Consider the following 56,101-nt stretch of genomic DNA (forward strand, 5'->3'; position numbering starts at 1 on the left):
TGGTACTGGGGTTACTCCCGGGAGAGTAGGTCGCCGCCTCATTTATTCAAAGCCCTTTGGTTCACTCCAAAGGGCTTTTTGGTTTTACATCCTTTTCAAATACAGCTCCATAACATACAAACAATTCCTAGACGTCTCCTTAATCACAAAAGCCAACTCTATAGCTGGCTTTTGCCTGTTTAAGACTTTTATGTTTTTATTCTGAAACTTGTAAAAATCTATTCCTCGCAAGGAGCTGAAAATTTTAGGCTCATTTCTTAAAAGTGTTTTCATATAATTTGAATATCCATTTTTCATTTTTAGAATATTATTGCAGTTTTGCATTAAAGCCAAATTTGAATGTCTATTCTATTTAGAGGTCTCCGTCTTGTTAATTCTAATGGTTTGTCACAACCAAAAGATTATGTTTTTGAAAATGGAGAATTAACACCTGTTACCAACAGCTATTCATCGGAATTTAAAAAGGAAATTAATGCAGATGGATGGCTCTTGTCCGCTGGTTGGATTGATCTTAGATGTAGTATGGGCGAGCCTGGTCATGAGTATAAAGAATCAATAGAAAGCCTTGCTGATTCATTAGTATCTGGTGGTTTTTGCGCAGCTGTGATTCAACCAAATACTCAACCAACTATTCAGTCAAAAGGTGATGTAGAATATATTTTGAATCGTGCGAAGCAGTTTACTCCTGAATTTGTTATCCAGGGCGCTGTGACAAAAGATACCGCTGGAGAAGATTTTACTGAGATTTTGGATATGAATTTTCAATCCGGCGTAAAAATTTTTGGAGAGGGAGTTAAACCTTTATCAAATGGGGATCGGTTCATGAAAGTAAATCAATATCTCCAAAAATTTGATGGTATTTTGTTTGATCATTCTTATGATCCACTACTTGCTATTTTCGGGCAAATGCATGAGGGTGAAAATTCCACAATGCTAGGAATAAAAGGAATTCCAAATCTTGCTGAAGACGTGGCTGTTCAAAGGAATATTGAGATTTTGAAGTATACGGGTGGGCGTGTTCATTTTCAAACTGTGAGTTCAGCTAAAAGTGTTGATCTTATACGAAAAGCAAAAGCCGAGGGATTAAGAGTTACTTCAGATGTTTCAATTTATCAATTGATTTTTTCTGATCATGATTTAATGGATTTTGATCCTAATCTTAAAGTGCTACCACCATTTAGAGGGGATTTGGATCGTAAGGCTTTAATTGAAGGACTGAAAGATGGTACCATCGATGCGATTGTATCTAATCATCAGCCGGAAGATTTTGATTCCAAGTTTATGGAATTTGACTTGGCACATTTTGGAATGGCTGGACTCCAGACCTTTCTACCAGCATTGGTTAAGTTAGAAGCTGAATTGGGCTGGGTATTGTTAATTGATAAAATTACTAAAGGGCCAAGGACAATTCTTCCTCATCAATTGCAAGAATCTTGGACAATATTTGATCCTGAGTGCGCTTGGACTTACAATGAAAAAACTAATAAATCGCTTTCTTCAAATAACCCTTGGTTTGGTAAAGAATTGAATGGAAAAGTGAAATATGTGATTCAAAAAAGTCAATTAATCAAAGTGGATGTCTAAGTATTTTAAAACAGCCTATCAATTCGGAGGCCTAGGCGGTATATTAAGCGTATTAGCTTTTTTTATACTTTCATTTTTTTATGTAGACCCTACGAATTTAACTTTGCTTTTTGGCTATGTTATAACACCGATTGCAATTTTTCTTGCCATCAAATTCTTTAAAGAATACTCTAATGGTGGATATTTATCTTTCGCAGAAGGCATGTCTGTAGGATTTGTGACCTATGTTTTGATTGGATTAGTTTCAGCTTTTGGGATTTGGATAATTCTGACGATTTCACCTAGTCTATTTGAGCAAATAAAACTTTCAAAATTCGATGTCTTAGAGCAAGGGAAAGAAACAATTATTTCTCAGGTAGGAGAAAATTCCTTTGATGCTACTCTTGTAAGCATAAAAGAAATGTCGAAATTGGATGTATCAATCAATGATGGGCTATGGAAAATCATCCCAGGATTGTTTTTTACTATTATTATTTCAATTATTTTAAGAAAAAACCCTAACTAAAAAAAATTATGGAAGAGCATCAATCTCCTTTTCAAGCCGCAATTAAACCCGGAGTTACCATGGGTTTAGTTTCATTGGCGGTAACCTTTATTGCCTATTTCATTGACTCGACACTCTTGGCATCAGGCTGGTTTGCATTGGTTGCGCTTGTCATTTTCTTTGGTTTGATCATATATTTTGGCAGGGAATATCGTACCGAGCTTGGTGGCTATATGAGTTTTGGCACCGCATTCAATTTTAGTTTTATAGCTATAATTATTTCAGGCTTAATTGGTCTAATTGGTCAAATTTTACTTTTTCAAGTAGTTGATCCAGAGTTACCTGGAGTTTTAGCAGATAAATCTTTTCAAACCACCATTGAAATGATGGAAAAGTTTGGCGCTTCTGCTGATTCTTTGCCACCGGATCAATTAGAGCAGATGAAAAAAGATACAATGAGTAATTTCACATTAATTGGTCAATTGAAAGGATTTGGATTTGGAATCATATTTTACGCGATTATTGCATTAATTTTGGGGGCTATCTTAAAGAAAAAGGATAAGTCACTCGAATTTTAAATCATGCTTCAGATTTCCGTCGTCATTCCTGTTTTCAACGAAGAGGAGTCTTTATCAGAATTAACCAGATGGATCAGCCGGGTCATGCATGACCACGGCTTTTCTTATGAGGTTATTTTGGTAAATGATGGAAGCTCTGATAATTCTTGGGAGCAAATCCAATCTCTTGCGGAAAAAATAAATCAGATCAAAGGAATCAACTTCACTCGGAATTATGGTAAATCTGCTGCGTTAGATGCGGGTTTTAATAAGGCCTCAGGCGAAGTAGTGATTACGATGGATGCAGATCTTCAAGATAGCCCGGATGAGATCCCAGGACTCTATAGAATGATCAAAGAAGGAGGGTTTGATATTGTTTCAGGTTGGAAAAAAGAACGTCATGATCCCATATCCAAGACTATCCCTTCTCGATTTTTTAATGGAGTGACCCGATGGATTTCAGGGATTAAGCTACACGATTTCAATTGTGGCTTGAAAGCTTACCGATTAAAAGTGGTCAAAAATATTCAGATCTATGGGGAAATGCATCGCTACATTCCCCTTTTAGCTAAATGGAATGGATTTGGGAAAATCGGAGAAAAAGTAGTACAGCATCAAGCCCGAAAATATGGCTATTCCAAATTTGGGATTGAGCGTTTTCTAAACGGGTTCTTAGACCTGATTTCTGTATCATTTGTCCACAGGTACAAAAAGAAACCAATGCACTTTTTCGGACTTCTTGGGTCAATGTCTTTTATGACAGGTTTTTTAATTACCTGTTGGTTGATTTTTCAAAAAATATATGGTCTTAGTAAAGGATTGAAAGTGCGTGAGATTGTGGATCAGCCACTTTTTTTTCTTGCTTTGGTGGCATTGATTATTGGAGTTCAATTATTCGTTACGGGTTTCATAGCAGAGCTGATGACTTCCAATCAATCCAAAGAAGCTGAATACAAAATTGGCGAAGAGATAAATTTCGATTTCTGATGTTCTTTTCGGTAATCATTCCGGTCTTTAATCGGCCAGAAGAGCTGGCTGAACTGCTAAGAAGTTTATCTGTCCAATCCTATCAAAAGTTTGAAGCGATAGTCGTCGAAGACGGGTCCGGTATTACTTCAGAATCTGTTGTCCGAAAATTCAAAAATGACATTTCAATAACCTATCTGGTTCAATCTAACCAAGGGCAAGGTTTTGCACGAAATAATGGAATGAGTAAGGCTAAGGGTGACTTTTTTATCATTTTGGATTCGGATGTGATTCTACCAAGAAACTATTTATGGGTGCTGGATGAAAAAATCAGAGAGAAAAAACTAGATGCTTTTGGTGGTCCTGATGCAGCTGCTTCTGATTTTTCCTCACTTCAAAAAGCAATGGATTTTGCTATGACTTCTTTTTGGACTACAGGAGGGATTCGTGGAAAACTTAAAGATCCTTCCAAGTATCAAGCAAGGGGATTCAATATGGGGGTTTCCAAGACTGTTTTTTTGAAAACCGGAGGTTTTGCTGATCCAAATAGGGGAGAGGATATTGAATGGAGTATTCGGATAAAAAAAGCAGGATTTAAATTGGAATTGGTTGAAGAGGCATTTGTTTATCATAAGCGAAAAAACACCTTAATTTCTTTTGCAAAGCAAGCCTTTTCTTTTGGTCGAAATCGAGTCAATGTGTCTCGATTCCACTCTGAAGCAATCAAACTGGTCCATTTACTGCCTACAGCTTTCAGTTTGTTCCTTGTTTCGATGATTCCAATCTCGATGTTTTTTCCTTCTCTTTTCACCTTTCAATTATTCTTGATTGGATTTTGGGGTGGGATGATTTTTTTGAATTCTTTGATTCAATATCGTTCAGCTTCTGTTGCCTTGTTGAGTATTATTACTTCATTGACTCAACTCGTTTGCTATGGATTTGGGTTAGTGTATGAATATTTAAAAAAATTAGTAAATGGCTAAATTCCCTTTTTGCAGATAAATAGTATTTCATCTGGTGCTAGCGCAAATTGCTTGATCCTCTCTTGACCTAATTCCTTTACAAATTTATTTTCTTCGATTTTCAATCCGGATCTACGGAGTCGCTCTGCATAGTCTTTTCCAAATTTCCTCACGTGATCACGTTGCCCAAATAGTCGCTCTCGTTCTGCAGGGTCTGTGATAGATTTGTCTTCCAGAGTTTTTTCCAAATTATAAACAGGAGATTGAAGAATTCCCCAGCCAGATTCCTTGAGAACTCTATTGAATTCTGAACAAGCTTTGATGTCATCTTCTACATGTTCGAGAACATGGTTGCAGAACACAATATCAAATGTATCGTCAGGGAAAGGGATTTCATGTACATCCATTTTCACTTTAGCTAGTGGGGATTCTATGTCGGCCGTAATATATTCTAGATTAGGAAGGGACTCAAACCGATCAATGAAGCAATGCTCCGGAGCTATGTGAAGAACTTTTAATTTTGCAGTGAAAAAATCTGTCCTCTCTTTTAGAAATAGCCACATTAGTCTATGCCGTTCAAGGGCCAAGCAATTTGGACAAAGGGCATTTGGTCTAGCTATCCGGCCATAGGGAAGAAACTTGCTGTATTGACTTCCACAGACCGGGCATTGAACCTGAGTACCTTTGTTTAACTGTGCAAAAACTTTCATCACTAAAGGGCTAACTCGTTGTAGAAACGGCCTTGGTACGTACCGGATGACAAAACTGATAATCGACTTCATAGGGTGATTTAAATCAAATGCAAGTTAACCAAAGACACCATAGGGTTGAAAAGAATTAGTGGATTTTGAAATTTTGCAAATTTTAGGAAAATGTAACAAACTATTCTATTGTTTAAGAATTTCCAATCAGTATTTTAGTTGATCCAAATATAGAACTATCAATTAAGCTATTTTATGAGATCTATTCGACCGACTTTTTTTGCCCACATATCCAGTTTCTTTCTTATTTGCCTATTCTGGAATGTATCGCAAGCGCAGGAGACTACTACTTTTACCCTCCAAGAAATGGTGCAACGTGCGAAAGAGCTATCTCCTTCTTCACTTCGTGCACAGACCAGAAAAGAAAATAGCTATTGGCAGTATCGGTTGTTTAAGTCAAATTATAATCCTCAATTGCGGCTAACCGGTACCATTCCAAGCTATTCTCAATCCTTCAATAGTATTACTCAGCCAGATGGTTCTATCGAATTCTTGGAGGTTCAGCAAAATTTTATGGATCTGGAACTTGGTCTTCAGCAGGTAATTGCTCCAACCGGAGGGATTTTATCAGTGAATTCTTCAACTAATCGTTTTGATAATTTTTTGGTTACAGGGACTGATCCACAAACCAGATTTTCAGGTGTTCCAGTCAATGTCCGTCTTCAGCAGCCAATTTTTGCTTACAATCCTTTCAAGTGGGACAAGAAAATTCAGCCCTTAGTTTTTGAGGAAAGTAAGCGGGCATATGTGCAAGAGATTGAAGAGGTGTCCTATTTCACCACTCAACTCTTTTTTGATTATTTGATTGCCCAAGTCAATCTTGAAATCGCAACTGTGAATTTGAAAAATACTGAAGAAATCTTTGGTATTGAAAAAAGAAGATATGAAATCGGAACGACTACTGAAGATCGCCTTCTACAGGTTGAACTCCAAGCTCTTCAGGCCAAGCAAGATCTTGCTCAGGCGAAGTTGGATTTGGAAGGGTCATCATTTGCAGTGAATTCATTTATTGGCTTGAATCAAACCTCAAAAATCACTTTAATATCTCCCACAGAATTACCTGAATTTGAAGTAGACGTTAATCAAGCCATAGAGTTGGCATTTGCAAACAGAGCAGAGGCTTTAGGTTTTGACAGAAGAAAGCTAGAAGCGGAAGCATTGGTAGCTCAAGCAAAAGGTCAGCGAATTGGAGCAAACCTGAATGCCAGTTATGGTTATAACAATGCTGCATTCAATTTTGGAGACTTGTATTCTAATCCAAATACACAGGCATTGGTGAATTTGGGTCTATCAGTTCCAATCTTGGATTGGGGAAGAAATAAAGCGAGAATGTCACAAGCACAGGCAAATCAGCGCTTAGTGGAGTATACGGTGGAGCAGGATATTATCAATTTTGAGCAGGAGATTTTTACAAAGGTTAAAAACTTCATCATGATGCGGGAGCGGTTAAATGTTACTAATCTTTCATCTGATGTGGCTCAGCGTAGGTATGATATTGCTCTTAAGAGATATCAGACAGGAAGCGTAACCATAACCGATTTGAATATTGCCCAAAATGAAAAAGACTCCAATAAAAGAGCCTTTTTCAATTCGTTAAAAGATTACTGGATGGCATATTATGAGCTTAGAGCATTGACACTTTATGATTTTGAAAATCAGATTTTGCTTTATACTCCAGAGCTTGAAAACTAGTTAGCCTATTTTACCTTTTTCTTCTAGGTATTCTTTGAGCTTTTCAATTTCTTTAGCAAGCTTATCAATATCCTTTGTTTTCTTTTCCAGTGCTTTGGTTAATTTCTCTACATCATTTGGACTAAGATCACCTTTGGAGTTTTTGCTTTGGAATTTTGCTAGATCTTTAGCGTATTTTTCCTTTAATTTTTCAATTTTTTCTTGATTCTTTTCAAGCTTGATTTTGGCTTTTTCGATTTTTGCTTGTTCTTTGAGAACCTTTTTATCTACTGTGGTTGCTTCACTAATGACCTCTTGGCCATAAGTGATAGAAGGAGTCAGGAGAAATATTCCCGCTAAGAATAGTATGCTGAAGATAATTTTTTTCATGACTTTTGGTTTTAAGTTTATTGAATTTCATCAAATACCAATTGAAAACAAAAGTTAATCATGGGTTTTATCTTCAGAGTTTTCTGCCAAAGGTGATTTGGGAAGTCTGCCAGATTTTAATAAGGCTTCACGTATAATCCATTCCAATTGCCCATTGGTGCTTCTAAATTCATCCGCAGCCCATTTCTCAACTGCTTTCATCATCTTTTCATCTAGTCGTAGCGCAAAGGCTTTTTTAGATGCCATTTTATTCCTCCTTCCAGCTTGATAGATATTCTTCCAGCTCCTTAGCTTTCATGGTTCCTATCATGATTTTCTTTTTTTCTCCTATATCTAGGAATAACCCTTTATCACCTAAAATACTATATGCTTTAGTCGTGCTGTTCCCTTTCAATCCCCATCCGCCAAAGTCAGTAATAGGACTATAGGAGATGACTGAAATAGATTGAATTTTTTCTCGTGGATATTTTCTCCAAGTTCTCACAAATGGGGAAAATTTAAATGAAACTCCTATTTGGTCGATTCGTGTTTCAAGTTTTAAATTAAATATGAAAAGAAGGATCAGTGTTAATGTTCCCCCTACAACCGACAAAGCAATCCCCATTTCAGTCTTATCTTCAGCCTGAATAAAAAAAACAAGGAGCAGGACTAATGTGGGTAATTCGATTAATAAAATGAAGTACATTACCCAAGTTCCTCTATAGGTTTGCGTTTCTTTATAAATTTGATTTGCCATATTACTGGTGCAATGTTCCAACGTTTAGTACAGGGCTGGCACTTCTATCTGAGCAGAGTACAACCATTAAATTAGATACCATTACTGCTTTTTTCTCATTATCAAATTCGATGATATCTTTCATTTTCAAATCAGCAAGTGCCATTTCTACCATTCCTACTGCCCCCTCGACAATTTTCTGTCTTGCTGCTACAATCGCAGTTGCCTGCTGTCGTTGTAGCATTGCCGAAGCAATTTCAGAAGCGTAGGCCAAATGTGAAATCCTCGCCTCAATCACCTTGATTCCAGCATGGTTTAACCGGTCACTTATCTCTCGCTCTAGCGAGTGGTTGACTTCTTCGACACCTGATCTTAAGGTGATTTCTTCATTTTCTGCTTCAAAATCATCATAGGGATAAAGGCCTGCCATTTTTCGGATTGCAGCATCAGATTGCAAATGGACAAAATTTTCATAGTCATCCACATCAAAAGTTGCTTTGAATGTGTCGTCAACTTGCCAAACTACGATTGTCCCGATCATTACTGGATTACCAATCTTATCATTCACCTTGACCGGTTTGTTTTCAAAGTTTCGAACTCGAAGTGAAATTTTCTTCTTAGTCATAAATGGATTCACCCAAAAAAAGCCACTCGCCTTCACGGTTCCTTTATAGTCCCCAAATAGTAAAAGGACCATGGCCTTGTTTGGTTCGACTATAAAGAACCCAGGGACGCCTAGGAAGAATAGAAATACGGCTCCAAATCCCATTATAAGTTGTTCGCCAATAAAGCTGAAAATGGCAACTGGGATTAAGCCCAGAATTATTAGGATAAGAATATATCCAGAGAGTGGTTTGATTATTTTTTCCATGTTAATATGATGTTAAAATGATATCATTTTGAATTTCGGAATTTTATTTTAAACGTTCAACTTTTTTCAAAAAAAAAGTCCTGATGCATCAGGACTTTAAATGGAATAGTATTTTTTTACTTCTTTTTGAAGAGTGAATCCACAAATTCTTTTCTGTTGAAAATCTGTAAATCAGTCATTTTTTCCCCAACCCCGATGTATTTAACTGGGATTTTGAATTGATCCGAAATACCAATAACCACTCCACCTTTGGCGGTACCATCGAGTTTGGTAATTGCTAAAGAAGTGATTTCGGTAACCTTTGTAAATTCCTTTGCTTGAATGAACGCATTTTGTCCTGTGGACCCATCGAGAACTAGCATGATCTCATGTGGAGCATCTGGAATAAACTTTTGCATTACTCTCTTAATTTTACCCAGCTCATTCATCAAGTTCACTTTGGTGTGAAGTCTACCGGCAGTGTCAATAATGACTACGTCAGCTTTTTGATCCACCGCTTGTTTTACTGCATCGAATGCTACTGAAGCTGGATCAGTATTCATTCCATGGGAAACTACTGGTACGCCTACACGTTCACCCCAAAGGATCAATTGATCTACCGCCGCTGCTCTAAATGTATCTGCAGCTCCTAATACCACTGATTTACCTGCATTTTTAAAGGTATTTGCCAACTTACCGATGGTAGTAGTTTTCCCGACGCCATTTACACCAACAACCATGATGACATAGGGCTTTTTATCTGCTGGGATATCAAAGTCTAGAAGATCTTGCGTATTGTTTTCTTCCAGAAGCGCGGCAATTTCCTCTTTAAGGATTTTGTCCAACTCGGATGTGTTTACATATTTGTCTTTTGCAACCCGGGCTTCAATTCGATTGATAACTTTGATGGTCGTGTCTACTCCTACGTCGGCAGTGATTAGAATTTCTTCCAGCTCATCTAATACCGCTTCATCCACAGTGGATTTACCAACTACAGCTTTGCTTAGTTTTGAGAAAATGTTTTCGCTGGACTTTTTAAGTCCCTGATCAAGACTCTCTTTTTTGTCTTTAGAGAAAATACCAAAGATTCCCATAGGATGCGTTTTAAAAATGTAATATAACGAAAAAGTCCCTGCTGACCTGTGGACAGAGGGACTTCAATACTTTATATTGCCTAAAGCAAATTATTTATTCAAGGTGTCCTGAACCAATGTGGAAGGAACCATTTCTTCTTTGAAGGTGTAAGCGCCTGTCTTGTCAGACTTTATGGCTCTTATCACTTTGGCGTAAGATACACCACCTTCTTTTTTTAGGGTTGCTACTACTTTCTTAGCCATATCTTTTTTCTTTTACTGGAATCGCTTCCGAGTGAATTACTTAATTTCTTTATGAACAGTCATTTTCTTCAAGATTGGGTTGAATTTTTTCAATTCCAATCTTTCAGTAGTGTTTTTTCTGTTTTTTGTAGTGATGTATCTTGAAGTACCTGGCATACCTGAAGTCTTGTGCTCCGTGCATTCCATAATCACTTGTACTCTGTTGCCTTTCTTAGCCATCTTCGTGTTGATTTAAGGGTCGTGACTTTGATTATCTGATTACGATCATACCGTCATTCTGCGCTTTTTTCAAAACTGCAGTGATTCCGTTTTTGTTGATAGTTTTCAGTGCCTTTGAGCAAACTTTCAAAGTGATCCATGCGTCCTCTTCAGGTACGTAGAAAGTCTTCTTATGAAGATTTGGGTAAAATCTACGCTTGGTCTTGTTGTTTGCATGGGACACGTTGTTTCCTACGCGAGGTCTTTTTCCAGTAATGTCACAAACTTTTGCCATGGTAATATATCGTAAATATGATGCGTTTCTGTAATGAGTCTGCAAATATCGGAACTTTTTGCGAATTACCAACAAAGGGATTCAAAAATATTCCCTTTTCTATCAGCCTTTTGGGAAGGGGCAATGTTTACAACCACTTTGGCAGCAATATCCCCGTTTCAGATGATAGGATTTTGTAAAAACCATCAATCCGCTTTCGTTGAAATAATAGTCGGAGGGTGTAATTGGAGTAGGGGTTTGATGCTTCTTTTCGGGTTTCATGGCACAGACCAAGGGCAATTACTATATTTGTCCAACTCTTTGAATTTTAAATTAAAACCCAAAAATACAAAAATATGGAGACTATTACTTCCAGTAACCAAGCAATCGCACTTGAGGATCAATACGGAGCTCATAACTATCATCCGTTACCAGTTGTTTTGGCAAAGGGAGAGGGGGTCTTTCTTTGGGATGTGGAAGGGAAAAAGTATTATGATTTTTTGTCTGCCTATTCTGCTGTTAATCAAGGTCATTGCCATCCAAGGATTAAAAATGCTTTGATTGAGCAAGCTGGAACATTGACACTTACTTCTCGTGCATTTCATAATAATGTCTTGGGACCCTTTGAGAAATATATTACGGGTTGCTTTGGTTTTGATAAAGTGCTCCCTATGAATACAGGTGCTGAAGGTGTAGAGACAGCTATTAAAATTGCCCGGAAATGGGGCTATGAAAAAAATGGCATCGAAGAAAATCAAGCCAAAATCATTGTAGCTGAGAATAATTTCCATGGAAGAACAACCACGATTATTTCTTTTTCGAATGATTCCAATGCACGAAAAAATTTCGGCCCTTTCACTGAAGGCTTTATCCGCATTCCTTATAATGATATTACTGCGCTTAAAGCAGCGTTAAAAACAGAAAATGTGGTGGCCTTTTTGGTTGAGCCTATTCAGGGAGAAGCTGGAGTGTATGTGCCAGCTGATGATTACATTAAAGAGGCAAAAGCAGCCTGCGAAGCAGCTAACGTATTATTGATAGCTGATGAAATACAGACTGGTATCGCGCGTACAGGTTCTCTTTTAGCTGTTTGTGGTAATTGCACTTGTGAAAAATCCTGTGAGAAACAGGCTACTTATACCAAACCAGATATGCTGATCTTAGGGAAAGCGATTTCTGGGGGCTTCTATCCAGTGTCTGCGGTTTTAGCAGATGATCATATTATGGGAGTGATCAAACCTGGTCAACACGGTTCAACTTTTGGGGGGAATCCACTTGGGGCCAAAGTAGCAATTGCCGCCCTTGAGGTGGTTTCAGATGAAAATTTAGCTCAAAATGCAAGAAAGCTCGGGAAGATTTTTCGAGATAGGATGCAGGTTTTGGTAGAGAAATACCCAATTATGAAGCTTGTAAGAGGAAAAGGTCTATTGAATGCAGTAGTAATTAATGATTCAGAAGATAGTAGTACTGCTTGGGATATCTGCGTGGCATTAAAGGACAACGGTCTACTTGCTAAACCTACTCATGGGAATATCATTCGTTTTGCGCCTCCCTTGGTTATGACGGAGGATCAAATTCACGAATGCTGTGATATAATTGAAAAGACAATCAAAGCTTTCTAATCAGTTTAGCTTAATCCTTAATGAATTCCCTGAAATTTTAAATTTCAGGGATTTTTTTTGGCTTTTGCGTAGTTTTGCGTTTAAATACACCAAAAAGTAACATGCTTCAAGCGGTCATTTTTGACATGGATGGCGTTATTTGCCATACCAACCCCTATCATTCGATTGCATTTCAGCAATTTTTCGCAAAAAGAAATTTAAACCCTACAGAAGAGGAGTATAAACTTCATATGTATGGGAAAAACAATAGCTACATTTTAAGTCACTTTCTAGGGCGTAAGATCGAGGGTAAAGAATTAGCTGATTTGGAGTTTGAAAAGGAAAGTTTGTTCAGGGAAATTTATAAAACAAAAATTCAACCTATTGTTGGTTATTTAGATTTCCTCACCAAGTTGCGTCACCTGAATCTTCCCGTTGGTGTCGCTACTTCAGCTCCAAGGGCTAATATGGATTTGATTTTAGATACTTTAGAAGTGAAATCAATTATGAGCTCTCTTTTATCGGAAGAGGATGTGTCCAAACATAAGCCCGACCCTGAAGTTTACCTGAAAAGTGCTTTCAACTTAAATGCAGACCCTAAACGTTGTTTAGTGTTTGAAGACTCTTTCTCCGGAGTCTCAGCTGGTTTGAATGCTGGGATGAAAGTAGTAGGAGTTTTATCAACACATACTAAAGAAGAATTACCTGTTTGTGATTTGTACATTAAAGATTATTCCGAACTGAATCTAGACCAAATTCAACAACTCTTTTTATAATATGCTCCGAAGACCAAGAAGAAACCGAAAATCCGAGACGGTTAGAAACCTTATTGAAGAAACATCCCTTTCCTTAAAGGATATGATTTTCCCGATGTTTTTGGTGGATGGCTCAAATCAGAAAATCGAGGTAGCTAGTATGCCAGGTATATATCGTTTTTCCACTGATCTAATGCTTAGGGAAATTGAGACCTGCATGAAGCTCGGGATTATGGCCTTTGATGTGTTTCCTGCCTATCCTGAAACGCTAAAAGATTCCATTGCATCGGAAAGCTATAATCCTGAAACCTTTTATTTAAAAGCACTAAGGGAAATCAAGAAAAATTTTCCGGAAATCTGTCTCATGTCTGACGTAGCAATGGATCCTTACAGTAGTGACGGTCATGATGGGTTGGTGAAAAATGGTAAAATCCTCAATGATGAGACACTCGAGATTCTCGGTAGAATGTCATTGGCGCAAGCTGATGCTGGTGTTGATATCCTTGGACCTTCTGATATGATGGATGGACGTGTGGGATATATTCGTGGATTGCTGGATGAAAATGGGTATTCAGAAACATCAATTATGTCGTACACTGCCAAATATGCAAGTGCTTTTTATGGCCCATTTAGAGATGCGCTAGATTCGGCTCCAAAATTTGGAGATAAGAAAACTTACCAAATGAATCCTGCGAATTCAAAAGAGGCTCTTATCGAGGCTGATCTTGATATGGAAGAAGGTGCAGATTTTTTGATGGTTAAACCAGCTTTAGCTTACTTGGATATTATAAAGCTTTTAAGCGAAAATTATCCACTTCCAATAGCTGCCTATAATGTCTCGGGAGAGTATAGCATGATCAAGGCTGCAGCAAATCGTGGATGGTTAGATGGTGATCGAGCCATGTTTGAGTCACTGTTGAGTATTAAGCGTTCAGGAGCAAAAGTGATTCTTACTTATTTTGCTAAAGAGTTTGCTATGCTTAGTAAGTGAATCAGTTTAATATAGATTCAAAAAGCCGGCATTTTGTCGGCTTTTTTGTTTTGATGGTAAGAGATCTGGCTTGCTTATTTAAAGTTTCCTTAAAAATCATTGCATCGAGTTAAAAAAAAAATCATTTTTTAAAAATTTATATTTTTCACAAAACGGCTTTATTGGTTTAAAATTCTGAAAATTAAGTATAAACAGAATTAAATTTTTTAAAAATAGAATTTTTAATAGCTCTGTTTTGATTCTAAAATTTTTCAATCGATTCCGAAGAATATTACATAGGTTTTCAAAATATTATTTTATTAAATAGTTGGTTTAAAAAATGATATATTTTTATTCAATTTTTGAAAAAATGATAAAAAATGGTTTAAAAAATATATTAAAAGATTATAATTTTTGTATAAATCGTAAAATCTGATTTGTTTTTTTATCAATTATATAATTACATTCGGAAATAGCTTCGGCTCTCAAACCTTATAAAAATTCTGAAAAAGTTCAAAATTTAATTAAAAACCTATGAAGTATTTTGTACCTCTATTTGCTCAAGATGTAGGAGCAACAGCAGATTTATCCGCAGAAATCGCCCAAGGACTATTTACCACCAATAATGTTTGGATGATGCTTTCCACCGCACTGGTCTTTATTATGCACTTGGGCTTTGCCGGTGTTGAGACTGGATTTGGACAAGCTAAAAACACGGTAAATATTCTTTTTAAAAATACGATTACGCCCATCTTAGGTATTTTAACCTATGCGTTAGTCGGTTTTTTCTTAATGTATCCTGGATTTGAGACTCCTGGATGGTTTGCTTTTGACCTTTCTGGTTGGAAGATGTTTTGGTTTTCCCCATCAGATGCAGATGTTTCAATCGGATATGCTGATGGAGGATATACTTATTGGACAGATTTTTTATTCCAAGGGATGTTTGCTGCAACAGCCGCGACTATTGTATCTGGAGCAATAGCTGAGCGAGTGAAACTGTCTGCTTATCTGATCTTTACTTTATTTTTTGTCGGAATAGTTTATCCCTTGATTGGAAGTTGGAAATGGGGAGGTGGAGCTTTAGATGCTATGGGCTTTTATGATTTTGCAGGTAGTACATTGGTTCACTCTGTAGGAGGATGGGGAGCTTTGGCAGGTGTAATCCTGGTTGGTCCTAGAATCGGTAAATATGTAAATGGGAAAACAGTAGATAAACCTGGAGCATCTGTTCCGCTAGCTGTTATAGGAGTTTTTATGCTTTGGCTAGGTTGGTTTGGATTTAATGGCGGTTCTGTTTTATCTGCAGATCCGGCACTTGTTTCCTTTGTTTTAGTCACTACCTCTCTTGGTGCTTGTGCTGGAGGTATCGGCGGTTTTCTGGCAGGTAATTTAGTTTTTAAGCGACTTGATTTGGGGATGATGCTTAATGGAGTGCTTGCAGGACTTGTTGGCATCACAGCAGGAGCAGATGTTATTACTCCTGCTTCAGCAGTGATTATAGGATTAGTAGCAGGAGTCTTGGTAGTTTATTCTGCTGTTTTATTGGATAAGTTGAAACTTGATGACGTGGTAGGTGCTGTCTCAGTTCACCTGACTTGCGGCGTATGGGGGACTTTAGCAGTAGGGATTTTCTCAACCAACCCCGAGCATACTTTTCTTACTCAACTTACCGGCGTAGCGATTTGTGGTGCAATGGCATTCAGTTCCGCGTTCGTTATCTTTTTTGTTTTAAAGAAGACTATAGGTATCAGAGTGTCTGAGGCTCACGAGAAGAGTGGTCTTGATTCTCATGAACATGGAATTCGAGGCTATACAATCGTCTATGATGAATAGTCAAATCTAAATTAAAGAACCCCTCCGGCGAAAAAAATACCACTCTCTTTCATCCGGATGGGGTCCTGCTAGTCAACTCTATCATTCACTAACATTCAAATTTAACATGAAAAGATTTATTCTGTTTTCAATTACTTTCCTAATTGTATATTCTCCGCTTCTTTTTGCTCAAGAAGAAGCAGTCATAGTAGAAATAGTAGAGGAGGAGGAACCCTCTACCTTGACCTTGTCGGGATCAGTAGATGCCTATTTTAGAACCAATTTCAATGCTCCAAATAAAGGAGAGAATTTTATGGCGCCAGCTTCGTCTTTTGGAAATCTTCCCGGGTTTGCATTGGGTATGGCAAATATCATTGCCACTTATGAAGGAAAAAATGTAGGAGCTGTTGCAGATTTAGTTTTTGGCCCAAGAGGTGAAGATGCTGTTTTTGGATCTCCTTTGTATGCTGGTGGTATGGCCGGAAGCTCTCAAATTATCAATCAATTGTATGTGTATTGGAATGTGAATGAGACGGTTACTTTGACATTTGGAAATTTTAATACCTTTCTAGGATACGAGGTGATCTCTCCAACGGGTAACTTTAATTATTCAACCTCCTACATGTTTTCATATGGACCATTTTCACATACAGGTTTAAAAGCCGATTTTGCTCTTTCAGATAAATGGTCTTTTATGGCCTCAGTAATGAATCCAACAGATATGACAGAATTCAACTTGAGCGGAACTTATACTTTGGGTGCTCAGCTTGGATATTCGACTGATGCAGGTAGTACTTATTTAAACTTTGTCTATGGTGATCAAGACGGTAGATTAGAGAATGATGGAAGTTTGATCACAGATCAATCCTCAGCAGGAAATACCTTTCAAATAGATTTAACTACATGCTTTAATCTGTCTGAGAAATTGTTTCTTGGTGTAAACACCACATACAACACTACTTCTTCCGGGGAGTTCTTCTCCGGGTCAGATATTCAGGATTCTGACGGTGATGGTTCAGGCTTTTACGGGTTTGCAGGGTATTTGCAGGCAACCACTTCCGATAAATTTGCAATCGGACTACGAGGAGAATATTTCAGCGTATTCAATGGAGGACTTGAGGGAGTGGTAGGTGTAAATGGCGAAGGAGATGGAAATGTTTTTGCGATGACATTATCTGGAAATGCTAAAATCAGTAAGAACCTAACTCTTATTCCTGAATTGAGATTAGACTCAATGGGGGAAGAATTTTTCATGAATCAAGATTTAAATCCAAGCAAGTCTCTTGCATCCTTCTTGATAGCAGCAGTGTTTTCCTTCTAAATTATTAAACAGGGTCTATTGTGAATTAAGCCGAGTTGAATTTCAACTCGGTTTTTTTATTTTCATGTGTATTTATCGTAAATGAGTTTTAAAAAATATTTCTTTTTGAAAATTATATAGACTAAGTCAAACTTGAGGTTATTCCTAGGATCTAAAATGTGTTGTTATACAATTAATTAAAGAATATAATTTTTCATTTCATTAGAAATCTTTTAAAAAAGATTGAATGAATATGAACATTTTTTTAATCAGACAGTATATCTTGGTACAACCCAAATATACTAGTCATGAAAAGTTTGTCTCTTTTTGTAGCTATTTTCTTAACTTGTGCTACTGCTTTTTCGCAGGATTTTCTAAATGGTCCTGCAGCAAAAAACACTAAGGTAGGAAAGGCTTCTACAAATGACCTTAGTTTAGTTTTTGATAATACCCCTCAATTAGTTAAAGGTCCCAATTCGAAGAATTTTAAAGTTTGGAACAAGCAAAGCAATGCTATTAAAATAAGAACACGAAAAAACATAAATAATCCGAAAGGGCTTCAAGCCAAAAACAGAAAGGTCTGGGAGGAATCAAATCGAATAGAAGTAACTAGTAAAGCTGCATACCAATTGCCAAAAAGTATGAAAAGGCGAAAAATTTGGTGGCATTAATAATTTTAAAGCTCGTAGCTTTCGAGCTTTTTTGTTTTAAAGATCTTGCTCCCGCTCTAGCATCAAAATGCTATGCTGAGGTACAATAAAATATTTTTCTCCCTCATAAATCACTTCGTGCGATCCAGATAACAAGAAAATAGCTAAATCTCCTTCTTTTGCTTGGAGTGGAACATATTTTACTTTTTCATCCGAATCCATCCAAGGTTCAGGATCTTCAGTTTGAATTGGAATAGGGTAGCCAGGACCAGCTTTGATGATATAGCCTTGTTGAACTTTCTCTTTTTCCTGTATTCCAGGAGGAAGATATAGTCCAGAGCCTGTCTTTTCATTTGGTCGTTTTAGTCGAATCAAGACTCGATCTCCTACGATGATGAGTTTTTTCAGTTTGTTTTCAGCTGTTAGTTGCATTCGATATAATTTCTAAAGTCAACAAAGAAGAGCCAAGAACCATGATTCTTTAATCCGGATTCTTGGCTCTTAAAATAATAACGGCATCTGATTTTCACAGATGCCGATTTATTGGTTTAGCTATGATTTACTTTTTGTCTTCACTTACTTCCTCATAGTCAACATCAGATACCCCGTCCCCGTTAGTTCCGTCATTGCTTCCTGCATTGACATCCGGTCCACCTTGTGCACCTTCAGCGCCAGCTGCATTGTACATTTCAGAAGACGCAGCTTCCCAAGCTTTGTTAAGTCCATCCATCGCAGTATCGATACCTTCAATATTTTGCGACTGATGAGCTGCCTTTAACGTGGCAAGTGCAGATTCGATTGCTGATTTATTTCCTTCAGAAAGTTTATCACCGTACTCTTTCAACTGCTTTTCAGTTTGGAATACTAAGCTATCCGCTTGATTTAGCTTGTCAACTTTTTCTTTTTCAACTTTGTCTGTTGCAGCATTTGCCTCTGCTTCAGCTTTCATTCGCTCGATTTCTTCCTTAGAAAGACCTGAAGAAGCTTCAATCTTGATTTTCTGCTCTTTCCCAGTTCCCTTATCTTTTGCAGATACATTGAGGATACCGTTGGCATCAATATCGAAAGTCACTTCGATCTGAGGAACTCCACGCTGTGCAGGTGGAATGTCAGCCATTTGGAATCTACCAATTGTTCTGTTGTCTTTAGCCATTGCTCGCTCTCCTTGAAGCACATGAATATCTACCGCTGGCTGGTTGTCAGCCGCAGTTGAGAACACTTCAGACTTCTTGGTCGGGATAGTTGTATTTGATTCGATCAGTTTGGTGAATACACCGCCCATTGTCTCGATTCCTAAAGAGAGTGGAGTCACATCCAAAAGTAGGACATCCTTCACTTCACCAGTTAATACACCACCTTGGATAGCAGCTCCGATTGCAACTACTTCATCTGGATTTACACCTTTAGAAGGTTTTTTTCCAAAGAACTTCTCAACTTCTTCCTGGATTTTTGGGATTCGAGTAGATCCTCCAACCAAGATGACTTCGTCAATCTCTGAAGGCTTCATTCCCGCATCAGCCAATGCTTTCTTACAAGGTTCCATTGATCTTCTGACTAAATCTTCAGAAAGTTGCTCAAATTTTGCCCGGCTCAAAGTTCTTACCAAGTGCTTTGGTCCAGTCTGAGTTGCAGTGATATAAGGCAAGTTAATTTCTGTAGAAGCAGAGCTTGAGAGCTCAATTTTTGCTTTTTCAGCAGCTTCTTTTAATCGCTGAAGGGCCATCGGATCTTGTCTCAAGTCGATTTGCTCTTCTGCTTTAAACTCATCTGCTAACCAGTTGATGATCACTTGATCGAAATCATCTCCACCTAGGTGAACATCACCGTTGGTAGATTTCACTTCGAATACACCATCACCAAGTTCGAGAACTGAAATATCGAATGTACCACCACCGAGGTCATACACTGCAATTTTCATGTCCTGATTTTTCTTATCCATTCCATAAGCCAACGCTGCTGCAGTAGGCTCATTGATAATACGTTTCACTTCAAGACCAGCGATCTGACCAGCTTCTTTTGTTGCTTGACGCTCAGCATCATTGAAATATGCAGGAACGGTAATTACCGCTTCGGTTACTGCTTGTCCTAAGAAATCCTCAGCCGTAGTCTTCATTTTCTGAAGAATCATTGCAGAAAGCTCCTGAGGAGTGTATGACCTATCACCGATTTTGATTGCTACGGTATCATTAGGCCCTTTTTCTACTTTATAAGAGGCATGTTTTTTCTCTTCGGTAATTTCGGAGAATTTTTTCCCCATAAATCTTTTTACGGATGAAATGGTGTTTTGAGGATTTGTGATCGCCTGTCTTTTGGCAGGGTCTCCTACTTTCCGCTCTCCATTCCCGTTGTCAAGAAAAGCCACGATAGAAGGTGTGGTTCTTCTTCCTTCACTGTTTTGAATTACTACAGGTTCATTACCCTCCATTACAGCTACGCAGGAGTTGGTAGTACCCAAGTCAATGCCGATAATTTTTCCCATGATTATAAATTTTATTTAGTTTCAGTTTTAATACATTTCCCTTTCTTCAAGTCATGTGCCATCCCAGTATCTTTGGATTATTGTGTCAGATTGGCAGAAAACTTGCCAATAACTTTCTGGTTTCCTTCCGAAAATGTCAAGGATCCATTGTCAGGCTCTTCTAACTGACAGTTTTTATGATTTCTTTTCTCCCTGCAACTATTTAGTGATTGCCTGCATCTTATCTATAATGAGAAAGTTTTTCTATTTAGGAAATCGAAAAGAATTATTGCGATGGATTCTTGTATTTTGTCTTGGAATTGCATTTTTCAAAGTAGAATGGAAGCTTGAACTGCTAGATCCGCTTTGGGTCCAACTCAAAACTCTCGAAAATTCTTTAATTAATTTCTTCAGGTAAGAAGCAGAATTTCTGATGGAGAGGGCTTATTTTTGAATCATGAATTCAGCCTTGCGAGTCCAGGATATTTTTATCTACCCTATAAAGTCTCTACGGGGAATTCGAGTAGAATCTGCAAAAGTCTTGGAGCGTGGTTTTCAATATGACCGCCGCTGGATGCTGGTAGATCGAACTGGATTATTCCTCACGCAGCGGACTCATCCTCAAATGGCATTGATTAAGGTCGATTTACGAGAGGACCATCTCATTGTGTCAAGTCCATTAGCTCAGGATAATTCCCTGAAAATCCCATTTGACCTTCAGCTAGATTCACAAATTGAAGTGGAGATTTGGGATGATCGCCTTTCGGCAAATCTAGTAGATCCAACTATTGATCAATGGTTCTCTGAAATCTTAGGTATTGATTGTCAATTGGTACGAATGCCTGAATCAGGACAACGAAAAGTAAGTCCGAAATATGCTATCAATAAGGAGTTTGTGAGTTTTGCCGATGGTATGCCATATTTAATAATTGGGCAAGAATCACTTCATCATTTGAATTCAAAGTTGACTCATCCGGTTCCTATGAATCGATTCCGTCCAAATATTGTCTTTTCGGGAGGAGAAAGCTTTATAGAAGACGGCTGGAAAAACATCAAAATCGGAGACGTAGATTTCTGTATAGTCAAACCCTGTGCTCGTTGTGTATTGATCACAGTCGATCAAGAATCTGGAGTAAACGGTAAAGAACCGCTTAAGACTCTTGCATCTTACCGTACACTTAATAATAAAGTATACTTTGGTCAAAATGCCCTTTCTCTCCAAGAAGGATATGTCCGGATAGGAGATTCAATTCAACTAATATGATCAGCAAGCGATATTATCGACTTATTGCCCTCTGGGTATTGACAGAGACATTTCTCGGTGGATTATTACATGCTTTTCGAATTCCGCTTGCCGGGGTGTTTATCGCATGCTTTTCGGCACTATTTATTTCCTTGATTTTTACCGCTACGGGCAGTTCAAGAAAATTGATTCATGCCACACTAATCGTTTTGGTATTTAAGATGCTACTTAGTCCACATGCACCACTTGGAGCATTTTTATCAGTTGCATTACAAGGGGCTTTTGGAGCAATTATTCTCTCATTAGTTCCTTCTCAGAAAGCTGGAAGAATGCTTGTCACCGTTTTTGCATACCTGCAGTCAGCCACTATGAAACTCATCAGTTTGACGATTATTTTTGGAATGGGCTTTTGGGATGCACTAGATGAGTTTATGGGCTCCATTGTAGACTATTTCCCGTTTTTATCTACGATTCTTAGTGCCAAGAATTTGGTGTTGAGTTACCTTGGAATTTACCTGGCGACAGGAATCATTGCTGGATGGATGATTGGGAAAGTGACTCTAACTGCAAAGCGAACACTAGTTAATACGGGAGAAGAACAGATTGCAACCTCTGCCAAAAAGAATCGGAAAATAAATTTCGAGTGGTCTATCATCGCATTTTTGGCAGTTATTTATTTTATCCCAGTAATCCCAGCATCTTTTAGAGAAATGAGTTTAAGAGCAGCAATTATCCTCACAGCTTGGCAATTGGTTTTGGGGCCATTGGTTAAAAAGGCTCTTTTCGCTTTTCTTGGAAAAAGAAGATCAGGATTACTTCGGGAAATCAACCTGATCGAAGGGATTCTTCCCGAATTGCGTAATAATCTTAAAATCTCCTGGAGAGCTGCTTCAGGTCAAAAAACCTTTCAGCGAATTCCTTTTTTTGTAAAAACATGGGTACAGATAAGTCTTTAAGGGTCGTCATTCTTACTGGCGAAAAAAGAGCAGGGAAAACCACTTGGCTTCAGAAGCATAAAAGTGATTCGGCAGGTTTTCTCAGTCCTTTTATTTTAGAGAAAAGAAATTTTTTATTGATTCCTAATCAGATCGCTATCCCAATGGAGGAACTTGGTGGCAGCCTAAAAGTGGGGAAATATTCATTTTCTAACCAATCTTTTGAGCGTGTGGAAAGCCACGTTCGTAATCAATTCGACGAACCCGAATTGATTTTTGATGAAATCGGTCCCTTAGAATTTAAAGGAGAAGGTTTCGCTGAGCTGCTTCGATATACACTTCAGAATTACTCAGGTAAATTGGTGATAGTCCTCAGATCAGGGATTGTAGAAGAGGCAATCGAGACCTTTCAGCTCGATCGCTTTCCGCTAACTGTGATTGATTTTGAGCAGTTGAAGAACTCTGACGAGACGGATCTGAATTTTTAATAATTCTTTACTGTCTCAATAAATACCTTCACCATCGCTGGATTAATGTCTGGATACACACCATGTCCAAGATTGGCAATATGACGTGTCCCCTTAAATTGATCCATCATATCAATGGTAGCTTGCCTCACTTGATCAGGATTGCCATATAAAGCTGCGGGGTCTAGGTTCCCTTGGAGGGTTTTGTTTGTGCCAATTAATTTTCTGGATTCAGCTATTCCCATATTCCAATCCAGTCCAATAGTTTCACAGTTTAGCTTCCCCATTTCTTCTCGAGCAAAGAAAGCTCCTTTGGCAAAAACTGTTTTTGGCACTTCACTGATTGCATCGCAAATCTGTGAAATGTATGGATACGAAAATTCAGCATATTGCTTTGGCCCTAAAATCCCAGCCCAGCTATCAAAAATCTGGACTAAATCAGCTCCAGCCTTGACCTGTGCTTTCAGGTAATTGATGGTGCTGTCAGTGATCATCTGGAGCAACTGATGTGAAAATTTTGGTTGGGTGTATAGCATTTCTCGTGCTTTGGAGAAAGTCTTTGAACCCGATCCTTCGACCATGTAAGCAAAAATAGTCCAAGGCGCTCCAGCAAATCCGATAAGAGGAACTCGGCCAGCTAGATTTTTCTTAGTGATTTCAATCGCTTTGATCACATAACTGAGGTCATTTGCCCCATCGGCTACTCGAAGTTTTTTTAGATCTGACTCTGATCTAACTGTATTTGGAAAAAAAGGGCCTCTTTTCTCTACCATTTCGTAAGGCAAGCCCATAGCTTCAGGGATCACAAGAATATCCGAAAAAATGATAGCAGCATCAACTCCAAGAATATCTACAGGCTGAATGGTCACTTCCGAAGCGAGTTCAGGAGTTTGTGCAAGCTCTATGAACCCACTTACACTTTCTCTGACAGCCCGATATTCTGGTAAAATTCTACCTGCTTGGCGCATGAGCCAAACCGGCGTTCTTTCTATTTTCTCTCCCTTTGCAGCTCTCAGCAGCAAGTCATTTTGTAATTGCATGGGCGCAAAGATAAGGAGCAAATTTTATTTGGACTGCGGAAAATCAGAACATAAAAAAAACAGGAGGGAGATTTCTCCTTCCTGTTTGTGGTAATCTGTTGGTTTAGGTAATATGCTTTGAGTTTTGATTACTTTTTCAGGTCAATTCTCTTAAAATCCTCGTCTTTCAAGCCAAGCATGGCAGTGACTGCCTCATAGTTGGTGAAGTCGATTCTACTAGAGGCATAATCTCCTGGAACGACAATCACCCTAAATAATTGATTTAATCTCCATTCTTCTCCGAGACTAGCAGGATTGATAGCTCCGTCTAGGAATAAGCGGAAATCATCTTGCGTGAAATCATAATTGTAGATCAATACTCCCCCTTCATTGAAGAAAACGGTCTGAGGAAGGGCTCTCCAAACAGATTTACCTCCGTCTATCTCCCATTCGATAAAAGCCAAAACCACATCGCTTTCGATGATGGCAGGATCAAATCTGAGTTGTTCACTGTAATTGTTCTGTTCAGTAAAATCAACCTCTACTTCGAATACTTCTGAAACAATATTTACGCCATCTAGCCCGTCCAGTCCGTCAAATCCCGGAGGTCCCTGTGGACCTTCACATGCCTGAAAGCCGATTAGAGTAATGATCGAGAGAGCAAGTAAGTTTAGCTTTTTCATAGTGTTTGGTGTTAGGTATGGTTTCTTTCACGAGAAACGATAAAATTTTGTTCGTTAAAAAAGCTTAATCACCATATAAGTGTTTGAAAAACAAGTTTTAAAAAAATGATCAACTTTAAGTATGCTCCTAGAATTACTTCAAAAGTGCAAGGACATGGACCTCCTCTTCGGATATAATCTTGTCAATAAAAATCCCATTAAGCTCCAGCCCATTTTCTTGAGCATAGGTTTCTAGTTTTTCTTTGATCGTATCCGGTCCCGGCATCACCCATCTACTCCCGGAGATTTTAGCTATCAAATAGCCATTTGCGTCAAAAGTCTTAAACTCAAAATCATTCAGGGGTACAGCTTGATTAATTCCAACGAAAACCTTCATGGTGTCTAATTTTCCCGCTGGTTCTACCTCGTAAATCGTATGGAGATACGTTCCTGGTTTTAGACCTTTTTGAGTCTGGATTTCTTCGAAATAATTAGCAAGTTTTTCATCCTGAGGAATCCCCTCAAAGGTTCTGCCAGCAAGGCTTTCAGGCTTGGAATTAACTAGTTCAATGATGATGGGATTATTACCTCCCAGCCTGTCAAACCCCCAATATCCAAGCACTGCTACTAAGACCAAAAAAATCAGTCCATATAAAACACGTTTTTTCATTGTCAGAAAATATATCTGATTCCAATTGCCCCTTGGCCTTTGACATGACCCACTCGATCCAGGAGTTCTAAGAAAAAGCCAGCCTCAGCAAAAATATTTATTGGAAGGTCATCAAAGTAATATTCTGCACCGATAAAAGCCTCTGGACCAAAGTCAACATTTGTTCGCTGCTCCTCAAGCAATGGTACTCCAGGCTGACTTACTATCCCTGTTGCATAGGTATAGGTTATATTTGCCGTCCGCAACTGAATCCCAGCACCTCCATAACCGAGTAAATAACCTTGCTCGATTCCAAAAGTCTCTGTAAAATCCTCATTGTATGCCATTCTTGCATTGATTGAAATTCCTTTTTGGGAAGAGTGGGCAACATAAAAGGCATTATTACTAGGCGGATTGTTTTCAAAATCACGTTGGTAATAGCTATTACCGTTAAGTCCAGCACTTCCTAGCATAAACTCATATGAAATGTAATCTGAGATAAAGTCTTTGTAAGTAATCGAAAGTGGCTCACCAAGTCTGATACCAATGCTCCGCTCTTGAGCGAAAGTGAAAAAAGGAATAAATAAGATTGCTAGTATGATTTTGTACTTCATGATTGATTAATATTTTTCCGAATTGTCGCAAAAATCAGGCTAGATCGCCATCGTTTTAAGTTGCATCTGATGCAATTGGGTATAGTAGCCACCGAGGTCAAGCAAATAGTCATGAGTACCCGTTTCGACTATTTCGCCTTTGTTGAGTACAATAATCTTATCTGCTTTTTGAATCGTGGAAAGTCTATGGGCAATCACGATGGAGGTTCGATCCTTCATCATTTTATCAATCGCTTCTTGGATCAGTTCTTCCGTTTCTGTATCCACGGAGGAGGTGGCTTCATCCAAAATGATGATTTCCGGATTATAGACCATTGCCCGAACAAAAGAGATCAATTGGCGCTGACCTACCGATAGTGTGGCTCCTCGCTCCATTACATTATAATCTAATCCTCCAGGTAATCGCTCGATAAATCGTTTCGCACCTACTAATTCAGCGGCATACATCACTTGTTCTCTGGTGATTTCTGGATTGCCAAGCGTGATATTATAATAGATCGTATTTGAAAATAAGAAAACATCCTGCATGACGACACCAATATGCTTTCGCAAAATACCCAGCTCAAAATCTCTGATGTTATGACCATCGATACTAATCGATCCTTTGCTGATTTCATAAAACCGTGAAATCAAATTTATAATTGAAGATTTTCCTGCACCTGTAGCTCCGACCAAGGCAACTGTTTGGCCTGGTTTAACCTCAAAATTGATGTCTTTAAGCACATAATCTTCGTCGACATATGCAAACCAAACATTCTTCAATTCAATATGTCCTTTCAATTTTTCAGGGGCAAAGCTCCCTTCATTGTCGATATGTTCTTTGCTTTCGAGCAGTTTGAAGATTCTTGAAGAACTAACCACGCCCATTTGAAGCGTATTGAATCGGTCTGCAATCATTCGAATCGGTCGGAAAAACAATTGCAGATACATGATGAAGGAAATCAAAACACCGATTTGCAAATCCATACCCAAAACGCCTACTGCTCCATACCATACCACTAGTCCAATCCCAATCGCTTGGATGATCTCTGCGACAGGGAAATAAATCGAATAATAGAGTACTGATCGGATATGTGCTCGTGCATGTTCTTTGTTGATCTCCTCAAACTTTGCGAATTCTCTTTTTTCACGATTGAAGATCTGCACAATATTCATCCCTGTAATATGCTCTTGCAAGAATGAATTGAGGTTGGAAACTGCGTTCCGAACATCATTAAAGGTGACTTTGATTTTTTCCTTGAAAACATAGGTAGAAATGACCATCAAAGGAAGTGTACATAAACTTACCAAGGTCAATTTCCAATCAATGTAAAACATCACGGCAAGAATCGTGACCAACTGAAGTAAATCTCCAATGATAGCCGCCAAACCTTCGCTAAATACATCAGCCAAAGTTTCAATGTCTGAAATATTTCGAGTTACCAATCGACCAATTGGGGTGTTATCAAAAAATTTCAACCGGAGCTTGAGCAAATGCTGATAGAGCTGAACCCTGATGTCCCGAATTATCACTTGGCCGATCCAACCTGAATAATAGGTATGTGCCCATTGAACCAAGGCCTGAAGAATCATCAAACCAACAAGGAGATAGATGATCTTAAGCAAACCTGCTCCATCACCTACCGTAACATAGTCGTCAATAGCAACCTGAATAAAGTATGGGCGAGTCGGTGCTAACAATGCCAGTGCAATTGTCAAAAACACTAAAAAGTAGAATTGTGGCTTATAGGGCTTTACAAAATTGTATAGCTTCTTGAGGACTTTGGTGTCTACAATTTCTCCGGAGGATTCTTTTTCTTTTTCTAAGCTCAAAATATTTTAATCTAAATAGATTTCTTCAGGATACTCGATACGACTCAAAAACAAACCTTTAGCAGGTGCTGATTTTCCCGCTTTTTTCCGGTCTCTTGACAGGATAATTTGATCCATTTCATCAGCTTTTCTATGATGGTACCCGACTTCCAACAGTGTTCCCACAATAGCTCTGACCATTCCCCTGAGAAATCGATTGGCGGTTATATGAAATAACAATTCTCCGTCTTTTTGTTCCCAATAGGCAGACATTATTTGACATCGGAAATGTTTCACTGCTGTATTCACTTTGCTAAAACACTCGAAATCCTCATGTTTCAATAACACTTCCGCAGCTAGATTCATCTGGGTAATATCAGGATTGTAATAACACCTCCAGGCTAATTCATCCAAGAATGGGTTTTTACGAAAGATTATCCTATAAACATAAGATCGTTTTTTAGCGCCAAATCTCGCATGCGCGGTATAGGTCACTTGGCGAATGGAATGTATGGCTATTTCCTTTGGGAGAATACCATTTATTGCTTTGAGGAACTTTTCCTTTTCAAACGGTAAATCTGTATCAAAGTGACATACCTGCATACTGGCATGAACGCCAGTATCTGTCCGACCACTTCCAACTACGGTGAGGGGTGTCCTGAAATAGGTGCTCAGTGCTGATTCGATAGATTCTTGTACAGAAAAGGCATTTTCTTGGATTTGCCAACCATGAAAAGGGGTGCCTTTGTAGCTCAATTCCAGAAAAAAACGCTTGACTCCACTCATAAGTTTGCAAAGATACTATTCCCCTTCAATTCCGCGAAGAAACTTCCTTTCCTTGGAAAGCATTTCAGAACCGCTTTTCTTTGCAAAAAAATAAACAACAATGATTCAACGCGTACAAACCATATTCTTGTTTTTAGTAGTCATTGCCATGGGTGTGACTATAGGAATGCCTCTTTGGGAGCAATTGCAAACTAATTCCGGAACAGGAGATTCTTGGAATCTTACTGCATTTGCTTTGAATAATTTTGATGCCTCGGGAGAATTGATTCAGTCTTCATCCAAATGGTATATCGGAACGCTGGCCGCTTTCGCTGGTCTTTTGGCCTTGATCTCGATTTTTCAATATGCCAACAGAGGTCGTCAAATGTTGATCAATATGATGAATAGCCTGGTGATGGTGGGTTTGGTAGTCGCTGTTTTCTTGACTACCAATGGTATAAACACAGCCATCAATGCACAAGAGGCAGGCACCTATCAAATCGGTTTTTGGACCATTTTGGTTGCTATGGTTGCTAATATGCTTGCCAATCGATTTATTCGGAAGGATGAGGCGCTAGTTCGGTCTGTGGATCGGATTAGATGAGCTAAATGCGAAAGATGAGATTTTAGAAAGAGGAATTCAATTCTGAAAAGAAAAATAGCCGGTTACATGCCGGCTATTTTTGTTTACCAAAACCGAATTCCGATGGTAGGATAGAAAGTTTTGAAATTTTCTGTCCCAATGATTCCTAATTGGATCGCAACATCTTTACTGATTTTTCTCCTATAGAATGCTTGCATTGTGGTACCTTGAAACAACAGGCTTTTATCAGGATTAACCAAAACCCCTATCCCAAAAGTGTTTGTAGAGTTTGACTTTGGATCACTTCGATCCCATCTGAACTCCAAATTTGCGAACCAATTACTATTGACTTTAATGTTTTTCTCGATTCGCTCAGGGAAATATATGGTGTTTGTAAAGGAAGCTCCAATGTCAAATTTTTTAAAGTTAAACATCATTTTCGCTCCAAACTGCGGAGTGAAATCTCCTCCCGTATAATCCATCCCCAGGACGAGTCCAAGTTCCAGTTGATCTATATGTGGTAAATAGTTCCTCTCGATATCAAGAATCACTGCATCCTCTTTTGTGATTGTATATTCTTCACTCAGCCGATAAGTCAATGATTTGAATTCTGGAAAGTCTGTCGTTTCCTTCAATATTTTTGTAAATCGAGACTTGAGTTCTTCTAATTGATATTCCTTATTATTAAAAAGCAGGAGTAATTTGCCTTCGTTTGGAAAGTCAAAAGATAATGTGTCGGTAACTGGAAACTCTAAATCCAGTTTTTCTATTTCGTTGCTGTGCAATTTATTTTTAATTTCCTGTGCAAAACTGCCTAAAGAAATAAGCATGGCGATGCCAGTGAGAAGCGTAAATCTTTTCATTTTCTTGAGTTTTAGAAATGTGGTTTAATTATTTTGTCCAAATCGGATCCGGCCCGAGCGACTAGATCTTCCGATTTGCTTTTCTTTTAATTTGAGAGGATCAGATTTCCCAAAGACTGTTTTTACCTGAAAATTAGTTGGTTTCAGCCCCCATGAAATCGTCACTTCGTGGAGGGTTTTTGCCTGATTTTGGTTTTCAACTATCGTTATAGAATCTTTTTCAGCAGGAAGAATGGGTGGCCTGTCACTAGCTATAAATTCAAAATCCGGAACTTCAATTGAAATCTCAGGTAGCTCTTCTTTTGGTGGATCTGTGATCTTTGTAGGTTTGGAAATAGGGGAGATAGCCTTGGGTGTTTCAGTTTTTGATTCTTCTTGAAACTTTATTTGAACCGGCAGATCGATCGCTGTTATTTCTGTTAGAGAATTCTGATCTGAGAATGGTAGCAGAACGTCGTCCACATCGTTCCAAGCAAATTTCGAAATCAATAGGATGCCAATAATTCCTGCCGCTATACCTAGGTATGGCCAAAGTAAGATTCGCTTTTTGTCTTGAAGTTTAGCGTTGATCTTTTCCCAGCTTTCGGCATTTGGCTCAAACTGGGGAAGGTTTTGAATGTGACCTTCGAGTTGATTTTCAAAACTCATCTTCCCTAGGATTTTGTCCCAGCTGTCTGATCTTGGCGTATGGTCGTTCAGTAGATCTTTCATGCCTGTAGGAGAGTTTTAAGTCGCTTTTTCAATAATCCTTTTGCGTAATTCAACTGAGACTTTGAGGTACTTTCGCTGATTCCGAGCAGTTTTGCACATTCATGATGTGAATATCCTTCCACACTTACGAGCATGAATACTGCACGAGCACCCGCTGGAAGATTCCGAATCGCCTGATCCAGAAGCTCAGTGTCAAACCAAGCGTTCAACTCTTCTTCGACTTCTTGATTTGCATGTTCCAATGGTTCAAAGCGAATCTTTTTCTTACTTTTTTTGATAGCCTTTCGGATTGTGATTGTTTTCATCCAACCAATTAAAGCTTCATGATGAGCTAGTTTTTTGAGATTCTGAAAGACTTCAACGTAGGTGTCTTGAAGAACATCATTGGCTTCGTCCTCCTCATTTAGAATTCGAAACGCCAAGGAATAAACCAAACGCTTTGTCAATTCAAATAATTGGAATTGTGCTTTTCGGTCGTTTTCGATGACCTTTTCGATTAATTCCTGATTTATTTGAATAAGACTCATTGGTTGGGGTTATATAAGGAAGAGTCGGTTAAACATAAAAAGGTTGGAAAACCTCAAAAAAAAACCGGAATTGTCTTCCGGTTTCTACTCAATTGACGATTAATTTCCCTCTCAGGATTACCCTTCCGTTCGGTTCAATAATTTGATAAATGTAGATACCATTTCCGGCGAGGATGTCGAATCTGGTTTTTTTCTGGCCTTCGGCAAAAGTGACTTCCTCGATCTCTTGCCCCAGTGGAGAATAAATTATCATTCTTTCTCCACCCTTCCAAGCTTCTTCAGATTGAACGAAAAATGTCCCTGAGCTGGGGTTAGGATAGATTCTGATACCCGTTTCTTGCTCTGGTTCTAAAGCCAACACGACATCAAATTGGTAATCCATCCAATTTAGGCGATCCTGAACCCAGGTTTTTAAATAGGTCATTTCTTCTTGATACGTTTCCCCAACAAAATTATTTGGCCAAACATATTCACCCAGCACATCCCATTTTTCAAAGTTTCGTACCCCAGCTTCACCGATTTCTGATTGCATACTATCAATTGCAAACATTATTTTCTCATCTGAAAAAGCGTCTTTTCGCAATTCGATCCATCTGTCTCTCATCTTGGAGATGTAAGCTGGATCTTCCAATAACTTTGTCCACCAAAAGTGAATTACCCAATAATCATCAGGGCATACCGAATTGAAGTCCCAAGCCCAACCATCGATATTTGAGCCATTACAATAATTCACATTGCCAAAAGCCAGATTGAAATCCCAAACCGGACCCGCTTTTATTTTACCTCCTTCACTTTCCCTATCCTTATAAAAAAAACTGCTCAAACGATAGCCATCGACATTTCTGGAAAGCTCATTGACTAGTGAAAAATCAATAAAACTTTCTACGTCAATGTATTTTGCATATCCAAAACCAGGATCCTTGAATTCTGAACCATTTAAAACGGTCTCAAATTCATCAATATAACCTTTGATGTAGTTGAATTGCTCAGGCACCATCTCGTCATAGTCTGGCGTGTCAAACATGATTCTTGTTTTTCCCGCACCTGGAAAAGGAAGAATTGGGGACTCCCAAGCTATTTCTTCTTGAAGCCCTTTGTCAAATTTCAGAATGTACCCACCAGTCAATTTATCTCCAGAGATATCCTCAGGGTCTAGTTTTTTGATATCCACTCGGTATTTATCACGTTTGATCCGTTCTGTGAGCAGGTAGACACCCATGTACTCATCATTCAATACAAGTTCAAAAAATTTGATTCTTGGAGCGTATTCCATGTTTTTAGAAGCCAAATAATAAGCCAAGGCATTTCTCATTAATGATTTGTCACTGAAAGGGCCATGGAATACAAAGTCTTCTTCCTCCGGAAATCCGAGTAATGCAAAGTCAATTCCATCTTGATCTTCATCCCAGAGCTCAATGCCATAACTCTTCTTGTCAAAAGATTGGGAAGACTGCCCTCTGATTTCGATCCCAACCAGTCCATCATAATGATTGTAAGCATCTGTGATCTTATTCTCATTTCCATCCCCATTCCAAATTATTCCCATTTTACCGAGGACTTTTGGTTCGTCAGGAATTTGTACTTCTGTATTGATAACTACAATTGGAAGATTGGAGCTAGTAAGCTGAGCAAAAGCGGAAAAGCTACCACTCAACCAGAGTAAAACACCAAATTGGATTTTGGCAAAAGAAATTCGTTTCATTCTGCAAAATATTAATAGTATTTTTCCTTCCAATCAGAATTCAAAAAATACATATCATGAGGCTTGAAACTTTAGCAATTCACGGAGGAAATATCATCACGGATTCAGAAAAACCTGCAATTCAACCCATCACCTTGAGCACCACTTTTATTCATCAGCCTGATTCGATGATTTATTCAAGAGCGAATAATCCTAACCGGAATGCTTTGGAAAAACTGTTGGCAAAACTTGAAAAAGGAGAGGATGCTGCAGCTTTTTCTTCCGGGAATGCGGCTGGAGTTGCTGTTTTCCAAGCCTTGGAACCTGGGTCTCATATTATTGCTCCAGACGATATGTATCATGGGCTGAAAAATGCAATTCTTCAACTATTCAAGGGAGTTTTGGAAGCCACATTTGTAGATATGACAGATTTGAAAAATGTAAAAAACGCTTTCCAACCGAATACCAGACTAGTTTGGGTGGAGTCACCTTCAAATCCACTTTTGAAAATTACCGATATCCGAGCTGTAGCAAAACTTGCAAAAGAAAACGATGCCATGCTCGCCTGTGACAATACGTTTGCTACTCCGGTATTTCAAAATCCGATTGATTTGGGTGCAGATATCGTAATGCATTCGAGTACCAAATACTTTGGAGGCCATAGTGATATTCTGGGAGGTGCTTTAATCACTAAAACTGTTGACGGATTTTGGGAAAAAGTAAGAGTTGTACAACGAGTAGGGGGGGCGGTTCCTTCCCCTTTTGATTGTTATTATCTCTGCAGAAGTATAAAGACCTTGCCTTATCGGATGAAAGGTCATGCAGAGCATGCTGGTATAATCGCCGACTATCTAAGTCAGCACGCTAGAGTAGAGAAAGTGTATTACCCAGGACTTAAAAGTCATTCCGGACATGATATTGCAGCAACTCAAATGACTGGTTTTGGTGGGATTTTATCTTTTCAAGTGAAAGGTGGTGCTGAAGCTGCAAACAATTTGATTTCTAAACTTCATTACTTCACAAATGCTACTAGCCTAGGGGGAGTCGAAAGCTTGATCGAAAGAAGGGCTGCGTCCGAAGGTCCGGACACGTTAACCCCTCAAAATCTAATTCGAGTTTCAGTTGGTCTTGAACATTTGGATGATTTATTGGAAGACTTGGATCAAGCATTCTGATCCTCGTTTTTTTTCCTTGAATTATTTTTCAAGCGGAAAACCATTTTGATACCAATCTCCAAGACCACCTTCCAATTGGTAAACCGAAGGATAACCCTGTTCGGTCAAAAATTCAGCTGCTTTTGCACTGCGAACGCCTGCAGAACAGTAGATTAATATAGATTTCTCTTTGTCTAACTGTTTTACTTTAGTCTCAAATTCCGGATCGTAGATATTGATCACTGTAGCATTTGGGATTTTTCCTTCAGCTACCTCTTGAGGAGTTCTTACATCAAGAATGATTGTGTTTTCCTTTTCTGATAGGTTTTTAAAGCTGACAGCATCTACGCTTTGCACTCCTTGTTTTTGAGTGACTCCAACTGCGGTGCTTTCGGAAGTGGTTTTTTCTGGTTGACAAGAAAATAAGAGAATTGAAAATACTGTAATGAGTAAGGTCGCTTTCATGGTAAAATAGAAATTTCACCAAAAGTAACTTTTCTTAATCTTTCATAAAGTGATTTTTCTCACCGGGGTGGGATTTTAGAAAAACCCATGGTTTCAATCTTGATAAAGATTATTTGGATTTTGAGAGATTATAAACATAACTGTTTTCGCCCTCCTTTTTTGTAAGGTTTGACAGCTTAGCGTCCTTCACAGTATATTTAAAATTTCCTGAAAGGATAAGCCCCCAGTTAAATTCTGCAGTCCAGATACATTCATCTGTGAATTTGATTTCATTGCCTACGATTTCATAAGTTCCTCTACAGATTGCTGGATATTTAGACTTGTTGGAGGTACCTGAAAACCTTCCGTTATCGAAAGTCAATGTGATGTCAGAGCTAACAAAATCTGTATTTGGTACAGTGAAATAAAATTGCCCAGTATAGGTCCCTTCTATGTTAGTTAGCACTGGTGTTTCTTCAGATTTACAGCTCCAAAAAATCAATAAAAAGAAGAGTAAATGATTAATTTTCATAGTTTTTCAGGACGTGAAATCTTTAATGAGGTTACATCATTTTAGGTGAATCGCTATAGCTTTTGGAATTGATAATAAACTTATAATTAAATTATCCTTTCTAAAATTATTTGTTTTTCTAAAATATTTATTACCTTCTACTTCTTTTTAAGTTGTACATAATAATAAACCCATGGCAATTCAGCCTATTGAGCTAATTCTTGGTAGACAATTCATTGATGGGTTGTCAATGCCGGTTTTTTTAGTGGATACAGAAGGCAACCTTTTGTTTTATAATGAGCCAGCTGAGGAAATTCTGGGAATTCGGTTTGGGGAAACGGGAAGTATGCCCGTTGAAGAATGGTCAACAATCTTCAAGCCAACTGACGCTGAAGGTAACCCTTTACCTCCTGAGAGTCTTCCCTTGGTACAAACTCTAACTCATCACAAACCTGCGCAGGGATCGTTTTACATTGATAATCTAAAAGGCGAAAAGCATTTGATCAATGTATCTGCAATCCCAATCGAAGGGAGACCAAAGCGTTTTCTTGGAGCAATGGCTTTGTTTTGGAACTCCAATTTCTCATGAAAATCAAAGTATGGGGTTGTAGGGGGTCATTACCCTCACCTGGACCCGAAAATATAATTTATGGGGGAAATACTTCTTGTGTAGAAGTCTCAAAAGATGATACGCTAATCATTCTTGATGGTGGTTCAGGTATCCAGCGACTTGGGAAATCTCTTTCTCCTAAGATCAAGGAACTTCATGTTTTATTGACACATCTTCATATTGACCATACGATGGGATTGGGTTTTTTTCAACCACTTTACAATCCAAATATCCAAGTTCATTTTTGGGGGCCAAGCACAGCGTTGGAGCCTTTATTACATCGATTACGTCGATATTTTTCCCCTCCATTATTTCCTGTCAGGTTAAATGAATTGCCAAAGCATCCTATCGTCCACGAAATTAATAACTCCGAATTTGAAATAGGAGATATAAAGATTAAATCGGCTTATATCTGTCATCCTGGGCCTACATTGGGTTTCCGGCTCACGGACGGGGATTCCGTATTTGCATATATGCCAGATCATGAGCCTGCGCTAGGCTCAGCAAACTTCCCACATGATGCTGATTGGACCAGTGGATTTGAAATTGCAGAAAATGCAGATTTGTTATTTCATGATGGAGAGTATACCGCAGCAGAATACCAAACTAAAATAGGTTGGGGCCATAGTTCTTTGCAGGATGCAGTCGCTTTTGGAGCTTTAACTAAGGTAAAAAAGCTCGCAATTTTTCACCACGACCCATTAAATTCCGATGAGCGACTCAGTGAGATTTTTGAAGAATGTATTACGGTCAGAAAGCCAGACTATGAAGTGTTTCTCTGTAAAGAAGGTGAGGTTTTTGACTTGAGCTAGTGAACTTTATTACTTGGCTGTATTTTGACCAGCTTTATAGCCGTTTTCAAAGCCTTTTCTCATCGCTTCCTTACTTTCTTCCCAATTGTAAACTGTTTCAAAAATAAAAAACGTAGCTATTCCTATAAAGAAGAAGAGTATATCGCGCTTAGTGATCTTTTTCATGGCTGTAAATTTATAATTGAACTACAAGACAGGTTCTTAGTTTTTAAATATTAATCGAAATCTCCTCAATAATTAATAATAGAAATAGCAGGTAAATTCACCTTTAAGGGATTGCTTGGAGCTATTTTGGCTAATTTGAAAGGTTAGGAATTTTTTAAAATCTCAAACCATATATCTCAAATCTGTTTACTACCCCGCCCAGCCTTCTCGATCTAGACTTCGATACTGAATTGCCTCCGCAAGATGCTCTACTTTGATGTTTTCCGAACCTGATATATCCGCAATTGTCCTAGCTACTTTTAGAATTCGATCATATGCTCTCGCCGAAAGTCCTAATCTTTCCATAGCAGTCTTTAAAAGTGTTTTACCAGCTTCATTGATTTGACAGACTTCTTTTACTTGATGGGAGGGCATCATGGCATTGCAAAAAACTTCCGGATTATCTTTAAACCGTTCCTTTTGCCGCTCTCTTCCTTGGATCACCCGCTCACGGATTGATTTGCTGGACTCGGTTTTTCGGGTGGAGGTCATCTCATCAAATTTCACGGGTGTCACTTCCACATGAAGGTCAATTCTATCCAAGAGAGGACCGGAAACTTTGTTCAAATAGCGCTGTACGATCCCGGGACCACAGACACATTCCTTGTCGGGATGATTGTAATAGCCACAGGGACAGGGGTTCATGCTCGCAATCAGCATGAAATTGGCAGGGTAATCTACCGAAACTTTTGCACGTGAAATAGTGACTCTCCGCTCTTCAAGTGGTTGCCGCATTACTTCCAAGACGCTTCGCTTGAATTCTGGTAATTCATCCAAAAACAAAACTCCATTATGAGCTAATGAGATCTCTCCAGGTTGAGGATTGCCTCCTCCTCCAACTAAGGCCACATCCGAAATAGTATGATGAGGACTTCGGAAGGGACGTTGGGCCAATAGACTTCCATTTTTTCCGAGTTTACCTGCTACTGAGTGAATTTTGGTAGTTTCCAAAGCTTCCACAAGGGTGAGAGGAGGAAGAATCGAAGGAAGCCGCTTTGCCAACATGGTTTTGCCAGCACCTGGAGGTCCAATCATGATGACATTATGACCACCCGCTGCAGCGATTTCCATTGCCCGCTTGATATTTTCTTGCCCTTGCACATCTGCAAAATCAAATTCATTGTCATCCAGAGAATGATAAAATATTTCTCTAGTATCAGTGACTAAGGGCTCGATTTGTAAATCCCCCATCAAAAAATCAGCGGCTTGTTGCATAGTTTCCACTCCTATAATATCAAGGTTGTTTACGATTGAGGCTTCTTTGGCATTTTCAAGGGGTAGGATAAATCCTTTAAAGCCTCTTTTCCTGGCTTCTATGGCAATCGGGAGTACACCTTTGACAGGTCTGAGATTACCATCTAAAGAAAGCTCCCCCATGATGATGTATTCCCCTAATGAAGGAAATTCAACTTGCTCGGAGGCCTGAAGAATTCCCATTGCAATAGGTAAATCATATGCAGAACCTTCCTTTCGGACATCCGCAGGAGCCAAATTGATTACTACCTTTTGACGAGGCATCCGAAATCCAAAATATTTTAGAGCGGATTCCACTCGCTGTTGAGATTCTTTAACTGCCGAGTCAGGGAGTCCCACCATGAAAAAACTGGTTCCTTGACCAACGTTAACTTCAATTGTAATGATGTTTGCATCTACACCAGAGACTGCACTTCCAAAAGTTTTTGCTACCATAAAAAAAGGAGACGATTAGGTCTCCTCAATATAGCAGTTTGCTTTAGTTGAAATGATATGTATTAGGTAATATTTTGTCTAGGAGGGATATTACTAGAATCATTCTCAGAAGGCTTCTTCGAAGGATCTAGAGGTTTTGCTGTAGATTTTGGATGTTCAAAGTCATAAATTTTAGCTTTCAATGCATTCATGTCATTCTCCATTGCCTTAATTTTTGAAGAAAGGCTGCTATTTACAGAGTAGCTAATGCCCCAAGTAATGAGAAAAATAACCAAGCCTGTAAGCGTGATTTTGACCATGGAGTCTGAAGTGATTTCATCCATTCCAAAAAGTCCACCTAGGGTGTCAAAGGCAATAAAGAAAATCAGAAAAGCGCCAAAATAAACCAACAAGGCTATTTGAAGTATTTGAAGAAATTTTTTCATGGTTTACGATTTTGGTTTTACGAATATACTAAACGGACTGAATACTGGAAAGCTTCTGATATAAGCCTTCTTTTTGGCTTAATTCTAAATGGGTACCTCTCTGGACAATCTCCCCGCGCTCAATAACAAGAATTTCATCTGCATGCTGTATGGTGCTCAACCGATGAGCAATCACTAATGTGGTTCTGTTTTGCATCAACTTGGTGAGAGCTTCTTGTACTAGAAGTTCCGATTCCGAATCAAGAGCTGAAGTAGCTTCATCAAGAATCAGGATTGGCGGATTTTTAAGGACAGCACGGGCTATGCTGATGCGTTGTTTTTGGCCTCCGGAAAGTTTGGATCCCCGTTCGCCTATTGAAGTATGGTAGCCATTTTCCAGGTTTTCAATAAAATCATGGGCATTTGCAATTTTAGCAGCGTCCATTACCTCAGTTTCGGTTACTCCATCTATCCCAAAAGCAATATTGTTGAAAACTGTGTCATTAAACAAAATTGATTCTTGAGTTACTATTCCCATCAAGGTTCGTAAATCAGAGAGATCAAAATCCCTAAGGTCAACCCCATCTAGAAGAATCTCTCCTGCTGTTGGGTCATAAAATCTTGGCACAAGGTCTGCCAATGTAGATTTCCCTCCCCCAGAAGGGCCTACCAGAGCTATGGTTTTACCACGTTCTAATGAAAAATTGATTTTATTTAAAACTTTGGCTTCTTCATAAGCGAAGCTTACATTTTTGAATTCAATTGATTTATGAAAACCATCTAATGCTTTTGGTTTTGGTGGAGAACTGATTAAAGAAGTAGTATCGATCACTTGGAAAATCCGGTCAGCAGAGGCTATTCCACGTTGGATATTGCTCACTGCTCTTGAGATTTCTTTAGCTGGATTCAATACCTGAGTGAAAATAATTATATACGTGATGAAATTTGAAGCACTAAGTTCAGAATCTCCACTGAGTACCAACCCCCCGCCATAAACCAAAATCCCTGCAACTACGGATACCCCAAGAAACTGAGATATAGGAGAGGCCAATTCGTTTTTCAGAGCCATATTCACATTTATATCCGCATAGTAATCTGTCTCCTGGTCGAATTTATTCTTCATAAATCGCTCGGCATTGAATGCCTTAATTACCCTCATTCCCCCAAGAGTTTCATCCAGAATATTCACAATTCTGCCAAGAGATTGTTGGCTTTGAACAGCCTTCTTCTTTAGTCTTCGAGTTATTCCTCCGATGATTGCACCTGAAATCGGGATAATTAATATTGTAAAAAGCGTCAGCTTCACTGACATGAAAAAGAGCACTCCAAAATAAAGGATAATGGTTGCCGGCTCTCGAAAAACTACCCGAAGCGATTGTACAATGGTATTCTCTACCTCTTGCACATCATTGGTCATTTTTGACATCAAATCTCCTTTCCGTTCATTGGAGAAATACCCAATGTGGAGTTTGCTTACTTGGCCGAAGATGTCCATTCGCATCTTTTTGATGACTACTGCTCTGACTTTTGCTAAAACTACTCCAGACAAATAGGTAAAAAGATTAGCAAGGAAAACGGAGAGAACAATAATAATACAGACGTAAAAAAGGGTTCCTTTTTTACCATATTCCTCAGCAACTTCGAGGAAATTGTAATTAAATAAATGTGAAAAATAGTCAATCGACAAGCTAAATTCTGGCTTTGAAGCATATTTGGAAAGGGTCGATGGATCAACCTGCTCAAAAATCACATCGAACAGAGGCTTGAGTAAAGTGAAATTCAATAAGCCGAAAATGATGGAAAGTAGCGCGTAGATAATGTAAACAGGAACGAACCTCCCATAGGGTTTGGCATAGGAAAGGATTCGTAAATAGGTATTCATAAAAAGGGGGCTGAAAATAAACCCGAATTTACGGAAAATTGTCCGCTCGGGAAGTTATTAGTAATTGTAATCGGGACGTAGGAAGTTCCATCGAAATCCAAGTTGTACTAATTGACTTGATTCGGGACTGTCCAAATCTTGGGCTGTTCTCCTTCGGAAAGTATGAGTAGCATCGATGAAGAAGTTGTGCCGAACCATATAACTCGCATTTAAATTGGTTTGAATGACTGTATTTTCAATTCCCTGTCCAATAAAATTCCCGAATAAACCAGTTGGGCTACCCACGAGTCTGTTTTTCAGGACATCCCCCCCAAAGTTGGTTTCTGGATCGGGATCAGCGCCATATAATTGATGCATGGCGATTAACGTGAGATTTAATTTTGGGATCGGTTGATAGCGAAGAATTCCCAAAAACTCCCTAAAGTTTGCTCCTCTAGGATGGGTAAGCGGAGTTCTCCAATTGCTATAGGATTGATAATCCTGCTTCTCTTGGAAGGTATAGGGTCTCGCTGTGTTAAACTCTAATTGTAAATCAAGATTTGAAATTTTGAATGCGTTGATATATTTATAGCCTGCTTGTACTCCATATTTATTTCTTTTGGAGCCTTTCCCGTCAATTCCGAAAAACTCATTGAATACAAATTCATCCAATGCAAATTGACCATATAACTGCATCCCGGGATATAAATTCCATTTGAAATCTGAGCCTAGCATCACTTTGTCTGGAGTCCCAAGACTTTGCTCCACCCATCTGAAAAATATAATTGGGTTGAAATAATTGAAGTTTGCCTGATCAGTCATTACTGACTCAAAGAATCCTAAGTTTAGCTTTTTGCCTACATCAAAACCTAGCCTATGGAATGAAAACCATTTTTGGGGATACCTTCCATCAGTAGGCCTTCCCCGATCATAGATTGCATCTGCTGTCATTTGAGTCCACACATTGGTGAGTTGAAATTTCCAGACTTTCGTATTCAATTTCACAAACATGTATGGATTTGAAAAGTCTGAAAGCAGGAATGATCGATAGCCCTCACCAACAAAATTACGGTCATGCCCGATTTGGGCCTGGATATTTTTTGTTAAGTTGAAATTGACATGACCAAGCGCAGAAAAATAACTGTAGCCCTTTGTGTTATATTCTTTCCAAAAGCCTTCACCGGGAACAGCCCCATTGTTAGCTGCGTAATTTTTGACCCAGGATGGGAAGAATGCCTCAGAAGAAGTGAAATAGGTATAAAATCCCACTTTTTTATCTATGGATCCTCGAACTACCACTCCTCTTGTCAGACGGTTTGGATTTTGATCATTATCAGTTTCCATTCCACCGCTCAGGAATAGGACCGGGCTTACGTGTATATCAAATTCGTCACTGTGGTAATAGGCTAGATCACCGGGTCTTTTATAAAGGGCATTTAAAAATGGCTTTTTCGAAAGTGAAGTTTCCCTGTCTACAAATTCCCAATTATCCTGACTCAAATAAGAGAGGTTAAACTGGTCTGATCTGCTTTTAATTACTGGGTCATTGGATAGCGAATCAAGATATTTTCCTAATAAATCCCTTCTTAAGGGTTTGAATCCTGTTTGAAAAATTGAATTGTTAGATCCTTGAAGGATCTCGTATCGTTCGAATCGATGATAATAATCCCGATCATAAGGGACATAGCTTCCCTGTGCAAAGAGAAACTCTGGCATAAAAAGTAAGGATAAAAGCAGGAGCCAATAAATACTTAAGGTTGAATTTCTGGGAGTTTGCATCGGATAAAGCTAGAAAAAGAGCTGAAATCTAAAAACTGAGGATGTATATTTGCGCTCCAAATCTACTATAAAGATGCTTTTGAACAATTGGCTGAGAAATACTTGATAAAGATTTGGTGAAAAATATGAAAAAGGATAACTTTGTGCCTCATTTGAAAAAGGTACTATATAACTAGCAATACAATGAAAGCTGATATTCATCCAAATTACAGAGACGTCGTGTTCTATGACACTTCAAGCGAATTCAAATTCATGACTAAGTCAACTATCGAGACTTCCGAGACAATCACTTGGGAAGATGGTAAAGACTATCCAGTTTATAAAATTGAAGTTAGTTCTGAGTCTCATCCTTTCTACACAGGTAAGAAAATGATGTTGGATACTGCAGGTCGAGTTGAGAAATTCAACAGAAGATACGCAGCTAAGAAGTAATTCTTCCCAACCTTACTTGAAAAAGTCTCCCGGAGCATGGATTCCGGGAGACTTTTTTATTTTTGCTTCATGGACTCAATTTTATTGTTTGATGACGCTGCGATTCGCGGCTCATTGCTACCTTTTGCTTTTACCAGGCCTGTTGCAGATTTCCGGGTAGGGATTTTGAAAATCTCTGAAAAATGGGAAATGATCACTGGTAAATCTATTTCATACTTGACTCAGGATTACCTGCAGAAAAAATTTCCGCGAGCAAAAGGCAAAGCTCTGGCAATCAATGCTGCATGGCTTCCTGATGCTGACTCTCTGGGATTAATTGAAAATCTAAAAGAAGATCAAGCGTTGTTTTTTGGTAAAATCTTGCTTGCATCCTACATCGGCGAAACCGAGAAGAATCTTGATTTGGCAAAGGAAAAAAAACCTATTCTGATAGAAAAGGCAGGTTCCTTACTTCTCAAAACTTGGAATATCTTTCAGTTTAACGGAGATGAGATTCGAAAAGACTTTGCCTTGATTACCAATGGGAGGAATAGTGAGCCAATCACAGACCCACATACGAAAGTCTATTCACCGGAAAATATCTTTATCGAAAAAGGAGCAACTATCCGTGCAGCGATTCTCAATGCTGAAAACGGTCCAATCTATATCGGGAAAAACACTGAAATCCAAGAAGGATCCATCATTCGAGGGCCATTCGCACTTTGCGACCATAGTACTATAAATATGGGGGCGAAGCTTCGTGGAGATACAACGGTAGGCCCTCACTGTAAAGTTGGTGGTGAAGTTTCCAATTCGGTAATTTTTGGCTACAGTAATAAAGGTCATGAAGGCTTTTTGGGAAATTCTGTGATCGGAGAATGGTGTAATCTTGGGGCGGATACAAATACAAGCAATCTGAAAAATAACTATGCGCCTGTCAAACTTTGGGACTACACTAAAGGTGGGTTTGCGAATACCGGTTTGCAGTTTTGTGGCTTGATGATGGGAGATCACTCCAAGTGTGGAATAAACACCATGTTTAATACCGGCACAGTAATCGGTGTGGGAGCAAATATTTTCGGAGATGGCTTTCCTCGTAATTTTATTGCTTCATTTGCATGGGGTGGAGCAAGTGGCTTCTCCACATTTCAATTTCCCAAATTCGAAGAAACAGCAAAAGCGGTTATGGGCCGAAGAGGTTTAGAGTTGACTGCAGAGGAATTAGAAATTCTTCAAACCATATTTGAATTGTCCAAAAACTATAGGATTTGGGAGAAATCCTCTTGAACTGAACTCACATGCAATTCGCATCTATACCGGGACTTCCCGATATTAAAGAAAACTTGATCAACGCCGTCAAAAATAACCATTTGGCTCATGCGTTGCTTTTTTATGGCCCGGAGGGATCGGCAAATTTGACGATGGCTCTAGCCTTGTCCACTTATTTGTTTTGCGAAAACCCTGGAAAAAATGACTCCTGTGGTCAATGTTCCCCTTGTCAGCGAATGAGCAGACTGGTGCTTCCTGATTTGAATTTTGCAATGCCCTCAATTACAAAAAGTAAAAAGGAGGAAGAAAAAGAAGAGGAAGATGAGGATGAAAAATCAGATTTGTTAACCAATTGGAGAAAGTTTGTGCTTTCTAATCCTTATGGGAATATTCATGATTTCATTCTTTTCAATGGATTCGAGAAAAAACAGCTGAATATTTCTAAAGGTGCTGCCAAAAAAATAATTCAAACGCTTTCCTTGAAGGCTTTTGAAGGCGGATACAAAATCATGATGATTTGGGCGCCGGAATACCTCCATCCAAATGCTGCAAATGCCCTACTCAAAATCTTAGAAGAGCCTCAGCCAAAAACTATTTTTATTCTGATTACTTCCCATCCTGAACAATTGTTGACTACCATCCTCTCTAGAACCCAGAAGGTTTTGGTTAGAGGGTTCACAGATGAGGAGATTCAAAACCATTTAATCGAAACTGGCAAGGCAGATGAAGCTACCGCCAATCAGGTTTCAATGATTGCTGACGGAAGTATGAGAGAGGCCATTCGGCTTGTTGACCAAGTGGAGGATCATCAAGTAAAGCAAATCCGGGAATGGTTCGTGGATTGCTTCAAATCTGACTTTAAGTCTTTGTTTTCTAAGGCAGATTCTTTTCATAAGGAAAGCATAGAAGGGCAAAAGTCGCAGTTACTTGCAGGAATGAATGTACTTCGAGAGATGCTTTTGGTTGATGCTAATCTGAATCAATTGGTTAGAACCCGCGGGGAAGATCTGGATTTTGTGACTAAAATTAATGCAAGTGTCTTCAAAGGGGAGCACATTGATACCTTGTACGAGGCTTTCAATCAGGCGCATTATCATTTGGAACGAAATGGAAATGCGAAATTCATCTTCACGGACTTATCGATGAAGATTTCGAGATTAATGGCAAAAATTAGCTAACATGGAAAAAAAGATAATTGGAAGAAAGGAAAAAATTTCTTTGCCGGATCTGGATTTAAAACTTGTATGGGCCAAAGTTGATACCGGGGCATATACTAGTAGTATACATGCAGAAAACATCCATGTTGAAGAAATCGAAGGAAAAAGGGTGTTGAAATTTCAAGCTCTAATGGAAGGTCATCATGCTTTTACAGGGAAAATTGTGACTTTTGATGAGTTCACCGAAAAGAAGGTCAAAAACTCCTTTGGGCATGCTGAAGTGAGGTATATGATCGTTACGACAATAAAAATCGCAGATGAGACATTCGCTGCTGAATTTACACTCTCAGATAGATCCAGTATGAGAAATGCGATTCTTCTTGGAAGGAAAACCTTAAAAAAGAGATTCTTGGTGGATGTAGATCATACCAATCTTGCCAGATCTTACCGAAAAAAGGCCTAATTGTATTTCAATATCCTACTTTTACCCTAAGTAAAATAAACTCATGAAATCGAGCATGACAAAAAAGTCAAACACCAGGATGATTAAGTGCTGCGAGATTCCTCCCGATAGCTATCGGGATGGCCATTAAGAAGAAATTATAATCATATGAAAATTGCCATTTTATCCAGAAACCCCAATCTCTATTCCACAAAGCGACTTTTTCAGGCGATCCAAGCAGCAGGTCATGAGGCGGTTATCATAAATCATAGTATTTGTGATTTAATTATTGAGCAGGAGGGCCCCTCTATTTATTACAAAGGAGAGCGGCTTTCCAATATTGATGCGATTATTCCTAGAATCGGAGCCTCAGTGACTTTCTATGGCACTGCGGTAGTTCGTCAATTTGAACTGATGGGTACATTTAGTGCTGTCAATTCTCAAGCTATTGTCAGAAGTCGTGACAAATTGAGAAGCCTCCAAATTCTTTCAAGTGCTGGTTTGGGAATGCCTAAAACGGCCTTCACCAACTTTTCCAAAGGTGGGGAAAAGCAAATTATCGAGCATGTAGGCGGAGCTCCTCTTATTATTAAATTGCTTGAAGGAACCCAGGGATTGGGAGTTGTCTTGGCGGAAACAAAGAAAGCCAGCCAATCTGTAATCGAGGCATTTCATGGATTGAAGGCAAGAATTATAATTCAGGAATTCATCAAAGAAGCCAAAGGTGCTGATATACGAGCTTTTATTGTGAACGGAAAGGTGGTCGGAGCAATGAAACGACAGGGAGCGGAAGGAGAATTTCGATCCAACCTTCATCGTGGTGGGAAAGCTACCATAATTAAGCTGTCTCGGCTGGAAAAGCAGGCGGCCTTAGGAGCTGCAAAAGCCTTAGGCTTGGAAATAGCTGGCGTGGATATGCTTCAGTCCGCTCGAGGCCCACTTATCTTAGAAGTAAATAGCTCTCCAGGACTAGAAGGGATTGAGAAAGCAACCGGAATAAACATCGCAGGAGAGATCATCAAATTTATCGAAGAGGGAGTAAGTAAAAAAAGTGTAAAAAGAAATTCTGTTCAATGAGTCGATTAGTAAAAATAGGAACCCGCGGGAGTAAGCTTGCGCTTTGGCAGGCCTATTATGTGGAGGAATTGTTACAAAAGTCAGGTCTGGCAACAGAAATCGTTCTGATTGATACTAAAGGGGATCAGGTCTTAGATGTCTCCATTTCAAAAATCGGGAGTAAAGGTGTTTTTACTCAAGAATTGGAGGACCAGCTCATGGATGGTAGAATAGATATTGCCGTTCACAGCGCAAAAGACATGCAGTCAAATTTGCCGGATGGCTTTGAAATTATTGCTTTTACAGAGCGTGAAAAAGAGAATGATGTCCTTGTATCTCATGATTCAAGTATTTCCTTGAAAAATGAAGAACGGGCTTTGGTGCTAGGAACGTCTTCCACCCGTAGAGTATCCACACTCAAGCATTTTTACCCCCATGTGAAAACTGTGGAAGTGAGAGGAAACCTACATACCCGAATCCGAAAAATGGAAGAAGGACTCTGTGACGCACTTTTGTTAGCCTATGCTGGAGTTCATCGGATGGGCTACGATCATTTGATCGCAGGAGAGTTAGATCTCGATGAATTCACCCCTGCAGTAGGTCAAGGATCTGTAGCCATTGAAGTTGCTTCACACCTTGACACGCAATTGAAATCAAAAATTACTGAAGCCTGTAATCACTTTGAAACAGCTCAAAAACTGAAAGCAGAACGCGCGTACTTGCGGGTTTTAGAAGGAGGATGCAGTATTCCTGTCTTTGCTTTGGCCAATTTGGAAAAAGAGAATATCATCTTGAAAGGAGGAATAGTAAGTCTCGATGGTAAAGAGAGGATTTCTCTCGAAGTGGTAGGTGATTTGAATTCGCCCGAAGAGCTTGGTCAGCAGTTAGCAGATATAGTTTTAGAAGCAGGGGGAAAACGAATTTTAGAAGAAATAAAAACAACTTTAGGAAAATGAGTTTTTTGAGAAATTTAGTTTTTGGAATTCTTTTGATGAATTCCTTTGCCTGCTCTGGGCAAAAAGATTATTTAATTAAAATAGAGACAGAAAAAGGAGAAATCGTAGCAGTACTTTTTGAGGATACTCCTGCTCATAAATCCAATTTTATTGAATTGGCTGAAGAGGGGAGATTTGACTCCACGCAGTTTCATCGAGTGATGAAGGCATTTATGGTTCAGGGTGGTGATGTCTTCACCAAAGAAAAACTAGCGCCAACCGATTGGCCAACACTTCTTGCCGAGATTAATGCTAAACATTTTCACCGGAAAGGAATGATCGCAGCTGCCAGACAAGGAAACGGAATCAATCCGGGCCGTAGATCTAACGGATCCCAATTTTATATTGTAATCGGGAAAGTCTACAAGGAAGAGGAGCTCAAAGCTGACATGGAGAAGCTTCAGCCGGCTTTCATGCAATATGTACAGCTAGCAAGTCAGGAAGAGCTACGAAAAGAATATAGCAGATTATATGCTGCGGAGCAGTTTGATAGCCTGACGATGCTGGTAATGTCAAAAAGAGAAGAGATTGAAAAATCATTGAATCTTAATTTGACGAAAAATTATAGTAAAGAGCAAATTGAAGCTTATACCACTGTTGGAGGGACACCGCATCTAGATCAAGAATACACTGTTTTTGGCGAAGTCATTTCAGGATTAGAAGTAGCAGAGGAGATTTCAAAAGTAAAGACTGGTTCTAGGGATGTACCTATTGACCCTATCTATATGAATGTCAAAGTGGAGAAAATGACGCGAAAGAAAATTGAAAAAGAATATGGCTATCACTACCCAGATGGAAAGTAAACGGAAGATTTTTATCACAGGAGCAAATGGTCTTTTAGGTCAAAAGCTTGTAGAACAATTGGTTGCGAAAGGTGAGTTCTTGGTATTTGGAAGTGGAAGGGGGAAAAGTAGATTGCCAGGAAAAGGCTTTGAATATATTGATCTAGAGATTACCTCAGAAGGACAAGTTTTAAAAACAATTCAAGATATTCATCCGGATATTATAATCCACGGTGCAGCAATGACCAACGTAGATCAATGCGAGCAAAACCAAGAAGCTTGTTTTGATGCCAATGTCAATGCTACCAAATATTTGGTAAAAGCTGCGGAGTCTGTTCAGGCTCATTTTATATTTCTTTCTACAGATTTTATTTTTTCAGGAGAAAAGGGGCCTTTGGATGAAAATGAGGAGGCTTCACCAGTGAACTACTATGGTGAAACAAAGCTACTGGGAGAAGAAATAGTCATGAATAGTCATACAAAATGGGCTATTGCCAGGACAGTTTTAGTATTTGGGATCGCACATGATATGAGTCGAACAAATATCATACTTTGGGTGAAAAGCTCATTGGAATCGGGAAAACAGATCCAAGTGGTAGATGATCAATTCCGAACCCCCACTTTGGCTGAAGATCTGGCAGCAGGTTGTATTCTGATTGCAGAAAAAGGAGCTGAAGGAATTTTTAATATTTCCGGATCGGATTTTTTGACCCCATTTGAAATGGCCATGATGACGGCTGATTACTTTGGACTTAACAAAGAGTTAATCAAGCGTGCAGATTCAAGTACATTTACTCAACCAGCAAGAAGGCCATTGAAAACAGGTTTTATTATCGAAAAAGCACGAAAAGAGCTTGGTTATGAGCCTAAAACTTTCCAAACGGCAATTGGTATTTTAGCAAAACAAATTATCTTAGCTCGCTCTTAAAAAGTAGTTTATACCCTTTAATTTAACTTAGCATTATCTATTTATGGCAGTACCTATAGAATCCGAAGAAAGAGGTCAATTTGGATCAAGTCTTGGTTTTATCATGGCTGCGGCTGGATCAGCAGTAGGACTTGGTAACATCTGGAGATTCCCTTACCTAGTGGGAGAAAACGGAGGTGGAGCTTTTGTGTTTGTTTACATTATCTGCGTTTTACTGATCGCACTTCCACTATTATTCAATGAAATCGCACTGGGAAGAAAATCCGGCAAGAATCCGATTGGGGCGATTCGTGATACAGGAGGAAATAAGTTTTGGCAATTGACAGGCGTACTTTGTGTATTAGTCTGTTTTTTTGTTTTTAGCTATTATTCTGTGATTGCAGGCTGGACAGTGGGCTATATAATTACCGAAATTATCAATGTACCAGTTGATTTCGAGGTCTTTATTGAGACCCCTTTGTATGTGATCCCATTGACTTTTCTATTTATCCTTATGACAATCACGATTGTATTGGGTGGTGTGTCCGGAGGAATTGAAAAGGCTTCAAAATTCTTGATGCCAGTTCTGTTTATCATCATCATATTCATTGCTGGTAGATCAGTTACTTTAGAAGGAGCTCAGGCAGGAATTGATTATTACTTGAAACCTGATTTCGCCAAAATCAATCCTACAGTCATTCTCCAAGCTTTAGGGCAAGCATTCTTTTCGATGTCAGTTGGATGGGGATTGATGATTACCTTTGGATCTTATTTGCCTAAAAAAGCAAATATCATTCAGTCATCCGGCTGGATAGCTGGAATGGATACTTCAGTGGCTCTTTTGGGAGGATTAATGGTGTTCCCAGCGTTATTTGCTTTGTTGCCAGGTAAAGACCCTGCGGCAGGACCAGCGTTGGTTTTTGACGTGCTTCCAAAAGTTTTTGCTGAAATGCCAGGCGGGCATATCATTGGAGCTTTATTCTTCACCTTATTGATGGTGGCTGCTTTGACTTCTACTATTTCTATGTTGGAGGTTCCTGTAGCTTATTTAATCGATGATCGAAAGTGGGGTAGAAAAAGAGCTACTTGGACCGTAGGAATTGGAGCTATGATACTTTCTGTTCCTTCAGCTCTTTCTGCAATAGAGGGTAATTTCTTTGCGGATTTGAGCTTTAATTTCTTGGGGAATCCCTTAACAGGATTCTTCGGAATCATGGACTTTGTTTTTGGAACATTTGCAGTAATTGTCATCTGTCTAATGCTTGCGCTGTACACAGGATGGGCATCCAAAATCTCAGATTATGCAGATGAGTTAGCTTCTGGAGCACCTTCATTTAAGGGACCTTTCAGAGGAGCTTGGATTTTCTTTATTAAATATGTTTGTCCAATAGTAATCATTCTCTTGATTTTGAATATGGTCGGTGTTTTCGGAGCGCCACAAGCAGCTTAATTTATCCTAGAAATAATTTTAAAAGGGGCTTTTGCCCCTTTTTTTGTGAATTACTACTTAACTATTTTGATTTAGCATTCTTTTTGTTGTATTTGAAATGCATTTGTTTGTCATATAACTAAATTCAATGCGTGTACTTGTAGTCGATGATGATAACATTCATCTTTTGATTCTTAAAAAGATTTTTGAAAAATCTCAAGATGATGTGGTTCTGGCTCATAATGGATTAGAAGCACTTCGATTTCTTAGAGAGGATCCCCATTTCCATGTGATTCTTACAGATATCATGATGCCTGAAATGGATGGTATAGAATTCCTGACTCAATTGAAGAATAATTTGCTTTTCAAAAGCATCCCCGTGATTGGTTTCACTGCTGGGGATGTTGAATATTTTCGAAAAAATTCCCCGAATAAATTCGACACTTTAATCCCTAAACCCCATAATTTTTGGGATTTATACCTACTAGCAAAAGATAAGGCAACAAAAGATTTGAATTAAAATCTATTTTTTGGCAAGTGAATTGTTAATTTTTTCAAAACCTTTACGTTTTGTAAACTGAATCAAAACTCACTTTCATGAAAAAATTTATTCTACTCATTGCTTTTTTGGGTCTTGGCCTTTCGGCTTATGCTCAAGAATTTTCTCTAGGGCCTAAGTTTGGGCTATCATCTACCAAAGTAGATTTCGAGAAAAATAATTTTATTCCGGGGGATGCCGAGACTGGGTATCACGTTGGGTTATTTGGTAGACTTGCGTTTGGTGGTTTCTATATGCAACCAGAGCTTTTGTACACAAAGACAAGTGGAACATTTCAAATAAACAGCCCTCAGCCAGGAGGAAGCTCAGGCACGAACTCCTTTTCTGAGAATTTTAACCGATTAGATATTCCTTTAATGCTTGGGGTCAAATTATTCAAATTTTTTAGAATACAGGCAGGACCAATCGCAAGTATTGATATCAATTCAGACTTGAAAGATGCTACAGATACAGTTCAGAATGCAGATTTTAATTCGGCAACTTTAGGGTATCAGGCAGGGTTAGGATTAGATATTGGAAACCTAATTATCGATGCTAAATATGAAAGTTCACTCTCATCCTTGACAGGAAATATTGGAGGTTTTGAAACAGATCAGCGAATCAATCAATTCATCCTTTCCGTAGGATTTAAGCTTTTTTAAATTCTAAAGGATTCTAATAAAAATGCCCGTTTGGAATCAACCGAACGGGCATTTTTTATGAGTTGGTCTATTTATTTTTCCATCACGACTTGCGTTGGCTTTGCCAGTTCGTGAATAGGATCCAAATCTACCACGTAAACACTTCTTCCATGCGTTCCAACCACAAGGTCATTTTCTCGGTTTTGGATGGTCATGTCATAAATGGCTACGTTTGGAATGGCTCCTTGGAATAGATTCCAGTTATTGCCTCCATCCATCGTTATATAAAGTCCATGGTCTGTTCCTAAATACAGGATAGCTTCATTCACTTTATCCTCTACGATAATGTTGGTGGATTCATCTGGGAGATTTCCTTTGATCGCTGCCCAAGTCTTTCCATAATCTGTGCTTTTATACACGTAGGTGGCAAACTCATCACTACGATAGCCATTGAGGGTTACATAAACCAATCCTTCCTGGTGGCTCGAAGGTGCAATGCTGCTCACCCAGCGATCTTGAGGCAAACCAGCATTCAAGCTGGTCCAGTTACCACCGTTGTTTCGAGTGATCCAAACATTTCCATCATCCGAACCTGCGTAGATCGTTCCAAACTCCAATGGAGATTCTTCTACTACAGAAAGGGTCGCATAAGGAACGTTTCCGCTTTTTTGATTTTTTGTCAAGTCAGGAGAGATGCGCTTCCAAGTATTTCCTTGATCCAAACTTTGATATACATATTGCGAAGCCATGTATACGATGTCCTGGTTGTGGTAGCTGAGTTCAGCAGGTGTTCTCCAGTTGTATCGATTAGGAGCGGTGCCGATTTCATGACCTGGAGTGATAAACTTCCGCTGACCAGTGGTCTTATCGATACGGAAATACATCCCAAATTGGGAACCCGTATACACAATATTATTATCCCGGGTATCGACTGCTACCACCATTCCATCTCCTCCCATCAGCGATTCCCAAGGATCAGACGGATCATTGGTCGACTTACCAAACCAAACGCCGTTATCCTGCATTCCGCCATAGATATTGTAAGGTTTGGCATCATCTGTCATGATTGAGTAAAACTGTGAGATCGGCATCTGAGTATTCATGTGATCCCAAATCGCTCCTCCGCCATAGCTTCGGTAAAGTCCGCCGTCATTCCCCAATAAAATATGCTTGCTATCTGTTGGATTGATCCACATGGATTGGTGATCAGAGTGAGGTCTGCCAACTGAGTCGGTTCTGCTGAAGTTTTTACCTCCATCTCTGGAAACCAATAAGGGAACACCCAAGACGAAAATCTCATCTTCGTTTTCAGTATTTACCCGGATTTCGCCAAAGTAGTATCCATAAGAATTGTAAAGTCGGCTGATATCTGATTCAGAAACCTTTTTCCAAGATTTACCGGCATTCTCAGATCTATAGATTTCTGCGCCAATCACCGCACCATCAAACATAGCGGCATTTGCGTCAACAGCTTCACCATTGTAGTTGGCAATCTGTGAAGTGGTGATTTTCCCTGTTTTTAAGAGACGCTTTACTTCTTCTGCAGTGTAAATAGTGGCAAATCTGTTTGATCTTAGAAAAGTATCTAACCTTTTATCTTCAAGTCCTAAAGCTTCTTCCGTACTCATGGTTTTGAAATCTTCAAATTTCAAAGCGTTCTCATCTGGCTTTGCTCCACGCTGTCTTGGCGCTTCAGGCGCTTTGTCGGATTTAGCTTGGTTATCTAGCAAGGCATAAACCACATCTGGATTGCTCTGGCTAAAGTCAAAACCGATTCTTCCTACAAATTCGTCCTGTGGGAACCCATCCACTGATTTTTTCCAGGTATTTCCACCATCCTCAGATCTCCAGATAGATGATCCTTTTCCATTGCCAATGAAATCATGAGCCTGACGGAATCTCTCCCAGCTTGCAGCCAAAAGGACATCAGGATTTGAAGGATGAATTTTGATATCAATGATTCCTGTATTGTCATCGATGTAAAGTGTCTTTTTCCAAGTCTTGCCACCGTCGGTGGTTTTGTACAGACCACGCTCTTTATTTTTCGAATAAAGTCCACCCATTGAGCCTACCCATACGACATCCGGATTAGTCGGGTGAATTTGAATAGAACCGATATGCTGCGAATGAGGCAAACCCATCATCGTCCAGGTTTTGCCTGCGTCTGTGGATTTGTAGATTCCAGCTCCTGCATAAGTTGATCGGCTGGAATTGTCCTCACCGGTTCCAACCCAGAGAATATCATTATTAGATGGAGAAAGAGCCATATCGCCAATACCCAAGGCTCCTTGATGATCAAAAATTGGAGCAAAGGATTGACCATTGTCCTCGGTTTTCCAAACTCCGCCAGAAGCTGCTGCTACATAAAATGTGTTTTGATTTTGAGCGACTTCGATATCCACGATTCGTCCGGACATATTGGTCGGACCTACGTTTCTGGCTTTGAAGTCTTTCAGTGGAGTGGAGGAAAGCAGGGCTGCATGTTTCTCCATCGATTCGATTAATGCCTTTTCTGTAGTTGGCTTGATATCCTGAGCTTGAAGATTTGCTCCGGTAGTCAGTGCCAGGAATCCTGAAGCGATCAGAATTCGAAGGGTAGTGGTTTTTTTCATAGGATGCTTTTGATAAAAACGAATATAAACAATCGCGGGCAAACTCGGAGGAGATTGCCCGCTAGTGGATAAGTAGGGAGATAAATGGTTATTTCTGCACCAATCTTGTTTTGTAGAAAACGACATAATCTTTTTCTACTTCTTGATAATCTGGAGAAAACCAAATTTCTTCTTCTGAAACGAACTCGTAGACGAAACCCAATCCTTTAGGTTTTTCAATGATTGGGCTGACTGACTTTCCGTCAAAAAGAACGAGGCCATTGGTATTGACATCTGTCATTTTTTGATACCCGGCATCTTGGTCTTTTTTGATTAGATCAAATATGTCCTGATACTCCGCCTCGGTTAAGCCTCGACTGTAGTTGACCAGAAACCGGTTTTTTTCTGTTCGGTGAAAGGAATTAATTGCTCCACCATAAATATCCTTTGACTCGTATATTCCAAATTTATCCGAGTCTTTAGGTTCTTTTTCAATAAATTCCTGAAAGGGGATCTTTCGGATCGATGCAGGACTATCTAAGTTAGAAAAGTGATAGCCGTAAATCACGGGTTCATTTCGAAAAGCTACAAAGAGCGAGTCGTCTTTCCGTGCTAGTGCGGTAGAATAGCTGATGTTTAGATAACTTTTTTCACCAGAACTAAATTTTGAGGCTTTTGGGAAAGGCATTTCAGGAGAAAACTGACCACTTTTTAGATCAAGAACTTCCACTTTCCTGACTTGAGTTTGAAATTCTCTCCCCTCTACGCCGAACTCATCTGCTATTCTTCCTTCCCATGGATAATAAATCTTTTCACCATAGCTGATTAGCTTATTGGAATACGGAATAATCAAAGAAGAGCTGGGGTTAAAATCTGGAAGAAATGTCCGCGTCGCTTCCCCAGAGAGGGAGTAAAGGTAGAATCCTCGAAAAGCGGGAATTACTATCTCTTCACTATTCAAAAACCTTGGTAATCCTGATCTTCCTTGTTGATAGAATCCTGGCCCATCTCCTTTTTTAGTGTATTTATGAAGGATTGCTCCTTGTGAATTAGTAACAAAGAGGGTATCCGTCTGTTGGCCAATCAATAAAAAAGTCTTTCCATCTTCACTGATATCAGCCAAATACAAATTTCCAAGATAATCCACCACCAAGGAATCATAGATTTCAAATTCCAGAGTTTGCTCCGAAAGAGGAGTGATGAGGATTTTGGACTCTTTGCTCTGGCAGGAAAAGAGAGCGATAAACGAAACGAATATGATAAATGGGTTTTTCATTTTTGTACCAACCGAGTTTTGTAGATAATGGAGTAATCTTTTTCGGATTGAGAGAAATTGAGCGAAAACCAGATTTCATCCCTAGATATAAATTTATTTATATACCCCAGTTGTTCAGGTTTCTCAATGATGGGACTAATGTCTTTTCCATCAAAAAGAACCAAGTCTCCTTCGTTTTTTTCACCTGCGAGTTGGAACATTTTATCAAAATCTGTCCCTGCATCTGAGATTACTTGCTTAGCATCATCATCAGTAAGCCCGCTAAGGTAATTTATCAGAAACAAGCCGTCAGGCATCGGGATTACCTTATTTATAGTTCCAAAGAAGAAATCTC

The 56,101-nt window shown here is 39.0% G+C and carries 62 protein-coding genes (1 of these 62 cut by a window edge); 30 read left to right on the forward strand and 32 right to left on the reverse strand.

Annotation, left to right across the window (positions count from 1 at the left end; translation table 11 throughout):
• Positions 1-339 precede the first annotated feature (339 nt).
• From P8O16_RS06115 to P8O16_RS06135, 5 genes are read left to right on the forward strand one after another with little or no spacing between them, the layout of a single operon-like run.
• Positions 340-1,584, forward strand: a complete 1,245-nt coding sequence (locus P8O16_RS06115; protein WP_300312013.1) for a dihydroorotase — start codon at positions 340-342, stop codon at positions 1,582-1,584.
• Positions 1,577-2,089 carry a DUF4199 domain-containing protein gene (locus tag P8O16_RS06120; protein WP_300312016.1) on the forward strand — a complete coding sequence of 171 codons (513 nt, stop codon included), beginning with the start codon at positions 1,577-1,579 and terminating at the stop codon, positions 2,087-2,089. Before P8O16_RS06115 ends, P8O16_RS06120 begins: the two co-directional genes overlap by 8 nt.
• Positions 2,090-2,097: 8 nt before the next feature.
• Entirely contained in the window at positions 2,098-2,646 is a 549-nt protein-coding gene (locus P8O16_RS06125) for a DUF4199 domain-containing protein (RefSeq protein ID WP_300312019.1), read from the forward strand.
• A gap of 3 nt (positions 2,647-2,649) precedes the next feature.
• On the forward strand, positions 2,650-3,612 hold the full coding sequence (locus P8O16_RS06130; RefSeq protein ID WP_300312022.1) for a glycosyltransferase family 2 protein: 963 nt from the start codon (positions 2,650-2,652) through the stop codon (positions 3,610-3,612).
• A complete protein-coding gene (locus tag P8O16_RS06135; protein WP_300312025.1) occupies positions 3,612-4,574 on the forward strand; it encodes a glycosyltransferase in 963 nt (320 codons plus the stop codon). Before P8O16_RS06130 ends, P8O16_RS06135 begins: the two co-directional genes overlap by 1 nt.
• Here the strand turns inward: P8O16_RS06135 and P8O16_RS06140 are convergent.
• On the reverse strand, positions 4,571-5,335 hold the full coding sequence (locus tag P8O16_RS06140) for a class I SAM-dependent methyltransferase (RefSeq protein ID WP_300312028.1): 765 nt from the start codon (positions 5,333-5,335) through the stop codon (positions 4,571-4,573). The genes P8O16_RS06135 and P8O16_RS06140 overlap by 4 nt on opposite strands.
• Before the next feature lie 174 nt (positions 5,336-5,509).
• Here P8O16_RS06140 and P8O16_RS06145 point away from each other — a divergent pair, with 174 nt between their 5' ends.
• Positions 5,510-7,006, forward strand: coding sequence for a TolC family protein (locus P8O16_RS06145; RefSeq protein WP_300312031.1), 1,497 nt, complete (start codon positions 5,510-5,512; stop codon positions 7,004-7,006).
• Here P8O16_RS06145 and P8O16_RS06150 read toward each other — a convergent pair whose 3' ends face one another.
• From P8O16_RS06150 to P8O16_RS06190, 9 genes are all read right to left on the reverse strand, one after another.
• Positions 7,007-7,375, reverse strand: coding sequence for a hypothetical protein (locus tag P8O16_RS06150; protein WP_300312034.1), 369 nt, complete (start codon positions 7,373-7,375; stop codon positions 7,007-7,009).
• 54 nt (positions 7,376-7,429) lie between these two features.
• The gene (locus P8O16_RS06155) at positions 7,430-7,621 is read right to left on the reverse strand and encodes an Arc family DNA-binding protein (protein ID WP_300312037.1); all 192 of its coding nucleotides are present in this window, start codon (positions 7,619-7,621) and stop codon (positions 7,430-7,432) included.
• 1 nt (position 7,622) lies between these two features.
• The gene (locus P8O16_RS06160; RefSeq protein WP_300312040.1) at positions 7,623-8,111 is read right to left on the reverse strand and encodes a hypothetical protein; all 489 of its coding nucleotides are present in this window, start codon (positions 8,109-8,111) and stop codon (positions 7,623-7,625) included.
• 1 nt (position 8,112) lies between these two features.
• Positions 8,113-8,961: an SPFH domain-containing protein gene (locus tag P8O16_RS06165; RefSeq protein WP_300312043.1), complete on the reverse strand. Its 849-nt coding sequence runs from the start codon at positions 8,959-8,961 to the stop codon at positions 8,113-8,115.
• 116 nt (positions 8,962-9,077) lie between these two features.
• Positions 9,078-10,034, reverse strand: a complete 957-nt coding sequence (gene ftsY / locus P8O16_RS06170) for a signal recognition particle-docking protein FtsY (RefSeq protein WP_300312046.1) — start codon at positions 10,032-10,034, stop codon at positions 9,078-9,080.
• 90 nt (positions 10,035-10,124) lie between these two features.
• Positions 10,125-10,277, reverse strand: coding sequence for a DUF4295 domain-containing protein (locus P8O16_RS06175; protein WP_300312048.1), 153 nt, complete (start codon positions 10,275-10,277; stop codon positions 10,125-10,127).
• Between the two features lie 36 nt (positions 10,278-10,313).
• A complete protein-coding gene (rpmG, locus tag P8O16_RS06180; protein ID WP_075350619.1) occupies positions 10,314-10,496 on the reverse strand; it encodes a 50S ribosomal protein L33 in 183 nt (60 codons plus the stop codon).
• 31 nt (positions 10,497-10,527) lie between these two features.
• Positions 10,528-10,770 carry a 50S ribosomal protein L28 gene (gene rpmB, locus P8O16_RS06185; protein ID WP_075350618.1) on the reverse strand — a complete coding sequence of 81 codons (243 nt, stop codon included), beginning with the start codon at positions 10,768-10,770 and terminating at the stop codon, positions 10,528-10,530.
• Between the two features lie 102 nt (positions 10,771-10,872).
• Positions 10,873-11,031 carry a DUF5522 domain-containing protein gene (locus P8O16_RS06190; protein ID WP_300312054.1) on the reverse strand — a complete coding sequence of 53 codons (159 nt, stop codon included), beginning with the start codon at positions 11,029-11,031 and terminating at the stop codon, positions 10,873-10,875.
• A 74-nt stretch (positions 11,032-11,105) separates the two neighbouring features.
• Between P8O16_RS06190 and rocD the strand changes: the two genes are divergently transcribed.
• The 6 genes from rocD (at position 11,106) to P8O16_RS06220 (ending at position 17,858) form a co-directional block, all read left to right on the forward strand.
• Entirely contained in the window at positions 11,106-12,371 is a 1,266-nt protein-coding gene (gene rocD / locus P8O16_RS06195; protein ID WP_300312057.1) for an ornithine--oxo-acid transaminase, read from the forward strand.
• Positions 12,372-12,472: 101 nt separating this feature from the next.
• Positions 12,473-13,126, forward strand: a complete 654-nt coding sequence (locus P8O16_RS06200; RefSeq protein ID WP_300312060.1) for an HAD family phosphatase — start codon at positions 12,473-12,475, stop codon at positions 13,124-13,126.
• Between the two features lies 1 nt (position 13,127).
• Positions 13,128-14,096, forward strand: coding sequence for a porphobilinogen synthase (gene hemB, locus P8O16_RS06205; RefSeq protein ID WP_300312063.1), 969 nt, complete (start codon positions 13,128-13,130; stop codon positions 14,094-14,096).
• Between the two features lie 513 nt (positions 14,097-14,609).
• Positions 14,610-15,908: an ammonium transporter gene (locus P8O16_RS06210; protein WP_300312066.1), complete on the forward strand. Its 1,299-nt coding sequence runs from the start codon at positions 14,610-14,612 to the stop codon at positions 15,906-15,908.
• A 106-nt stretch (positions 15,909-16,014) separates the two neighbouring features.
• Positions 16,015-17,208, forward strand: a complete 1,194-nt coding sequence (locus tag P8O16_RS06215) for a porin (RefSeq protein ID WP_300312068.1) — start codon at positions 16,015-16,017, stop codon at positions 17,206-17,208.
• 287 nt (positions 17,209-17,495) lie between these two features.
• Complete coding sequence (locus P8O16_RS06220; protein WP_300312070.1) at positions 17,496-17,858, forward strand: hypothetical protein; 363 nt, start codon at positions 17,496-17,498, stop codon at positions 17,856-17,858.
• A gap of 36 nt (positions 17,859-17,894) precedes the next feature.
• On the opposite strand, the gene P8O16_RS06225 is transcribed toward P8O16_RS06220, so the two are convergent.
• Positions 17,895-18,269, reverse strand: coding sequence for a co-chaperone GroES family protein (locus P8O16_RS06225; RefSeq protein WP_075350611.1), 375 nt, complete (start codon positions 18,267-18,269; stop codon positions 17,895-17,897).
• Between the two features lie 127 nt (positions 18,270-18,396).
• On the reverse strand, positions 18,397-20,316 hold the full coding sequence (gene dnaK / locus P8O16_RS06230; protein WP_300312075.1) for a molecular chaperone DnaK: 1,920 nt from the start codon (positions 20,314-20,316) through the stop codon (positions 18,397-18,399).
• A 436-nt stretch (positions 20,317-20,752) separates the two neighbouring features.
• On the opposite strand from dnaK, the gene P8O16_RS06235 reads away from it, so the two are divergent.
• Genes P8O16_RS06235 through P8O16_RS06245 form a run of 3 tightly spaced genes read left to right on the forward strand, consistent with a single transcriptional unit; the run spans position 20,753 to position 22,961 of the window.
• Positions 20,753-21,559 (forward strand): MOSC N-terminal beta barrel domain-containing protein, encoded by an 807-nt coding sequence (locus P8O16_RS06235; RefSeq protein WP_300312078.1) that lies wholly within the window; start codon positions 20,753-20,755, stop codon positions 21,557-21,559.
• Positions 21,556-22,494 carry a hypothetical protein gene (locus P8O16_RS06240; protein WP_300312082.1) on the forward strand — a complete coding sequence of 313 codons (939 nt, stop codon included), beginning with the start codon at positions 21,556-21,558 and terminating at the stop codon, positions 22,492-22,494. The genes P8O16_RS06235 and P8O16_RS06240 overlap by 4 nt, the downstream gene beginning before the upstream one ends.
• Positions 22,473-22,961: a nucleoside-triphosphatase gene (locus tag P8O16_RS06245; RefSeq protein WP_300312085.1), complete on the forward strand. Its 489-nt coding sequence runs from the start codon at positions 22,473-22,475 to the stop codon at positions 22,959-22,961. The genes P8O16_RS06240 and P8O16_RS06245 overlap by 22 nt, the downstream gene beginning before the upstream one ends.
• Here P8O16_RS06245 and hemE read toward each other — a convergent pair.
• The 6 genes from hemE to truA all read right to left on the reverse strand — a co-directional run bounded on the left by hemE (position 22,958) and on the right by truA (position 28,461).
• The gene (hemE, locus tag P8O16_RS06250) at positions 22,958-23,980 is read right to left on the reverse strand and encodes a uroporphyrinogen decarboxylase (RefSeq protein ID WP_300312088.1); all 1,023 of its coding nucleotides are present in this window, start codon (positions 23,978-23,980) and stop codon (positions 22,958-22,960) included. The genes P8O16_RS06245 and hemE overlap by 4 nt on opposite strands.
• A 128-nt stretch (positions 23,981-24,108) precedes the next feature.
• Positions 24,109-24,642, reverse strand: a complete 534-nt coding sequence (locus P8O16_RS06255) for a hypothetical protein (protein WP_300312091.1) — start codon at positions 24,640-24,642, stop codon at positions 24,109-24,111.
• A 133-nt stretch (positions 24,643-24,775) separates the two neighbouring features.
• Entirely contained in the window at positions 24,776-25,291 is a 516-nt protein-coding gene (locus tag P8O16_RS06260) for a hypothetical protein (protein WP_300312094.1), read from the reverse strand.
• Positions 25,292-25,293: 2 nt separating this feature from the next.
• The gene (locus P8O16_RS06265; protein ID WP_300312097.1) at positions 25,294-25,884 is read right to left on the reverse strand and encodes a hypothetical protein; all 591 of its coding nucleotides are present in this window, start codon (positions 25,882-25,884) and stop codon (positions 25,294-25,296) included.
• A gap of 39 nt (positions 25,885-25,923) precedes the next feature.
• Entirely contained in the window at positions 25,924-27,696 is a 1,773-nt protein-coding gene (locus tag P8O16_RS06270) for an ABC transporter ATP-binding protein (protein WP_300312100.1), read from the reverse strand.
• 6 nt (positions 27,697-27,702) lie between these two features.
• Positions 27,703-28,461 carry a tRNA pseudouridine(38-40) synthase TruA gene (gene truA, locus P8O16_RS06275; RefSeq protein ID WP_300312103.1) on the reverse strand — a complete coding sequence of 253 codons (759 nt, stop codon included), beginning with the start codon at positions 28,459-28,461 and terminating at the stop codon, positions 27,703-27,705.
• Positions 28,462-28,561: 100 nt separating this feature from the next.
• On the opposite strand from truA, the gene P8O16_RS06280 reads away from it, so the two are divergent.
• Entirely contained in the window at positions 28,562-29,044 is a 483-nt protein-coding gene (locus P8O16_RS06280) for a DUF4293 domain-containing protein (RefSeq protein WP_300312106.1), read from the forward strand.
• 83 nt (positions 29,045-29,127) lie between these two features.
• Here the strand turns inward: P8O16_RS06280 and P8O16_RS06285 are convergent, their stop codons facing one another.
• From P8O16_RS06285 to P8O16_RS06300, 4 genes are all read right to left on the reverse strand, one after another.
• Positions 29,128-29,886, reverse strand: coding sequence for a hypothetical protein (locus P8O16_RS06285; protein WP_300312109.1), 759 nt, complete (start codon positions 29,884-29,886; stop codon positions 29,128-29,130).
• Positions 29,887-29,910: 24 nt separating this feature from the next.
• Entirely contained in the window at positions 29,911-30,597 is a 687-nt protein-coding gene (locus tag P8O16_RS06290) for a hypothetical protein (RefSeq protein WP_300312112.1), read from the reverse strand.
• Positions 30,594-31,124, reverse strand: a complete 531-nt coding sequence (locus tag P8O16_RS06295) for an RNA polymerase sigma factor (RefSeq protein WP_300312115.1) — start codon at positions 31,122-31,124, stop codon at positions 30,594-30,596. The genes P8O16_RS06290 and P8O16_RS06295 overlap by 4 nt, the downstream gene beginning before the upstream one ends.
• Before the next feature lie 88 nt (positions 31,125-31,212).
• A complete protein-coding gene (locus P8O16_RS06300) occupies positions 31,213-32,826 on the reverse strand; it encodes a CotH kinase family protein (protein WP_300312118.1) in 1,614 nt (537 codons plus the stop codon).
• Between the two features lie 56 nt (positions 32,827-32,882).
• On the opposite strand from P8O16_RS06300, the gene P8O16_RS06305 reads away from it, so the two are divergent.
• Positions 32,883-33,980 carry an aminotransferase class I/II-fold pyridoxal phosphate-dependent enzyme gene (locus tag P8O16_RS06305; RefSeq protein WP_300312120.1) on the forward strand — a complete coding sequence of 366 codons (1,098 nt, stop codon included), beginning with the start codon at positions 32,883-32,885 and terminating at the stop codon, positions 33,978-33,980.
• 21 nt (positions 33,981-34,001) lie between these two features.
• Here P8O16_RS06305 and P8O16_RS06310 read toward each other — a convergent pair whose 3' ends face one another.
• Together P8O16_RS06310 and P8O16_RS06315 are read right to left on the reverse strand one after the other, a co-directional pair.
• Positions 34,002-34,424 (reverse strand): rhodanese-like domain-containing protein, encoded by a 423-nt coding sequence (locus tag P8O16_RS06310; protein ID WP_300312123.1) that lies wholly within the window; start codon positions 34,422-34,424, stop codon positions 34,002-34,004.
• A gap of 109 nt (positions 34,425-34,533) precedes the next feature.
• Positions 34,534-34,935 carry a hypothetical protein gene (locus P8O16_RS06315; protein ID WP_300312125.1) on the reverse strand — a complete coding sequence of 134 codons (402 nt, stop codon included), beginning with the start codon at positions 34,933-34,935 and terminating at the stop codon, positions 34,534-34,536.
• Positions 34,936-35,107: 172 nt separating this feature from the next.
• On the opposite strand from P8O16_RS06315, the gene P8O16_RS06320 reads away from it, so the two are divergent.
• Both P8O16_RS06320 and P8O16_RS06325 read left to right on the forward strand, forming a co-directional pair.
• Positions 35,108-35,503 (forward strand): PAS domain-containing protein, encoded by a 396-nt coding sequence (locus P8O16_RS06320; protein WP_300312128.1) that lies wholly within the window; start codon positions 35,108-35,110, stop codon positions 35,501-35,503.
• Positions 35,500-36,336, forward strand: coding sequence for an MBL fold metallo-hydrolase (locus P8O16_RS06325; protein ID WP_300312131.1), 837 nt, complete (start codon positions 35,500-35,502; stop codon positions 36,334-36,336). The genes P8O16_RS06320 and P8O16_RS06325 overlap by 4 nt, the downstream gene beginning before the upstream one ends.
• Before the next feature lie 9 nt (positions 36,337-36,345).
• On the opposite strand, the gene P8O16_RS06330 is transcribed toward P8O16_RS06325, so the two are convergent.
• From P8O16_RS06330 to P8O16_RS06350, 5 genes are all read right to left on the reverse strand, one after another.
• Entirely contained in the window at positions 36,346-36,501 is a 156-nt protein-coding gene (locus P8O16_RS06330) for a hypothetical protein (protein ID WP_300312134.1), read from the reverse strand.
• Positions 36,502-36,690: 189 nt separating this feature from the next.
• Positions 36,691-38,229: a YifB family Mg chelatase-like AAA ATPase gene (locus tag P8O16_RS06335; RefSeq protein WP_300312137.1), complete on the reverse strand. Its 1,539-nt coding sequence runs from the start codon at positions 38,227-38,229 to the stop codon at positions 36,691-36,693.
• Positions 38,230-38,291: 62 nt separating this feature from the next.
• Positions 38,292-38,654 carry a hypothetical protein gene (locus P8O16_RS06340; protein ID WP_300312139.1) on the reverse strand — a complete coding sequence of 121 codons (363 nt, stop codon included), beginning with the start codon at positions 38,652-38,654 and terminating at the stop codon, positions 38,292-38,294.
• A gap of 28 nt (positions 38,655-38,682) precedes the next feature.
• Complete coding sequence (locus tag P8O16_RS06345; protein WP_300312142.1) at positions 38,683-40,515, reverse strand: ABC transporter ATP-binding protein; 1,833 nt, start codon at positions 40,513-40,515, stop codon at positions 38,683-38,685.
• Positions 40,516-40,572: 57 nt separating this feature from the next.
• Positions 40,573-42,210: a hypothetical protein gene (locus tag P8O16_RS06350; RefSeq protein ID WP_300312144.1), complete on the reverse strand. Its 1,638-nt coding sequence runs from the start codon at positions 42,208-42,210 to the stop codon at positions 40,573-40,575.
• Between the two features lie 246 nt (positions 42,211-42,456).
• Between P8O16_RS06350 and P8O16_RS06355 the strand changes: the two genes are divergently transcribed.
• The 11 genes from P8O16_RS06355 (at position 42,457) to P8O16_RS06405 (ending at position 51,921) form a co-directional block, all read left to right on the forward strand.
• Positions 42,457-42,705, forward strand: coding sequence for a type B 50S ribosomal protein L31 (locus tag P8O16_RS06355; protein ID WP_075350586.1), 249 nt, complete (start codon positions 42,457-42,459; stop codon positions 42,703-42,705).
• Between the two features lie 69 nt (positions 42,706-42,774).
• Positions 42,775-43,971 carry a GlmU family protein gene (locus P8O16_RS06360; RefSeq protein ID WP_300312148.1) on the forward strand — a complete coding sequence of 399 codons (1,197 nt, stop codon included), beginning with the start codon at positions 42,775-42,777 and terminating at the stop codon, positions 43,969-43,971.
• 11 nt (positions 43,972-43,982) lie between these two features.
• Positions 43,983-45,131 (forward strand): hypothetical protein, encoded by a 1,149-nt coding sequence (locus P8O16_RS06365; RefSeq protein ID WP_300312151.1) that lies wholly within the window; start codon positions 43,983-43,985, stop codon positions 45,129-45,131.
• A 1-nt stretch (position 45,132) separates the two neighbouring features.
• Complete coding sequence (locus P8O16_RS06370; protein ID WP_300312154.1) at positions 45,133-45,573, forward strand: RimK/LysX family protein; 441 nt, start codon at positions 45,133-45,135, stop codon at positions 45,571-45,573.
• 147 nt (positions 45,574-45,720) lie between these two features.
• On the forward strand, positions 45,721-46,629 hold the full coding sequence (gene rimK, locus P8O16_RS06375; protein WP_075350583.1) for a 30S ribosomal protein S6--L-glutamate ligase: 909 nt from the start codon (positions 45,721-45,723) through the stop codon (positions 46,627-46,629).
• Positions 46,626-47,564: a hydroxymethylbilane synthase gene (hemC, locus tag P8O16_RS06380; RefSeq protein WP_300312161.1), complete on the forward strand. Its 939-nt coding sequence runs from the start codon at positions 46,626-46,628 to the stop codon at positions 47,562-47,564. The genes rimK and hemC overlap by 4 nt, the downstream gene beginning before the upstream one ends.
• Complete coding sequence (locus P8O16_RS06385) at positions 47,561-48,406, forward strand: peptidylprolyl isomerase (RefSeq protein ID WP_300312164.1); 846 nt, start codon at positions 47,561-47,563, stop codon at positions 48,404-48,406. Before hemC ends, P8O16_RS06385 begins: the two co-directional genes overlap by 4 nt.
• Positions 48,378-49,313, forward strand: coding sequence for an SDR family oxidoreductase (locus P8O16_RS06390; protein ID WP_300312167.1), 936 nt, complete (start codon positions 48,378-48,380; stop codon positions 49,311-49,313). Before P8O16_RS06385 ends, P8O16_RS06390 begins: the two co-directional genes overlap by 29 nt.
• 43 nt (positions 49,314-49,356) lie before the next feature.
• The gene (locus P8O16_RS06395; protein ID WP_300312170.1) at positions 49,357-50,742 is read left to right on the forward strand and encodes a sodium-dependent transporter; all 1,386 of its coding nucleotides are present in this window, start codon (positions 49,357-49,359) and stop codon (positions 50,740-50,742) included.
• Between the two features lie 127 nt (positions 50,743-50,869).
• Positions 50,870-51,241, forward strand: coding sequence for a response regulator (locus P8O16_RS06400; RefSeq protein WP_300312173.1), 372 nt, complete (start codon positions 50,870-50,872; stop codon positions 51,239-51,241).
• Between the two features lie 77 nt (positions 51,242-51,318).
• Complete coding sequence (locus P8O16_RS06405) at positions 51,319-51,921, forward strand: porin family protein (protein WP_300312176.1); 603 nt, start codon at positions 51,319-51,321, stop codon at positions 51,919-51,921.
• Positions 51,922-51,992: 71 nt separating this feature from the next.
• Here the strand turns inward: P8O16_RS06405 and P8O16_RS06410 are convergent, their stop codons facing one another.
• The 3 genes from P8O16_RS06410 to P8O16_RS06420 all read right to left on the reverse strand — a co-directional run.
• On the reverse strand, positions 51,993-54,512 hold the full coding sequence (locus tag P8O16_RS06410; RefSeq protein WP_300312179.1) for a glycosyl hydrolase: 2,520 nt from the start codon (positions 54,510-54,512) through the stop codon (positions 51,993-51,995).
• Between the two features lie 88 nt (positions 54,513-54,600).
• Complete coding sequence (locus P8O16_RS06415; protein ID WP_300312182.1) at positions 54,601-55,767, reverse strand: hypothetical protein; 1,167 nt, start codon at positions 55,765-55,767, stop codon at positions 54,601-54,603.
• On the reverse strand, positions 55,764-56,101 hold the final stretch of the coding sequence (locus P8O16_RS06420; protein WP_300312184.1) for a hypothetical protein. Its footprint extends 829 nt past the window's final position; only the last 338 of its 1,167 coding nucleotides appear in the window; its start codon lies off the right edge, out of view — the gene reads right to left on this strand; its stop codon occupies positions 55,764-55,766. The genes P8O16_RS06415 and P8O16_RS06420 overlap by 4 nt, the downstream gene beginning before the upstream one ends.

It is taken from the genome of Algoriphagus sp. (assembly GCF_029254265.1).
In the GTDB taxonomy this organism is placed as follows: domain Bacteria; phylum Bacteroidota; class Bacteroidia; order Cytophagales; family Cyclobacteriaceae; genus Algoriphagus.

Excerpts from the sequence above, each read along its gene's own strand:
- P8O16_RS06245 (WP_300312085.1), top strand. The coding sequence starts at position 22,473 with ATGGGTACAGATAAGTCTTTAAGGGTCGTCATTCTTACTGGCGAAAAA.
- P8O16_RS06325 (WP_300312131.1), top strand. The coding sequence starts at position 35,500 with ATGAAAATCAAAGTATGGGGTTGTAGGGGGTCATTACCCTCACCTGGA.
- P8O16_RS06135 (WP_300312025.1), top strand. The coding sequence starts at position 3,612 with ATGTTCTTTTCGGTAATCATTCCGGTCTTTAATCGGCCAGAAGAGCTG.
- P8O16_RS06150 (WP_300312034.1), bottom strand. The coding sequence starts at position 7,375 with ATGAAAAAAATTATCTTCAGCATACTATTCTTAGCGGGAATATTTCTC.
- P8O16_RS06140 (WP_300312028.1), bottom strand. The coding sequence starts at position 5,335 with ATGAAGTCGATTATCAGTTTTGTCATCCGGTACGTACCAAGGCCGTTT.
- P8O16_RS06115 (WP_300312013.1), top strand. The coding sequence starts at position 340 with ATGTCTATTCTATTTAGAGGTCTCCGTCTTGTTAATTCTAATGGTTTG.
- P8O16_RS06415 (WP_300312182.1), bottom strand. The coding sequence starts at position 55,767 with ATGAAAAACCCATTTATCATATTCGTTTCGTTTATCGCTCTCTTTTCC.
- P8O16_RS06220 (WP_300312070.1), top strand. The coding sequence starts at position 17,496 with ATGAAAAGTTTGTCTCTTTTTGTAGCTATTTTCTTAACTTGTGCTACT.
- P8O16_RS06165 (WP_300312043.1), bottom strand. The coding sequence starts at position 8,961 with ATGGAAAAAATAATCAAACCACTCTCTGGATATATTCTTATCCTAATA.
- hemB (WP_300312063.1), top strand. The coding sequence starts at position 13,128 with ATGCTCCGAAGACCAAGAAGAAACCGAAAATCCGAGACGGTTAGAAAC.
- P8O16_RS06410 (WP_300312179.1), bottom strand. The coding sequence starts at position 54,512 with ATGAAAAAAACCACTACCCTTCGAATTCTGATCGCTTCAGGATTCCTG.
- P8O16_RS06365 (WP_300312151.1), top strand. The coding sequence starts at position 43,983 with ATGCAATTCGCATCTATACCGGGACTTCCCGATATTAAAGAAAACTTG.
- P8O16_RS06160 (WP_300312040.1), bottom strand. The coding sequence starts at position 8,111 with ATGGCAAATCAAATTTATAAAGAAACGCAAACCTATAGAGGAACTTGG.
- hemE (WP_300312088.1), bottom strand. The coding sequence starts at position 23,980 with ATGCAATTACAAAATGACTTGCTGCTGAGAGCTGCAAAGGGAGAGAAA.
- P8O16_RS06310 (WP_300312123.1), bottom strand. The coding sequence starts at position 34,424 with ATGAAAGCGACCTTACTCATTACAGTATTTTCAATTCTCTTATTTTCT.
- P8O16_RS06340 (WP_300312139.1), bottom strand. The coding sequence starts at position 38,654 with ATGAAAAAATTTCTTCAAATACTTCAAATAGCCTTGTTGGTTTATTTT.
- P8O16_RS06400 (WP_300312173.1), top strand. The coding sequence starts at position 50,870 with ATGCGTGTACTTGTAGTCGATGATGATAACATTCATCTTTTGATTCTT.
- P8O16_RS06405 (WP_300312176.1), top strand. The coding sequence starts at position 51,319 with ATGAAAAAATTTATTCTACTCATTGCTTTTTTGGGTCTTGGCCTTTCG.
- rpmG (WP_075350619.1), bottom strand. The coding sequence starts at position 10,496 with ATGGCTAAGAAAGGCAACAGAGTACAAGTGATTATGGAATGCACGGAG.
- P8O16_RS06315 (WP_300312125.1), bottom strand. The coding sequence starts at position 34,935 with ATGAAAATTAATCATTTACTCTTCTTTTTATTGATTTTTTGGAGCTGT.
- P8O16_RS06295 (WP_300312115.1), bottom strand. The coding sequence starts at position 31,124 with ATGAGTCTTATTCAAATAAATCAGGAATTAATCGAAAAGGTCATCGAA.
- P8O16_RS06335 (WP_300312137.1), bottom strand. The coding sequence starts at position 38,229 with ATGGTAGCAAAAACTTTTGGAAGTGCAGTCTCTGGTGTAGATGCAAAC.
- P8O16_RS06235 (WP_300312078.1), top strand. The coding sequence starts at position 20,753 with ATGAATTCAGCCTTGCGAGTCCAGGATATTTTTATCTACCCTATAAAG.
- P8O16_RS06225 (WP_075350611.1), bottom strand. The coding sequence starts at position 18,269 with ATGCAACTAACAGCTGAAAACAAACTGAAAAAACTCATCATCGTAGGA.
- P8O16_RS06190 (WP_300312054.1), bottom strand. The coding sequence starts at position 11,031 with ATGAAACCCGAAAAGAAGCATCAAACCCCTACTCCAATTACACCCTCC.
- dnaK (WP_300312075.1), bottom strand. The coding sequence starts at position 20,316 with ATGGGAAAAATTATCGGCATTGACTTGGGTACTACCAACTCCTGCGTA.
- P8O16_RS06350 (WP_300312144.1), bottom strand. The coding sequence starts at position 42,210 with ATGCCAGAGTTTCTCTTTGCACAGGGAAGCTATGTCCCTTATGATCGG.
- P8O16_RS06280 (WP_300312106.1), top strand. The coding sequence starts at position 28,562 with ATGATTCAACGCGTACAAACCATATTCTTGTTTTTAGTAGTCATTGCC.
- P8O16_RS06330 (WP_300312134.1), bottom strand. The coding sequence starts at position 36,501 with ATGAAAAAGATCACTAAGCGCGATATACTCTTCTTCTTTATAGGAATA.
- P8O16_RS06305 (WP_300312120.1), top strand. The coding sequence starts at position 32,883 with ATGAGGCTTGAAACTTTAGCAATTCACGGAGGAAATATCATCACGGAT.
- P8O16_RS06300 (WP_300312118.1), bottom strand. The coding sequence starts at position 32,826 with ATGAAACGAATTTCTTTTGCCAAAATCCAATTTGGTGTTTTACTCTGG.
- P8O16_RS06355 (WP_075350586.1), top strand. The coding sequence starts at position 42,457 with ATGAAAGCTGATATTCATCCAAATTACAGAGACGTCGTGTTCTATGAC.
- P8O16_RS06290 (WP_300312112.1), bottom strand. The coding sequence starts at position 30,597 with ATGAAAGATCTACTGAACGACCATACGCCAAGATCAGACAGCTGGGAC.
- P8O16_RS06200 (WP_300312060.1), top strand. The coding sequence starts at position 12,473 with ATGCTTCAAGCGGTCATTTTTGACATGGATGGCGTTATTTGCCATACC.
- P8O16_RS06125 (WP_300312019.1), top strand. The coding sequence starts at position 2,098 with ATGGAAGAGCATCAATCTCCTTTTCAAGCCGCAATTAAACCCGGAGTT.
- P8O16_RS06385 (WP_300312164.1), top strand. The coding sequence starts at position 47,561 with ATGAGTTTTTTGAGAAATTTAGTTTTTGGAATTCTTTTGATGAATTCC.
- P8O16_RS06260 (WP_300312094.1), bottom strand. The coding sequence starts at position 25,291 with ATGAAAAAACGTGTTTTATATGGACTGATTTTTTTGGTCTTAGTAGCA.
- P8O16_RS06155 (WP_300312037.1), bottom strand. The coding sequence starts at position 7,621 with ATGGCATCTAAAAAAGCCTTTGCGCTACGACTAGATGAAAAGATGATG.
- truA (WP_300312103.1), bottom strand. The coding sequence starts at position 28,461 with ATGAGTGGAGTCAAGCGTTTTTTTCTGGAATTGAGCTACAAAGGCACC.
- P8O16_RS06265 (WP_300312097.1), bottom strand. The coding sequence starts at position 25,884 with ATGAAGTACAAAATCATACTAGCAATCTTATTTATTCCTTTTTTCACT.
- P8O16_RS06175 (WP_300312048.1), bottom strand. The coding sequence starts at position 10,277 with ATGGCTAAGAAAGTAGTAGCAACCCTAAAAAAAGAAGGTGGTGTATCT.
- P8O16_RS06120 (WP_300312016.1), top strand. The coding sequence starts at position 1,577 with ATGTCTAAGTATTTTAAAACAGCCTATCAATTCGGAGGCCTAGGCGGT.
- hemC (WP_300312161.1), top strand. The coding sequence starts at position 46,626 with ATGAGTCGATTAGTAAAAATAGGAACCCGCGGGAGTAAGCTTGCGCTT.
- rocD (WP_300312057.1), top strand. The coding sequence starts at position 11,106 with ATGGAGACTATTACTTCCAGTAACCAAGCAATCGCACTTGAGGATCAA.
- P8O16_RS06395 (WP_300312170.1), top strand. The coding sequence starts at position 49,357 with ATGGCAGTACCTATAGAATCCGAAGAAAGAGGTCAATTTGGATCAAGT.
- rimK (WP_075350583.1), top strand. The coding sequence starts at position 45,721 with ATGAAAATTGCCATTTTATCCAGAAACCCCAATCTCTATTCCACAAAG.
- P8O16_RS06210 (WP_300312066.1), top strand. The coding sequence starts at position 14,610 with ATGAAGTATTTTGTACCTCTATTTGCTCAAGATGTAGGAGCAACAGCA.
- P8O16_RS06145 (WP_300312031.1), top strand. The coding sequence starts at position 5,510 with ATGAGATCTATTCGACCGACTTTTTTTGCCCACATATCCAGTTTCTTT.
- P8O16_RS06345 (WP_300312142.1), bottom strand. The coding sequence starts at position 40,515 with ATGAATACCTATTTACGAATCCTTTCCTATGCCAAACCCTATGGGAGG.
- P8O16_RS06215 (WP_300312068.1), top strand. The coding sequence starts at position 16,015 with ATGAAAAGATTTATTCTGTTTTCAATTACTTTCCTAATTGTATATTCT.
- P8O16_RS06370 (WP_300312154.1), top strand. The coding sequence starts at position 45,133 with ATGGAAAAAAAGATAATTGGAAGAAAGGAAAAAATTTCTTTGCCGGAT.
- P8O16_RS06320 (WP_300312128.1), top strand. The coding sequence starts at position 35,108 with ATGGCAATTCAGCCTATTGAGCTAATTCTTGGTAGACAATTCATTGAT.
- P8O16_RS06285 (WP_300312109.1), bottom strand. The coding sequence starts at position 29,886 with ATGAAAAGATTTACGCTTCTCACTGGCATCGCCATGCTTATTTCTTTA.
- P8O16_RS06130 (WP_300312022.1), top strand. The coding sequence starts at position 2,650 with ATGCTTCAGATTTCCGTCGTCATTCCTGTTTTCAACGAAGAGGAGTCT.
- P8O16_RS06240 (WP_300312082.1), top strand. The coding sequence starts at position 21,556 with ATGATCAGCAAGCGATATTATCGACTTATTGCCCTCTGGGTATTGACA.
- P8O16_RS06255 (WP_300312091.1), bottom strand. The coding sequence starts at position 24,642 with ATGAAAAAGCTAAACTTACTTGCTCTCTCGATCATTACTCTAATCGGC.
- ftsY (WP_300312046.1), bottom strand. The coding sequence starts at position 10,034 with ATGGGAATCTTTGGTATTTTCTCTAAAGACAAAAAAGAGAGTCTTGAT.
- P8O16_RS06360 (WP_300312148.1), top strand. The coding sequence starts at position 42,775 with ATGGACTCAATTTTATTGTTTGATGACGCTGCGATTCGCGGCTCATTG.
- P8O16_RS06390 (WP_300312167.1), top strand. The coding sequence starts at position 48,378 with ATGGCTATCACTACCCAGATGGAAAGTAAACGGAAGATTTTTATCACA.
- rpmB (WP_075350618.1), bottom strand. The coding sequence starts at position 10,770 with ATGGCAAAAGTTTGTGACATTACTGGAAAAAGACCTCGCGTAGGAAAC.